Source organism: Kitasatospora sp. NPDC004272, from assembly GCF_053603035.1.
Window position 1 is genome coordinate 1 of record NZ_JBSGET010000054.1, and the last position, 47,974, is coordinate 47,974.

General features: G+C 75.4%; 49 protein-coding genes and 1 pseudogene. 22 read left to right on the forward strand and 28 right to left on the reverse strand.

Going from position 1 to position 47,974, the window contains the following annotated elements:
- Positions 1 to 116: 116 nt before the first annotated feature.
- Positions 117 to 521 carry an SHOCT domain-containing protein gene (locus ACWEO5_RS18215; RefSeq protein WP_344554602.1) on the reverse strand — a complete coding sequence of 135 codons (405 nt, stop codon included), beginning with the start codon at positions 519 to 521 and terminating at the stop codon, positions 117 to 119.
- Positions 522 to 707: 186 nt separating this feature from the next.
- Here ACWEO5_RS18215 and ACWEO5_RS18220 point away from each other — a divergent pair, with 186 nt between their 5' ends.
- Positions 708 to 1,994 carry a threonine/serine exporter family protein gene (locus tag ACWEO5_RS18220; protein WP_452163320.1) on the forward strand — a complete coding sequence of 429 codons (1,287 nt, stop codon included), beginning with the start codon at positions 708 to 710 and terminating at the stop codon, positions 1,992 to 1,994.
- Positions 1,995 to 2,026: 32 nt separating this feature from the next.
- On the opposite strand, the gene ACWEO5_RS18225 is transcribed toward ACWEO5_RS18220, so the two are convergent.
- The 6 genes from ACWEO5_RS18225 to ACWEO5_RS18250 form a co-directional block, all read right to left on the reverse strand.
- Complete coding sequence (locus ACWEO5_RS18225) at positions 2,027 to 2,899, reverse strand: hypothetical protein (RefSeq protein WP_452163321.1); 873 nt, start codon at positions 2,897 to 2,899, stop codon at positions 2,027 to 2,029.
- Between the two features lie 190 nt (positions 2,900 to 3,089).
- The gene (locus tag ACWEO5_RS18230) at positions 3,090 to 3,458 is read right to left on the reverse strand and encodes a hypothetical protein (RefSeq protein WP_452163322.1); all 369 of its coding nucleotides are present in this window, start codon (positions 3,456 to 3,458) and stop codon (positions 3,090 to 3,092) included.
- 115 nt (positions 3,459 to 3,573) lie between these two features.
- Entirely contained in the window at positions 3,574 to 4,215 is a 642-nt protein-coding gene (locus ACWEO5_RS18235; protein ID WP_452163323.1) for a QcrA and Rieske domain-containing protein, read from the reverse strand.
- Positions 4,212 to 4,829, reverse strand: a complete 618-nt coding sequence (locus ACWEO5_RS18240) for a 4Fe-4S dicluster domain-containing protein (protein WP_452163324.1) — start codon at positions 4,827 to 4,829, stop codon at positions 4,212 to 4,214. Before ACWEO5_RS18240 ends, ACWEO5_RS18235 begins: the two co-directional genes overlap by 4 nt.
- Positions 4,830 to 4,834: 5 nt before the next feature.
- On the reverse strand, positions 4,835 to 7,135 hold the full coding sequence (locus ACWEO5_RS18245; RefSeq protein ID WP_452163325.1) for a molybdopterin oxidoreductase family protein: 2,301 nt from the start codon (positions 7,133 to 7,135) through the stop codon (positions 4,835 to 4,837).
- Positions 7,132 to 8,256 carry an MFS transporter gene (locus ACWEO5_RS18250; RefSeq protein ID WP_452163326.1) on the reverse strand — a complete coding sequence of 375 codons (1,125 nt, stop codon included), beginning with the start codon at positions 8,254 to 8,256 and terminating at the stop codon, positions 7,132 to 7,134. The genes ACWEO5_RS18245 and ACWEO5_RS18250 overlap by 4 nt, the downstream gene beginning before the upstream one ends.
- A 212-nt stretch (positions 8,257 to 8,468) precedes the next feature.
- On the opposite strand from ACWEO5_RS18250, the gene ACWEO5_RS18255 reads away from it, so the two are divergent.
- Positions 8,469 to 9,263, forward strand: coding sequence for a class I SAM-dependent methyltransferase (locus ACWEO5_RS18255; RefSeq protein WP_452163327.1), 795 nt, complete (start codon positions 8,469 to 8,471; stop codon positions 9,261 to 9,263).
- A gap of 28 nt (positions 9,264 to 9,291) precedes the next feature.
- On the opposite strand, the gene ACWEO5_RS18260 is transcribed toward ACWEO5_RS18255, so the two are convergent.
- The 3 genes from ACWEO5_RS18260 to mptB all read right to left on the reverse strand — a co-directional run bounded on the left by ACWEO5_RS18260 (position 9,292) and on the right by mptB (position 13,502).
- Positions 9,292 to 10,503, reverse strand: a complete 1,212-nt coding sequence (locus tag ACWEO5_RS18260; protein WP_452163328.1) for a DUF4037 domain-containing protein — start codon at positions 10,501 to 10,503, stop codon at positions 9,292 to 9,294.
- A 64-nt stretch (positions 10,504 to 10,567) separates the two neighbouring features.
- Entirely contained in the window at positions 10,568 to 11,827 is a 1,260-nt protein-coding gene (locus tag ACWEO5_RS18265; protein ID WP_452163329.1) for a glycosyltransferase 87 family protein, read from the reverse strand.
- Positions 11,828 to 11,936: 109 nt separating this feature from the next.
- On the reverse strand, positions 11,937 to 13,502 hold the full coding sequence (gene mptB / locus ACWEO5_RS18270; protein WP_452163330.1) for a polyprenol phosphomannose-dependent alpha 1,6 mannosyltransferase MptB: 1,566 nt from the start codon (positions 13,500 to 13,502) through the stop codon (positions 11,937 to 11,939).
- 333 nt (positions 13,503 to 13,835) lie between these two features.
- On the opposite strand from mptB, the gene ACWEO5_RS18275 reads away from it, so the two are divergent.
- The 3 genes from ACWEO5_RS18275 to ACWEO5_RS18285 all read left to right on the forward strand — a co-directional run bounded on the left by ACWEO5_RS18275 (position 13,836) and on the right by ACWEO5_RS18285 (position 16,062).
- Positions 13,836 to 14,765 (forward strand): GNAT family N-acetyltransferase, encoded by a 930-nt coding sequence (locus ACWEO5_RS18275; protein WP_452163331.1) that lies wholly within the window; start codon positions 13,836 to 13,838, stop codon positions 14,763 to 14,765.
- Entirely contained in the window at positions 14,762 to 15,718 is a 957-nt protein-coding gene (locus tag ACWEO5_RS18280; protein ID WP_452163332.1) for a lysophospholipid acyltransferase family protein, read from the forward strand. Before ACWEO5_RS18275 ends, ACWEO5_RS18280 begins: the two co-directional genes overlap by 4 nt.
- 77 nt (positions 15,719 to 15,795) lie before the next feature.
- Positions 15,796 to 16,062, forward strand: coding sequence for a metal-sensitive transcriptional regulator (locus ACWEO5_RS18285; protein ID WP_344554615.1), 267 nt, complete (start codon positions 15,796 to 15,798; stop codon positions 16,060 to 16,062).
- A gap of 80 nt (positions 16,063 to 16,142) precedes the next feature.
- Here the strand turns inward: ACWEO5_RS18285 and ACWEO5_RS18290 are convergent, their stop codons facing one another.
- Entirely contained in the window at positions 16,143 to 16,409 is a 267-nt protein-coding gene (locus tag ACWEO5_RS18290) for a metal-sensitive transcriptional regulator (protein ID WP_452163333.1), read from the reverse strand.
- Between the two features lie 165 nt (positions 16,410 to 16,574).
- The gene (locus ACWEO5_RS18295) at positions 16,575 to 17,945 is read right to left on the reverse strand and encodes a rhodanese-like domain-containing protein (RefSeq protein WP_452163334.1); all 1,371 of its coding nucleotides are present in this window, start codon (positions 17,943 to 17,945) and stop codon (positions 16,575 to 16,577) included.
- A 337-nt stretch (positions 17,946 to 18,282) separates the two neighbouring features.
- On the opposite strand from ACWEO5_RS18295, the gene ACWEO5_RS18300 reads away from it, so the two are divergent.
- The 3 genes from ACWEO5_RS18300 (at position 18,283) to ACWEO5_RS18310 (ending at position 20,472) form a co-directional block, all read left to right on the forward strand.
- Positions 18,283 to 18,657: a rhodanese-like domain-containing protein gene (locus ACWEO5_RS18300; RefSeq protein WP_452163335.1), complete on the forward strand. Its 375-nt coding sequence runs from the start codon at positions 18,283 to 18,285 to the stop codon at positions 18,655 to 18,657.
- The gene (locus ACWEO5_RS18305) at positions 18,654 to 19,718 is read left to right on the forward strand and encodes a sulfite exporter TauE/SafE family protein (RefSeq protein WP_452163336.1); all 1,065 of its coding nucleotides are present in this window, start codon (positions 18,654 to 18,656) and stop codon (positions 19,716 to 19,718) included. Before ACWEO5_RS18300 ends, ACWEO5_RS18305 begins: the two co-directional genes overlap by 4 nt.
- A gap of 175 nt (positions 19,719 to 19,893) precedes the next feature.
- Positions 19,894 to 20,472 (forward strand): rhodanese-like domain-containing protein, encoded by a 579-nt coding sequence (locus ACWEO5_RS18310; protein ID WP_452163337.1) that lies wholly within the window; start codon positions 19,894 to 19,896, stop codon positions 20,470 to 20,472.
- A gap of 118 nt (positions 20,473 to 20,590) precedes the next feature.
- Here ACWEO5_RS18310 and ACWEO5_RS18315 read toward each other — a convergent pair whose 3' ends face one another.
- The gene (locus ACWEO5_RS18315; RefSeq protein ID WP_452163338.1) at positions 20,591 to 20,836 is read right to left on the reverse strand and encodes a hypothetical protein; all 246 of its coding nucleotides are present in this window, start codon (positions 20,834 to 20,836) and stop codon (positions 20,591 to 20,593) included.
- Positions 20,837 to 21,019: 183 nt separating this feature from the next.
- Entirely contained in the window at positions 21,020 to 21,850 is an 831-nt protein-coding gene (locus tag ACWEO5_RS18320) for a pentapeptide repeat-containing protein (RefSeq protein ID WP_452163339.1), read from the reverse strand.
- A gap of 384 nt (positions 21,851 to 22,234) precedes the next feature.
- Between ACWEO5_RS18320 and ACWEO5_RS18325 the strand changes: the two genes are divergently transcribed.
- On the forward strand, positions 22,235 to 24,019 hold the full coding sequence (locus ACWEO5_RS18325) for a SpoIIE family protein phosphatase (RefSeq protein ID WP_452163340.1): 1,785 nt from the start codon (positions 22,235 to 22,237) through the stop codon (positions 24,017 to 24,019).
- A 201-nt stretch (positions 24,020 to 24,220) separates the two neighbouring features.
- Here ACWEO5_RS18325 and ACWEO5_RS18330 read toward each other — a convergent pair whose 3' ends face one another.
- Positions 24,221 to 25,339, reverse strand: a complete 1,119-nt coding sequence (locus tag ACWEO5_RS18330; protein WP_452163341.1) for a hypothetical protein — start codon at positions 25,337 to 25,339, stop codon at positions 24,221 to 24,223.
- Positions 25,340 to 25,532: 193 nt separating this feature from the next.
- Between ACWEO5_RS18330 and ACWEO5_RS18335 the strand changes: the two are divergent.
- The 3 genes and pseudogenes from ACWEO5_RS18335 to ACWEO5_RS18345 form a co-directional block, all read left to right on the forward strand.
- A pseudogene (locus ACWEO5_RS18335) lies at positions 25,533 to 26,669 on the forward strand (glycosyltransferase family 4 protein); the annotation flags it as partial.
- Between the two features lie 278 nt (positions 26,670 to 26,947).
- Positions 26,948 to 28,201, forward strand: coding sequence for a glycosyltransferase (locus tag ACWEO5_RS18340; protein ID WP_452163342.1), 1,254 nt, complete (start codon positions 26,948 to 26,950; stop codon positions 28,199 to 28,201).
- Between the two features lie 72 nt (positions 28,202 to 28,273).
- Positions 28,274 to 29,221, forward strand: coding sequence for an SGNH/GDSL hydrolase family protein (locus ACWEO5_RS18345; RefSeq protein WP_452163343.1), 948 nt, complete (start codon positions 28,274 to 28,276; stop codon positions 29,219 to 29,221).
- Between the two features lie 12 nt (positions 29,222 to 29,233).
- Here ACWEO5_RS18345 and ACWEO5_RS18350 read toward each other — a convergent pair whose 3' ends face one another.
- Positions 29,234 to 29,749, reverse strand: a complete 516-nt coding sequence (locus ACWEO5_RS18350; protein ID WP_452163344.1) for a GNAT family N-acetyltransferase — start codon at positions 29,747 to 29,749, stop codon at positions 29,234 to 29,236.
- 84 nt (positions 29,750 to 29,833) lie between these two features.
- The gene (locus ACWEO5_RS18355) at positions 29,834 to 30,694 is read right to left on the reverse strand and encodes an SDR family oxidoreductase (RefSeq protein WP_344554628.1); all 861 of its coding nucleotides are present in this window, start codon (positions 30,692 to 30,694) and stop codon (positions 29,834 to 29,836) included.
- 89 nt (positions 30,695 to 30,783) lie between these two features.
- Between ACWEO5_RS18355 and ACWEO5_RS18360 the strand changes: the two genes are divergently transcribed.
- Positions 30,784 to 31,518, forward strand: a complete 735-nt coding sequence (locus ACWEO5_RS18360) for a TetR/AcrR family transcriptional regulator (RefSeq protein ID WP_452163345.1) — start codon at positions 30,784 to 30,786, stop codon at positions 31,516 to 31,518.
- Positions 31,519 to 31,635: 117 nt separating this feature from the next.
- On the opposite strand, the gene ACWEO5_RS18365 is transcribed toward ACWEO5_RS18360, so the two are convergent.
- A complete protein-coding gene (locus ACWEO5_RS18365; protein WP_452163346.1) occupies positions 31,636 to 32,172 on the reverse strand; it encodes a GNAT family N-acetyltransferase in 537 nt (178 codons plus the stop codon).
- A gap of 209 nt (positions 32,173 to 32,381) precedes the next feature.
- Here ACWEO5_RS18365 and ACWEO5_RS18370 point away from each other — a divergent pair, with 209 nt between their 5' ends.
- Positions 32,382 to 33,251, forward strand: a complete 870-nt coding sequence (locus tag ACWEO5_RS18370; protein WP_452163347.1) for an NAD(P)-dependent oxidoreductase — start codon at positions 32,382 to 32,384, stop codon at positions 33,249 to 33,251.
- A gap of 82 nt (positions 33,252 to 33,333) precedes the next feature.
- On the opposite strand, the gene ACWEO5_RS18375 is transcribed toward ACWEO5_RS18370, so the two are convergent.
- On the reverse strand, positions 33,334 to 34,308 hold the full coding sequence (locus ACWEO5_RS18375; protein WP_452163348.1) for a serine hydrolase: 975 nt from the start codon (positions 34,306 to 34,308) through the stop codon (positions 33,334 to 33,336).
- A gap of 32 nt (positions 34,309 to 34,340) precedes the next feature.
- Positions 34,341 to 35,264 (reverse strand): SMP-30/gluconolactonase/LRE family protein, encoded by a 924-nt coding sequence (locus ACWEO5_RS18380; protein ID WP_452163349.1) that lies wholly within the window; start codon positions 35,262 to 35,264, stop codon positions 34,341 to 34,343.
- A 635-nt stretch (positions 35,265 to 35,899) separates the two neighbouring features.
- Here ACWEO5_RS18380 and ACWEO5_RS18385 point away from each other — a divergent pair.
- The 3 genes from ACWEO5_RS18385 to ACWEO5_RS18395 all read left to right on the forward strand — a co-directional run bounded on the left by ACWEO5_RS18385 (position 35,900) and on the right by ACWEO5_RS18395 (position 38,175).
- Entirely contained in the window at positions 35,900 to 36,952 is a 1,053-nt protein-coding gene (locus ACWEO5_RS18385) for an SPFH domain-containing protein (protein WP_344554634.1), read from the forward strand.
- Positions 36,949 to 37,848 (forward strand): NAD(+)/NADH kinase, encoded by a 900-nt coding sequence (locus tag ACWEO5_RS18390; protein ID WP_344554635.1) that lies wholly within the window; start codon positions 36,949 to 36,951, stop codon positions 37,846 to 37,848. The genes ACWEO5_RS18385 and ACWEO5_RS18390 overlap by 4 nt, the downstream gene beginning before the upstream one ends.
- Before the next feature lie 96 nt (positions 37,849 to 37,944).
- Complete coding sequence (locus tag ACWEO5_RS18395) at positions 37,945 to 38,175, forward strand: DUF6296 family protein (protein WP_452163350.1); 231 nt, start codon at positions 37,945 to 37,947, stop codon at positions 38,173 to 38,175.
- 94 nt (positions 38,176 to 38,269) lie between these two features.
- Here ACWEO5_RS18395 and ACWEO5_RS18400 read toward each other — a convergent pair whose 3' ends face one another.
- Positions 38,270 to 39,265, reverse strand: a complete 996-nt coding sequence (locus ACWEO5_RS18400) for an aldo/keto reductase (RefSeq protein ID WP_344554637.1) — start codon at positions 39,263 to 39,265, stop codon at positions 38,270 to 38,272.
- A gap of 193 nt (positions 39,266 to 39,458) precedes the next feature.
- Positions 39,459 to 40,034 carry a TerD family protein gene (locus ACWEO5_RS18405; RefSeq protein WP_123564260.1) on the reverse strand — a complete coding sequence of 192 codons (576 nt, stop codon included), beginning with the start codon at positions 40,032 to 40,034 and terminating at the stop codon, positions 39,459 to 39,461.
- A 280-nt stretch (positions 40,035 to 40,314) separates the two neighbouring features.
- On the opposite strand from ACWEO5_RS18405, the gene ACWEO5_RS18410 reads away from it, so the two are divergent.
- Positions 40,315 to 40,677, forward strand: coding sequence for a UBP-type zinc finger domain-containing protein (locus ACWEO5_RS18410; RefSeq protein ID WP_344554638.1), 363 nt, complete (start codon positions 40,315 to 40,317; stop codon positions 40,675 to 40,677).
- A gap of 13 nt (positions 40,678 to 40,690) precedes the next feature.
- Here ACWEO5_RS18410 and ACWEO5_RS18415 read toward each other — a convergent pair whose 3' ends face one another.
- Positions 40,691 to 40,894: a DUF6126 family protein gene (locus ACWEO5_RS18415; protein ID WP_452163351.1), complete on the reverse strand. Its 204-nt coding sequence runs from the start codon at positions 40,892 to 40,894 to the stop codon at positions 40,691 to 40,693.
- 171 nt (positions 40,895 to 41,065) lie between these two features.
- Between ACWEO5_RS18415 and ACWEO5_RS18420 the strand changes: the two genes are divergently transcribed.
- Positions 41,066 to 41,848, forward strand: a complete 783-nt coding sequence (locus ACWEO5_RS18420; protein ID WP_452163352.1) for an SGNH/GDSL hydrolase family protein — start codon at positions 41,066 to 41,068, stop codon at positions 41,846 to 41,848.
- A gap of 87 nt (positions 41,849 to 41,935) precedes the next feature.
- On the opposite strand, the gene ACWEO5_RS18425 is transcribed toward ACWEO5_RS18420, so the two are convergent.
- On the reverse strand, positions 41,936 to 42,346 hold the full coding sequence (locus tag ACWEO5_RS18425; protein ID WP_344554641.1) for an organic hydroperoxide resistance protein: 411 nt from the start codon (positions 42,344 to 42,346) through the stop codon (positions 41,936 to 41,938).
- A 186-nt stretch (positions 42,347 to 42,532) separates the two neighbouring features.
- Between ACWEO5_RS18425 and ACWEO5_RS18430 the strand changes: the two genes are divergently transcribed.
- Positions 42,533 to 43,015: a MarR family winged helix-turn-helix transcriptional regulator gene (locus ACWEO5_RS18430; RefSeq protein WP_452163353.1), complete on the forward strand. Its 483-nt coding sequence runs from the start codon at positions 42,533 to 42,535 to the stop codon at positions 43,013 to 43,015.
- 73 nt (positions 43,016 to 43,088) lie between these two features.
- On the opposite strand, the gene ACWEO5_RS18435 is transcribed toward ACWEO5_RS18430, so the two are convergent.
- Complete coding sequence (locus tag ACWEO5_RS18435; protein ID WP_344554643.1) at positions 43,089 to 43,358, reverse strand: DUF2630 family protein; 270 nt, start codon at positions 43,356 to 43,358, stop codon at positions 43,089 to 43,091.
- Between the two features lie 181 nt (positions 43,359 to 43,539).
- On the opposite strand from ACWEO5_RS18435, the gene ACWEO5_RS18440 reads away from it, so the two are divergent.
- Entirely contained in the window at positions 43,540 to 43,929 is a 390-nt protein-coding gene (locus ACWEO5_RS18440) for an SCO5389 family protein (protein ID WP_452163354.1), read from the forward strand.
- 167 nt (positions 43,930 to 44,096) lie between these two features.
- Here ACWEO5_RS18440 and ACWEO5_RS18445 read toward each other — a convergent pair whose 3' ends face one another.
- Entirely contained in the window at positions 44,097 to 45,536 is a 1,440-nt protein-coding gene (locus tag ACWEO5_RS18445) for an MFS transporter (RefSeq protein ID WP_452163355.1), read from the reverse strand.
- A gap of 434 nt (positions 45,537 to 45,970) precedes the next feature.
- On the opposite strand from ACWEO5_RS18445, the gene ACWEO5_RS18450 reads away from it, so the two are divergent.
- Complete coding sequence (locus tag ACWEO5_RS18450; protein ID WP_452163356.1) at positions 45,971 to 46,549, forward strand: TetR/AcrR family transcriptional regulator; 579 nt, start codon at positions 45,971 to 45,973, stop codon at positions 46,547 to 46,549.
- A 4-nt stretch (positions 46,550 to 46,553) separates the two neighbouring features.
- Here ACWEO5_RS18450 and ACWEO5_RS18455 read toward each other — a convergent pair whose 3' ends face one another.
- Together ACWEO5_RS18455 and ACWEO5_RS18460 are read right to left on the reverse strand one after the other, a co-directional pair.
- Positions 46,554 to 47,156 carry a TIGR03086 family metal-binding protein gene (locus ACWEO5_RS18455; RefSeq protein WP_452163357.1) on the reverse strand — a complete coding sequence of 201 codons (603 nt, stop codon included), beginning with the start codon at positions 47,154 to 47,156 and terminating at the stop codon, positions 46,554 to 46,556.
- Positions 47,157 to 47,220: 64 nt separating this feature from the next.
- Positions 47,221 to 47,787, reverse strand: coding sequence for a DJ-1/PfpI family protein (locus tag ACWEO5_RS18460; protein WP_344554648.1), 567 nt, complete (start codon positions 47,785 to 47,787; stop codon positions 47,221 to 47,223).
- Positions 47,788 to 47,974: the final 187 nt, after the last annotated feature.

A 47,974-nucleotide genomic window follows, 5' to 3' on the forward strand; every position in this document is an offset into this window, starting at 1 on the left:
CCCGGCGGGTGCGCGCGTCGGACCGGGCCGGCGCGGGTGGGGTTCCCGTTCCGGCCCGGGCCGCGTGCGCGCGCCGTCCGATGTCCGTGGTCCGTCCGTCGGTTCGTCCGCCGGGGTCAGGCGAGCAGTTTCTGCTTGGCCCGGTCGAACTCCTCCTGGGAGATCGCGCCGGCGTTCTTCAGGTCGGCGAGCCGGGCGAGGTCCTCGACGTGCCGGGGTCCGGCGTTCTGGCCCTCCGTTCCGGCGGCCTTCCTGACGTAGTCCTGGAAGTCGCTCTCGGCCTTGGCGGCGAGGGCCCGGTCGCGTTCGCCCATCTCCTTGCCGCGGGCGATCAGGTAGACCAGGACGCCGATGTAGGGCAGCACGATCACGAAGATCGTCCAGCCGGCCTTGCCCCATCCGCCCATGTCGTGGCTGCGGAAGATGTCCGTCAGCACCTTGAACATCAGGAAGAACCACAGGATCCACAGGAACAGCCACAGCATGGTCCAGAACAGGTTGAGCGCCGGGTAGTCGTCCATCGACTGGCTCCCTTCCACAGGTCCTTCGAGTGGTATCACCACATTCCGGACACCGCACGTCGGCGGCCGCCCCCCGTGCGCCGCCCGCGCGCTTCCCGTGCCCCTCCCGCGCGCCCGGAGCGCGAGCGGCCGCCCGCCGGGCGAGGATGCGAACGGGTGTCAGGTTCGGCGGCACGGGAGGCGCGGATGGACGAGGGGCGGGCGGTGCGTCCGGAGGGCGCCCCGGAGGGTGCGGCGCCGGAGGAGGTGTCGCCGGAGCGGGTGACGGCGCTGCTGGCGCGGCTGGCCGGGATGCTGCTGGCGGCGAGCGGCGAGGGCGCCTCGGAGGTCGAGCAGACCGTGGCGCGGGCCGCGGCGGGCTTCGGCGCCCGCACCTCGATGGTGCTGGTCCCGGACGGCGCGACGCTGACCGTCGTCCTGGACGGGCGCACCTCGACGGTCGCGGTCCGGGCCTTCCCGGACGTCGCCCGGCTGGACAAGGTGGCCGCGCTCAAGCCCTGGGCGCACCGGGTCTCGCTGGGCCGCACCCCCCTCGCGGAGGCCGAGCGGCGGCTGGCGGCGATCGACGGCTCGCCCGCCCCCTACCCGTGGTGGCTCAAGGGCCTGGGCATCGTGCTGTTCTCGGTGGGTTTCGCGCCGCTGATGCAGCCGACCTGGTACGAGATCGGCAGCACGGCGGTGCTGGGCCTGGTCACGGCGGTGCTGGCGGTGGCGGCGGAGCGGTGGCCGCGGCTGTCGCGGGTGCTGCCGCTGGTCGCCTCGGCGGCGGTGTCGGTGCTGGTGCTGGTGGTGTTCGCGCGCACCCCGGCGCACGGCGGGGCGGTGCTGCTGATGCTCCCGGCGCTGTTCTACTTCGTCCCCGGCGACCTGCTGTCGGCGGCCGCCGCCGAACTGGCCGCCGGGTTCCTCACCACGGGCGCGGTGCGCCTGGTGTACGCGGTGTTCCTGCTGCTGCAGCTGTACCTGGGCGTGATGCTCGGCGTGTACGCCACCGGCGGCGACACCTCGGCGATGTTCGACGTCGCGGCGCACGCCGACCTGCCGCGCTGGGCGACGTTCCTGTCCTGGGTGGTGTTCACCGTCGGCACGGTGCTGTCGTTCGCGGTGCCGTGGCGGCTGCTGCCGGTCCTGCTGGGGACGGTGTACCTGACGGTGGCGGTGCAGTCGGGGGCGACCGGGCTGGTGGGCGAGGTCGGCGGGACGTTCCTGGCCGCCGCGGCGCTCGGCGCGCTGGCCACGGTGGTGGCCCGCGGGCCGGGCCGGCCGCCGCGGATGCTGCTGGCGCTGCCCGGGTTCTTCACCCTGACGGTCGGCTCGCTGGGGATGCGCGGCCTGACCAGCCTGGCCGGCGGCCACCCCGTGCAGGGCTTCCACGACCTGCTGTCGATGGTCACCACGGTGGTGGCGATCGCCGTCGGCCTGCTGCTCGGCTCGGTCCTGGCCCATCGCCCGCAGCCCCTGCCGCGCTCCTGAGCGCGGCGGCGCCCCGCTCCGGGCGCTCCCGGCTACCAGCCGTCGCCCGGGTAGTGCGGCAGGTCGAGGGCGGCCGGGTCCATCGCCGCCAGCCACTGCCCGCCCCGGCGCAGCACCGGCGTCAGCACGATCTCCGGTTCCCCGTCGTACCCGGCCCGCACCAGGGCGTCGTAGCGGACCGGTCGGTGGGCGGCCGTGGCGGGCGTGGGCCGCTCGTCGCGGCGGCCGCGGGCCTGCGCCTCCAGGGCCAGGTAGGTGCGCCGCAGGTGCTCCTCCCAGCCGGGCAGGTCGTGCGGGTCGGCGGGGACGAGGTAGCGGGCACCGCGGTCGATCAGCAGGGTGACCAGCCGGCCGAGCGCCCCGGTGCGGTCGAGGCCGTCGGGCAGCAGGTCGAGGGCCTCGGCGAGCGGGCGGGTGACCCGCAGCAGGGCTTCGTTGAAGTCCAGTCCGTGTTCGCCCTCGGCCTGGATCTGCAGGGCGCGCTGCTCGCCGGTGAAGTTGAGCCGGCAGTGGTAGGCGCCGCCCTCGACGAGCAGTCCGGGCTCCCCCTGCCAGACCACGGGGGTGTCGCCGAGCTGTCCCCACTCGGGCCAACTCACCTCTCCCCCGGGCTGCTTGACGGCGTGGCCGAGCGGGTGGTCACCGACCGTGAGGATCTCGATCCGGGCGCCGACCACCTGCGCGGGTGCGGGGTGGACGGTCAGCCGGCGGGTGGCCTCGTTCCAGACGAGGCCGCCGGTGTGCGCGTCGACGGCCTCGGTGGCGGCGAGGACGAGCGGCTGGTGCGGGTGGGTGTCGTGCATGTGGGCCACCGTGACCGGGACGAGGACGGCCGCGCGGAGCACGGCCTGCCGGTCGGGGAACGGTCTGGGCTGGACCGTCTCGGTGGTGAGCTGCTGCGTCATGCGTCGTGCCCTTCCCGCGCCCGTGCGGCGCGCACCCCCGCGGGCACCGGCGCGGGCGGCCGGCCGCCCCGCGGTCTGTCCCGTCGGCCGTTCGCGCGGCCAGGGGGACAGCGTACGGGGCGCCGACCGGTTCGGGAACGTGCTGCGGGCGGTCGGCGACGAATCGTGACCGGCCGCAACCTCCGTGTGCTCAGCGGTCGTTGGGTGAGATCCACCAGGCGAGCAGGACGACCAGGAAGGAGGCGGCGCTGAACGCGGTGCACCACCAGGCGGTGGCCACCTGGCCGCTCATCCAGGCGTTGGTGGCGGTGTTCAGGGCCCACAGCTGGCCGATCACGATGGTGACGGCCAGGCCGACCCGGGCGGACAGGATCGCCGACCGCTCGGGCTGCTGGTCGGTGCCCGCGCCGGGCCCGGGGCCGGTCGCCGAGATCCGCGGGTCGGCGTAGCCGGAGGTGGCCCGGATCTGCGGGTACCGCTCGTGGACGGGCCGGTTGAGCCGGGGCTCGTCGCTGCCGGGGTGGTAGCCCTCCGGGTAGTGGCCTTCGGGAACGCTCATCACGCACCTCCACGGGTGGGTCGACGAATCGTCGGTTCGCTCCGGGCGGCGGTCGGCCGCCGTTCTCCGGTGGTCGGCCGGCGTTCTCCGGCGGTCGGCCGCCGCTCCCCGGCGGTCATCTGCCGCTCTTGCGGGTCGCGCAGCCGGCCGCTTCGGCGAGCGCCGGGTTGCGTTCGCGCAGGCCCCGGCAGAGGCCGGCCTGCTCGCTCTCGCCGGAGCGGGCGGTGCCGACCGCCCACACCGCGCCCTGGGCGTCCTCGACCACCACCACCTTGGGCAGCGGGCGGGGCGGCGGACCGCCGGTGACCTCGCCGGTGCGGGAGTCGAACTGTCCTTCGTGGCAAGGGCAGTAGAGGTCGCCGTCGCTGCCGTGGTCGCGCCGCCAGAGCACGCCGCAGGCGAGGTGGGTGCAGACCGTGGAGTAGCCGACCAGGGTGCCGTCGGGGAGCCGGATCGCCATCGCCCGGTCGTCCTCCCCGGGGTAGTCGAAGCTGACCGCCTCGCCGCGCTCCAGCCGGTCGGCGACCTTCAGCGGGGCGGCGGCGCCGTCGCCGTGGCGGTGCAGCACGCCGGCCGAGACCACCGTGGAGCCGACCACCAGGCCGCCGGAGACGGTGGCGACGATCCGCAGGTAGTCGCGCCGGGTGGTCAGCGAGTCGGCGCTGATCCGCTCCTTGAGCGCGGTCTGCTCGGCCCGGTGGTCGTCCGGGCCGCCCTCCCGGCCGTACGGCCGGGGGGAGTTGTCGGGGCTGGTCACGCCCTCGCTCCGTTCCCGGGCGCGGGGCGCCCGTTGACCTCGATCAGGTTGAGCGTCCCGCCGGGGACGGGCGCCCGGCGCTCGGCGGGCACCACCATGGCGACGCCGGTGGAGACCACGGTGTCGCCGAACGCGAACATCGTGGAGACGTCCACGCCGGGCCGTTCGGCCTGGAGTTCCTCGACGGTGCCGTAGAACAGGGCGCCGGTGGGGCAGACCGTGGCGCACATCGGCGCCAGGCCGTAGGAGGTGCGGTCGTAGCAGAGGTTGCACTTCATCTGGAGCTTGGCCTCCAGGTCGATCTTGGGCACGCCGAACGGGCAGGCGTTGACGCAGTTCGCGCAGCCGATGCAGCGGGTCGGGTCGGCCTCCTGCACCACGCCGTCGGCGGTGATCAGGATCGCCTCGGCCGGGCAGACCTCGGCGCACGGCGCGACCGGGTCCTCGCAGTGCATGCAGACGGTCGGCAGCGAGGCGACGGTGCGGCCCTCGTCCGGGTAGTCCAGGTGGATCATCGACTTGCCGCGGTGCGAGTCGCACTCGCGGCAGGCCGACACGCACGCCTGGCAGCCGATGCAGCGGCCGGGGTCGATGAAGATGGTGCGTCCCAGCATGGCGGTCAGCCCCTCTCTGCGGTGCCGCGGCCCTGCGGGGAGGTCGGCGGCAGCGGGTCGGTGCGGGAGACCTGGGCCTCCGGGTAGGCCTCCCGGCCCGGCGGTACCGGCGGCGCGGGCACCGGGTCGATCGCCTCGGCCCGTTCGATCCGCACCGCGCACACCTTGTACTCGGGGATCTTCGAGCGCGGGTCCAGGGCGTCGATGGTGAGCACGTTCGCCGCCGTCGGGAACGGCCAGTGGTAGGGCACGAACACGTGGTCCGGGCGGATCGCCTCGGTCACCAGCGCGGGCAGCACCTCGCTGCCGCGCCGGGTCACCACCCGCACCGGCTCCCCGTTGCGGAAGCCGTGCGAGGGGTGGATCTCCACCCACGGCCGGGGGGTCTGCTCGACCAGCCCGCCCAGCCGCCGGGTCTGGTTGCCGGACAGGAAGTGCGCCACGGTACGCCCGGTGGTCAGCCGCATCGGGAACTCGTCGCTGTACGGGTCGGCCGGCGGGTGCCACTCCACCACCTGCATGTGCACCTTGCCGTCCGGGTGGTAGGTCCGCCCGTCCTCGAACAGCCGCGGCGTGCCCGGGTGTTCGAGGCTCGGGCAGGGCCAGGCGATGCCGCCGGTGGCCTCCAGCCGCTCGTAGGTGATGCCGTAGTAGTCGATCACGGTGCCGGCCGAGGCGCGGCGCAGCTCGTCGAAGACGTCCTCGGAGCCCTCGAAGGCGAACTTGCTCCCCTCGCCGAGGCGGCGGGCGATCTCGCACATCACCCAGGTGTCGGTGCGCACGCCGGCGGGCGGCTCCTGGGCCTTGTTGTGCTTGATCACCCGGGCTTCGGCGTTGGCCATCACGCCCTCGTCCTCGGCCCAGGTGGTGACCGGGAAGACCACGTGCGCGTTGGCGGCGGTCTCGGAGAGGAAGAAGTCGAACTGGGCGTGGAACTCCAGCTTGTCGTAACCGTCCTTGACCACCGCGTAGTTGGGCAGTGAGACGAACGGGTTGTTGCAGACGCCGATCAGGCCGCGGATCTCGTGGCGCTGCATCTGCCAGACCATCTCCATCATCGAGGTGCCGGCCTGCGGGAGTTCGGACTCCTCGATGCCCCAGATCGCGGAGATCTGGCGGCGGTGCACCGGGTCGTTGATGGAGCGGCCGCCGGGCAGCAGGTCGGACTTCTGGCCGTGCTCGCGGCCGCCCTGGCCGTTGCCCTGGCCGGTGAGGGTGCCGTAACCGGCGCCCGGGCGGCCGAGGTTGCCGGTGGCGGCGCACAGGTTGATGACGGTCAGGCAGTTCTCCACGCCCTGGGTGTGGTGCTCGATGCCGCGCGCGTGGCAGGCCATCGCCCGCTCGGCGCGTCCGAACACCCGGGCCACCTGGACGATCTGCTCCGCGGGCACGCCGCAGATCTCGGCGGCCCGGGCGGGCGGGTACTCCTTGACGGTGGCCTTGACCTCCTCCCAGCCGGTGGTGTGCGCGGCCAGGAACGCCTCGTCGGTCAGTCCCTCCTCGACGATGACGTGCAGCACCGCGTTGAAGAACGCCGAGTCCGTACCGGACTTGAGCGCGACGTGGATGTCGGCGGTGCGGGCGACCGCGGTCTCGCGCGGGTCCACCACGATCAGGGTGGCGCCGCGGTCGCGGGCCCCCCACACGTACTGGGTCAGCACCGGGAAGCACTCGCCGACGTTCGCCCCGGCGATCAGCAGGCAGTCGGTCCGCAGGATGTCGGAGAACGGGTTGCCCGCCCGGTCGATGCCGAAGGCGAGCTTGTTGGCGCCCGCCGCGCTCACCATGCACAGCCGGCCGTTGTAGTCCACGTGCCGGGTCTTCAGCGCGACCCGGGCGAACTTGCCCACCAGGTAGGTCTTCTCGGAGAACAGGCTGGCCCCGCCGAGCATCCCGAACGCGTCCCGGCCGTGCTCGGCCTGGATCCGGTTGATCTCGGCGACGGTGAAGTCCAGCGCCTCCTCCCAACTCGCCTCCCGGAACGGCTCGTCGCGGCTGCGGCGCACCAGCGGCGCGGTCAGCCGGTCCGGGTGGTTGACCTGCTGGTAGGCGTTGATCCCCTTGGGGCACAGCCGCATCCGGTTGATGTCGTGGTTGCGCGGCTCGACCCCGAACACCTTGCCGCGGGCGTCCACCCGCAGGTACATGCCGCACTGGACGCCGCAGAAGCAGCAGTGCGTGGGGACGAGGGTCTGCTCGGTCTGGTCGGCCCGCCAGGCGGCGGCGGGCAGGCCGCCCGCGTCGCGGAAGTTGCGGGTGCCGAGCGGGGCGACGCTCGGGTCCAACGGGACGTGCTCGGTGCTCACTTGAACCCCCGCTTGACGTTCGACAGGTAGGCGGTGCCGCGCAGCACCCGCTTGCAACGGGGGCAGTACTCGGCCCACTCGTCGAAGCCCAGCTTCAGGTCGCGCATGGTGGCGCGCAGGTTGTCCACCGCCGCGACGGTGTCGATCGGCTGGCCGCAGCGCTTGCAGGGCTGCAGCTCCTGGGCGTCCGAACCCTGGCGCCGGGCCGTGTACTTGAACAGCTGCATGCCGACCGCGGCCGGGCGCTGCACGATGTGGAAGAACTTGCCGAACGGCAGGTAGACCAGGGTCAGCACGACCGAGGCCATGTGCAGGATGGCCAGGAACTCGTAGCCGCCGCCGTGCAGGAACATCTCGGAGAAGGTCAGCAGCAGGCCGGTGACCGAGATGGTGACCAGGGCCAGCAGCGGCAGGAAGTCGTAGCCGAAGCGCTGGCCGGTGGTCGCGGCGCGGTCGCGCATCCGCCGCCACAGGAAGTAGCCGGCGCCGCCGATCACCATCACGGCGGCCAGGTCCAGGCCGTGGTAGAGCGCCCAGCCGAGGAAGCTGCCGGAGTCGAAGCCGAACAGCCTGAAGCCCCACAGGCGCATCTCGTAGCCGGGGCCGGCCGCGCTGGCGGAGGTGAAGGTGAACCAGCCCCAGGTCAGCGGGAAGGTGATCGCCGCGGCCAGCAGGCAGCCCCAGAAGATCAGCTGGTGGGCGGCCCAGCGGGCGTGCGAGCGGGCGCCGAGGAACTTCTGGAAGCCCAGGTAGGTGGCGATCATCTTCGGCAGCGCGGCGGGCGAGCGCTTCAGGTTGTCCCAGGACAGCGCGGCCTTCCAGCCCTGCACGAACAGCCGGCGGGCGGCGGGCGCGGAGACCCACACCACGTAGCGGTAGACCACGCCGAAGGTGAGGAACACCGAGGCCACCGCGTACGGGACCAGCGCCGAGTCGAAGTCCCGCAGGAGCCGGCTGCCCAGCACGATCGCCACCACCAGCAGCACGCTCGCCGCCGCGGCGATCAGCGAGGCCCGGGCCGCCGTCGACCGGGTCGCCGAGGCCACCACCCCCGCCGCGCCGTCCTCGGTCCGACTGCTCCCGGTCGGTCTGCCCTGCGGGGGCGGCGCTGTCCCGGCCACGCGCACTCTCCTAGCGCTCGACGAGCCACTCGATCTGACGTTCTCTCAGCCGGACGCTAGCGACGCGCCGGGAGGGGCGCCCGCCCGCTGCGCCGCACGCGGCGCGTCGCTGGGCCGTCCGGGTGAACGGGCGGGGCGCCCGACCCGCGGACGGCCCGGGGGCGGCTCAAATGCCTTGCCGTCGGTCGGTGCGTACCGGAATGATCCTCCGCATGTCCGCGCACCCGAACGGCCTCCCGCCCGCTCCGCCCGCCGACTGGGCCGAGATCAACCGCAGCAACTGGGACGACCGGGTGCCGCTGCACGTCGGCGGCCGGTTCTACGACGTCCCCGGTTTCACGGCCGGGGCGGACACCCTCGTCGACTTCGAGCTCGCCGAGGTCGGCGACGTCACCGGGAAGCGGCTGCTGCACCTGCAGTGCCACATCGGGCTGGACACCCTGTCCTGGGCCCGGCGCGGGGCCGAGGTGACGGGGCTGGACTTCTCGGCGCCCGCGGTCGCCGAGGCCGCGAGGCTCGCGGCGGCGATCGGTGCCGGCACGGCGCGGTTCGTCGTGTCGGACGTGTACGAGGCCGCCGAGGCGCTGGACGGGCGGACCTTCGACGTGGTGTACACGGGGCGGGGCGCGCTCAACTGGCTGCCCGACCTGGCGCGCTGGGCGCGCACGGTGGCGCGGCTGGTGGAGCCCGGCGGGTTCGTCTACCTGGCGGAGTTCCACCCGGTGTCGGAGCTGGTCGAGGACGACCCGGGCGTGCTGGTGGAGGACTACTTCCTGCGCGGCGCCCAGGTCGTCGACGCGCCCGGCAGCTACGCGGACCCGGCGGCCGAGCTGGCCTCGCCCCGGACGGTGCAGTGGCGCCACGGCGTGGGCGACGTGGTCAGCGCGCTGGCGGCGGCCGGGCTGCGGCTGGAGTTCCTGCACGAGCACGCGCACGGGCACTTCCGGCTGCCGGCCGGCCCGCGCATCCCACTGGTGTACTCGCTGCGGGCCGCCCGGCCGCTCTGACCGTCACGCGCCGACCGCCGGCCGGCCGTCAGCCGAGCGCCGTGACGGCCGCCCGGAGGACCTGCGGGCGGGCCAGCAGGTCGGTGCTGTCGGCCCACTGGTCGACCGAGCCGGTCAGCGGGCGGTCGCGCAACTCCGGTGCGGTGACCGTCCGTTGCAGCGCCCGGGCGAAGCGGTCGGCGTGCAGGACCAGGTACGGGCGGCCGTGGTAGCGGCGCCGGGCCGGGTCGATCGGCCCGGTCAGCCCGAGCGCGTTGTGCGCGCGGGCCGCGGCCTCGTACGCCTCGCACAGGTGCCGTTCGCGGGCCGCCGGGTCGGGTGCGGCCAGCGCGGCGCGCAGGGCGGGCGCCAGGTCGCGGGCGGTGTCGAGGCGGGCGAAGGCGCTGCCGAACCACTTGCCGTACGGGGCGTAGCGGCGGTCCATCAGGAAGGCCAGCCGCATCACCTCGCGCACCAGGCGGGCGGTGACCAGGGCCGCGCCGAGGTCGTCGCCGCTCTCGGCGCAGCGGCCGGGGAACGCCTCCTCCTGGGCGATCCGCTGCCACTGGCAGGCCAGCAGGTGGCGCCAGACCTGGTCGGGGTACCAGCGCAGGCGCTCGCGGGCGGCGGTGAGGGTGCCGGGGCCGTCGTGGAAGACCCGTCCGCCGGTGAACTCGGCGAGCCGCTGCTGCGGGAGGGCCAGCCAGTCGAGCGGACCGGGACCGTCGCCGGGGGTGCCGTCGGCCCAGGCGGCGGCGGGCGGGCCGAGGCGCTCGGCGAGCCAGCCGGGCAGGTCGCGGACGGTGACCCGGTGCTCGATCGGACCGCCGGCGGGGGCCGGTTCCAGGTGGCTGACCGGGTCGTCCGGGTTGCCGGTGGCGCGGTAGTGGGTGGACCAGCCGCGGATCTCGCCGGGCAGCCGGGCGGCGAGCAGTTCGCGGACCGCCCGGCCGTGCCGCCGCGCGTCGGCGGGGGCGAGGAAGAGCTCCAGCCGCGGCCCCCAGTCGTGGTCGGCGGAGCGGGCGGTGTCGAAGCCGAGCACCTCCGACCCGGCGCCGATCCGGGCCGCCGCGTACCGCAGCCCCGGCTGGGCCTCGGCCAGCAGCGGACGGACCCCCTCCTCGTACAGCGCCCGGGCCAGGTCGAGCCCGGGGACGAACGGCGGGCCGGCGGGTTCGGGGGCTGGTGCCGGTCCGGGTGCGGGTGCCGGTCCGGGTGCGGGTGCCGGTCCGGGTGCGGATGCGGATGCGGATGCGGTCATGCGGCCCACTGTGGCAAGCGGGGCCGGGCCGGGCCAGCGTTTATCGTCCGGGCGCGGTGGCGGGTCAGCCGACCGGGGCCGGGCGGCTGCCGGTGCGGTGGGCGGGCGCCGGCTCGGGCACCGCGGCCCGTGCGGAGACGGCGGGCTTGGCGGGCCCGTCCCGCCCCCGCCGGATCGGCACGGCGAGCAGCAGCGCGAGGGTGAGCAGGGCGTACGCGCTGCCGCCGAAGAAGCTGCCCGGGCCTCGGCCGTCGGGGTGCCAGAGCCACACCATGCCGCTGGAGATGACGAGTTGGAGCAGCCAGCACAGGGTGAGCAGCAGGCGACGGCCACGGGTGCGGTCGAGGGCGGCGTCGGCCAGGACGACCAGGGCGGGCAGCATCCAGACCAGGTGGTGCACCCAGGTGATCGGGCTGACCAGGCAGCAGGCGATCCCGGTGAGGCTGTACGCGGCGAGGCTGTCGCCGGCGGCGTCGGCGCGGCGCAGGCGGTACGCCCAGAGCCCGAGGACCACCAGCGCGGCGGCCACCCACAGTGCCCGGCCGGGGAGTTGGGGGCCGAGCCGGGCGATCAGCCCCTGCAGGGACTGGTTGGACATGTTGGCGAAGCCGCCGACCCGGTCGGTGTCCCACAGCGTGACGGTCCAGAACTGGCGGGAGACCCCGGGAGCGAACAGGAAGCCCGCGCCGGTGGCGCCCAGCGCGGTGCCGGTGGCGGTCGCCGCGGCCCGCCAGCGGCGGGTGAGCAGCAGGTGGACGATGAACAGGGCCGGGGTCAGCTTGATCGCCGCGGCCAGTCCGGTGCCGACTCCGGCCAGCAACCGCCAGCGGCTGTCGGCGAATCGGCGACCGGTCAGCTGGTGGTCGGCGAACACCAGGGCGACCAGCAGCAGATTGACCTGCCCGAAGCTGAACGTGTCCCGGACGGGGTTGCTGAGCGCGCACAGGCAGGCCGCGAGACCGAAGGCGTACCAGCGGCACCAGCCCCGGCGGCGGGCGATCGGATCGACCAGCCAGTACAGCAGCAGAGCGGTGGCGACGGCGGACAGCGCGACCCCGACCGCGATCGCCGGATGCCAGCCGAGCAGCCGCATCGGCAGCATGCAGACGGCGGCGAACGGCGGATAGGTGAACCCGTAAACGGTGCCGGGCCGGACGTAGTCGTACAGCTGCCCGGTGCCGGCCCAGTGGCGGACCGTGCCGTAGTACACGCCGATGTCGAACCACCCGCGATGACCCGGGATGACGGCCAGCACCAGGGCGGTGACGAGAACGGACACGACGAGGACGGCGGTCCTGGCGGTGGTGGTGCCGCGGGTCAGCACACCGGCTGCCTTTCCTGGAGGGTGGTTCGGATGATGGCCGGTGGCACGGCAATATCCGACCGGGCAGCCGGGCCGGGCTCCGCGCGAACGGCGGTCGCCGCACCGCCGGTCACGCCGGCTGCCTCGCCGGGAAGGCGACCTGCTGTTCCGCCAGGAAGACGGCGGCCGCCCCGACGGCGAGGCCGCCCGCGGCGAGCACCAGTTCGGCGGCGTCCGGCTCGAAGCCGTCCGGCATGACGGTGAACGCGATTGCCGCGCAGGCGAGTTCGACGGCCCGGCGGGTGGTCGCGGCGCGCACCGCGAAGGCCGCCGGGACGACGCACCACAGCGCGTACCAGGGGCGGAAGGCCGGACCGAGGACGACCAGGGCGCCGAATCCGAGCGCCAGGGCCGTCAGCGGTTCGCTCGCCCGACGGGCGACCCGAACCGCCAGCAGGCCGAGCACCCCCACCGCGAGCGCCAGCCCCAGCAGCCTGGCCCCGGCCACCGGACCCTCCGGGGCGACGCCGACCAGCCTGGCGACCAGTCGGCCGAGACTGCTGCTCGGCGACCAACTGTGGTCAGTGGCAGGGGCGGTGAGCGCGGCGACCCAGCCGTAGCCGGTACCCGCCGTGGCGGTGACGGCGGCCGTGGTCACGGCGGCAACCGCCGCCATCGCCACGCCGGACCGGATCCCGCGCCACCACCCGCCCGGCCCGCCCGCCACCCCGCCCCGGACGGCGGCCGGCCGACCCCGCCGAGCGAACCGGCGGCGTTCTCCTGCGAGTTGCTCCGCTCGCGGCGGCACGGCCCCGGTGGCCGGCCTGTTCCGGCTGCGGGTGGGTTCGGTGCCGCCGTGGGCGGTGAGCCACCAGGCGGCGGGGAGGGCGAGTGCGGCGGGGGCCTTGACCAGGGCGGCGAGGGTGATCAGGGTGGCGGCGAGGAGCGGTCGGGAGCGGGTGGCGGCGAGCAGGCCGGTGACCATCAGGGCGAGCGGGACGGCGTCGTTGTGGGCGCCCGCGATCAGGTGCAGCAGGACCAGCGGGTTGAGCGCGCCCAGGCGCAGCGCGGCGGCGGGGTCGGTGCCCAGGCGGCGGGCGAGGGCGGGCAGCAGGGCGGTGAGGGCGGCGACGGCCAGGACGGCGCCGAGGCGCAGCAGCAGGGTGCCCGCGTACGGGTGGTCGGCGAGCGGGGCGGCGGCCCGGGCCAGCAGCAGGAAGCCGGGGCCGTAGGGGGCGGGGCTGTGCTGCCAGACGGGGGGCACCTGTTGGGCGGTCTGGCCGCCGAGCGCGGCCGGGCCGTCGGCGTAGACGTCCAACCCGGCCGCCCGCATGGCGCCTTGGGCGAGGTAGCTGTAGACGTCGCGGCTGAACAGCGGGGGCAGGAGCAGCAGCGGGGCCGCCCACCAGGCCAGGGTCGCGGTCAACCAGCGGGTGGTGGGCGGCGGTTGGCCTTCGGCGGCGCGGCTCGTGCTGCGGCGGCCGGGGGTGCCGAGCAGCAGCCAGGCGGCGGTGAGGACGGTCAGGCCCGCGAAGACCAGGACGGTGCCCGCTCCGCCGGAGGCGCGCAGCGCGGGGCCGGTGCTGGCGGCGGGCAGGGCGCCGGAGGTGAGTCCGCCGGCGGCGAGGGCGAGCGAGCCCAGGAGTCCGAGCCACCGGTACCGGCTCGGGTAGGCGTTCGCGCCCGTGTTCGGCATGCCGGGAACGCTGGCAGAGCGGCGTGGCCCCCGGGGGAAGGGTCGGCGTCCGCCGGGTGGCCGGGGGGCGTCCGGATCCCGCTGTGCGCAGGCCGCGACGGTGGTCCGGCGAAGGCGGCTCCGAGCGGCCGAACCCGGCATTCAGCAGGTGCACATCTGGTCTCCCTCGGCCGGTCACCTCAGGGCCAGGCGGGTCGGGGAGACATACGGGTGCCGCCCGTGGCCGGTGCCGCCCGAACGGCGGCCCGGGTGCGAGCGCCCGTGTCGTTGCGTGTCGTCCCGCGCCTTCCGTCGCCACCCTACCGCGCCCCGAGATCCCCGGAGAGTCCCGCCATGACCACTGCCCCCGCCCGTGCCGGACAGATCCCCGCCCAGCCTTCCCGGCGGTCGGCGAATCGGCCCGCCGAGCCCCAACAGCCCTCGTACCAACTGGCGTTCGCCCGGACCGCGGAGGACGTACGGGCCGCCCAGCGGTTGCGCCACCGGGTGTTCGCGGACGAGATGGGCGCGGTGCTGGACTCGCCGCTGCCCGGTCTGGACGCCGACCCGTTCGACGAGTTCTGCGACCACCTGCTGGTGCGCGAGCAGCCCTCCGGCGAGGTGATCGGCACGTACCGGCTCCTGCGTCCCGAGCAGGCGCGCCGCGCGGGCCGGACGTACTCCGACACCGAGTTCGACCTGGCCCGGCTCGGCGGGCTGCGGGACGGGATGGTGGAGGTCGGGCGGTCCTGCATCGCCGAGGCGCACCGCGGCAACGGCGCGGTGATCAACCTGATGTGGGGCGGCATCGCCCGCTACATGACCGCCACCGGCAACGCCTGGCTGGCGGGCTGCTGCTCGGTGCCGCTGGCCGACGGCGGGGCGACCGCCGCCGGGGTGTGGGACACCGTCTCGGCCAAGTACCTGGCGCCGCCGCAGTACCGGGTCGCCCCGCTGCGCCCGTGGTCGGCCGAGGGGGTGGCCCGGACCGGCCGCACGCCCGTCCCGGCGCTGCTGCGCGGCTACCTGCGGCTGGGGGCCTGGGTGTGCGGCGAGCCTGCGTACGACCCGGACTTCAACGTGGCGGACCTGTACGTGCTGCTGTCGCTGGAGCGCACCGACCCGCGCTACCTGCGGCACTTCCTGGCGGCCGCGGCGGACCTGCCGGTCTCGGCGATCATCGGCGGGACGGCGGGGGCCGCCCCGGGCGCCGGTGCCGGTGCCGGTGCCGGCGCACCGGGGACGGCGGGCGGGGCCGGGCGCGGAACGGCCACGGCGGCATGAGCGCCTGGCTGCCGACCGCGCCGTGCACGCCCGGCGCGTGCGTGAGCGTCGCCGGGCCCCGGACGGCCCTGCCGCACCGGGTGCTGCGGCTGGCGTGCTGCCTGGCGGTGCTGGCCGCCGGGCTGCTGGCCACGCCGCTGGTGCGCGCGCTGGCGTGGCTGCCCGCGGGGCGGCTGGCGCGCTGGTGGGCGCGGCTGCTGCTGGCCTCGCTGGGCGTGCGGGTGCGGTCGACGGGTGCGCCGGGGCGGCGGGAGGGCGGTTCGCTGCTGGTGGCCAACCACATCTCCTGGCTGGACGTCCTGCTGGTCGCGTCGGTCCGTCCGGGCCGGATGCTGGCCAAGACCGAGGTGGGCCGCTGGCCGGTGCTCGGCCCGCTGACTTCCTGGGGCGGCACCATCTTCATCGACCGGGACCGGCTGCGGGCGCTGCCGGGCACGGTGGAGGAGATCGCGGCGGCGCTGCGCCGGGGCCAGCGGGTGGTGGTCTTCCCGGAGGGGAGCACCTGGTGCGGGCGCGGCGGCGGGCGGTTCCGTCCGGCGCTGTTCGAGGCGGCGGTGCGGGCCGACGTCCCCGTGCAGCCGCTGGCGCTGCGCTACCTCGACGGGGACGGGCGGGCCAGCACCGCACCGGCCTTCGTCGGGGAGGACGGGCTGCTGGCCTCGCTGTGGCGGGTGGTGTCGGCGCGGGGCCTGACCGCGGAGGTCGAGTTCCTGCCGCAACTGCCGCCCGCGCTGTTCCCGGGGCGGCGGCTGTTGGCGGCGGCGGCGCAGCGGGTGGTGGACCGGCGGCGGCGCCCGCAGGACGCCGCGGATCCGGGCCCGGCGGGCCGCGCGGCCTGCTCCGTGCGCCCCGGCGGACCCGCGGCCGGAGCCCCGGTCGACCGGCTGGTCGACCGGCTGGTCGACCGGCCGGGCGGCGTCCGGCTGCCGCTCCCGGCGGAGGTGGGGCGGTAGCGGGGCGGCGGCCGGGCGGGCCGGTGGAGCGCCTCCCGTATGATCGGGCGGGTTCAGGAAGGGCGAGGAGGTGCTCGATGCAGGTGGACGACGAGGCCGTCGGCGCGGTGTTGAACCGGCTGCGCCGGGCACAGGGCCAGCTGGCCGGCGTGATCGCGATGATCGAGGCCGGGCGCGACTGCAAGGACGTGGTGACCCAGCTCGCCGCCGTGTCGCGCGCGTTGGACCGGGCCGGCTTCAAGATCCTCGCCAGCGGCATGCGCCAGTGCCTCGCGGAGGCCGAGGAGGGGGCCGCCCCGATGACCGAGGCGGAACTGGAGAAGATGTTCCTCACCCTGGCGTGAAGGCCCGGGCGTCCGAGCACCCGGGCGCCCGGTCGTCGGAGCCACCCGGGCCGTCGGCCCGGCCCGGCCCGTACCGCGGGTCAGGCGAGGGCCAGGAAGAGCTTCTCCAACTCGGCCTCGCTCATCGGGGCGGTGCCTTCGTCCGCCTCGGCCATGCACTGGCGCATGCCGCTGGCCACGATCTTGAAGCCGGCCCGGTCCAGTGCCCTGGAGACGGCGGCGAGCTGGGTCACCACGTCCTTGCAGTCGCGCCCGGCCTCGATCATCGCGATCACGCCGGCCAGCTGGCCCTGTGCCCGGCGCAGCCGGTTCAGCACCGCGCCGACGGCCTCGTCGCCCACCTGCATCGGTCTCCTCCTCGTCCTCGGCGGGCTCCGGTCGTCGCCCGCCCCCGTGTTCCGTGCCACGCACCGTGACGTTCTACTGATACCCCCGCCCGTATCAACCCGCCCGGCGGACGGCGCATTCCCCCGCCCGCCGGACTCCCCCGCCCTCCCGGCGCCGCGCCGCGGTCAGGCCGCGGCCTCCCAGGCGCCGTAGCCGCCGAGCAGGTCGGAGGTCAGCGGGTGGCCGTGGTGGCGCAGCAGGCTGGCCGCGATGGAGGAGCGGTGGCCGCCGGCGCAGTGCACGACGACGGGGCGGTCCTGCGGTATCTCGGCGAGCCGGTGCGGGAGTTCGGCCAGCGGGAGGTGGACGGAGCCGGGGATGTGCCCGTCGGCGCGCTCGCCCTCGCCGCGGACGTCGACGACCAGCGGGGGTTCGGCCCCGGCGAGTTCGGCGCGCAGGTCGGCGACGGTGCGGCGGGGGGCCTGGCGCATCTGCCCGGGGACGCCGCGGAAGGCGGTCTCGGGGTCGGCGAGGTAGCCGGCGACGCGGTCGAAGCCGATCCGGGCGAGCCGGGTGACGGTCTCCTGCTCGCGGCCCTCGGGGGCGATCACCAGCAGCGGCCAGGCCGGGTCGAGGACGGTGCCGGCCTGCTCGGCGAAACGCCCGTCGGCGGGGACGTTGACGGATCCGGCGAGGTGCCCGGCGGCGAACTCCAGCGGGTCGCGGGCGTCGACCACGACGGTGCCGGTCTCGGCGCGGCGGGCGAGGAACGTCTCGGCGTCCAGCGGGACGGCGAGGGCGGCGGCGTCGAACAGCTCGCGGTCGCGGCGGTTGAGGTCGGCGTCGTAGCCGAAGTAGCCGGGGGCGGCGGGCTGTCCGGCGGTGACGATGCTCACGAACTCGTCCTCGGTCATCGGCGCGCAGGCGTAGTTGGTGGCGCGCTGCTGCCCGATGGTGGACTGCCGCTCGGTGGACAGGTTCTTGCCGCAGGCGGATCCGGCGCCGTGCGCGGGGAAGACCCGGACCTCGTCGGGCAGCGCCATCAGCTTGCGCTGGACGCTGTCGTAGAGCATCCGGCCGAGCTCGTCGGCGGTGACGCCCGCGGAGGCCAGCAGGTCGGGGCGGCCGACGTCGCCGATGAACAGCGCGTCACCGGTGAGCACCCCGTACGGGACGGCGTCGGCCTGCTCGCGGACCAGGACGCTGACCGATTCGGGGGTGTGGCCGGGCGTCTCGACGATCTCCAGGACGACCTCGCCGAGGCTGATCCGCTCACCGTCGGCGAGCTTGCGGATCGGGTACTCGGTCTCGGCGCGGCGGCCGTAGCCGATCCAGGCGCCGGTGCGGTCGGCGAGTTCGAGGTGGCCGGAGAGGAAGTCGGCGTGGAAGTGGGTGTTGATGACGCCCTCGACGGTGAAGCCGCGGGCCTCGGCCTCGGCGAGGTACTCGTCCACGTCCCGGCGCGGGTCGACCACCACGGCGCGGCCGGTGGTCTCGTCCGCGATCAGGTACGAGGCCTGGGAGAGGCAGTCGAGGTAGTACTGGGCGAAGAACACGGGAGTCCTCTTCTCTGCGTGGGGCGCGCGGCGGGGGCGCGTTCGAGGGTGGTGGCGGGTGCGGGCGCCGTACCGGCGGGCGCGGGCGCCGTACTGGCGGGCGCGGTCGCCGGCCGGGGCGGCCCGGGGTGGACGCCGCGCACGGACCTGCGGGTTTCGATACCCCCGTAGGTATTATTACAGGCAGTTCTCCGCCAGGAGGTCCGGCTGGCTCATACCGGTGGGGGTATATGCTCGATACCAACGATATACCCCCGCCGGTATCTTCCCGAGGACGGCCAGCCGCCCGGGACCCGCCGGAACCCCCGTACCGCCCGCCCGTTCCCAGGAGGACACCGTGGCCTGGACCCCCCAGCCGCCCGCGCCCGCGCAGATCCACCCCGCCGAGGCGCAGCGCCTGGCCGCCGCCGGCGAGGCGCTGCTGCTCGACGTGCGCGAGCCCGAGGAGCACGCCGAACTGCACGCGCCCGGCGCGCTGCTGCTCCCGCTCGGCGACCTCGGCACCCCCCGGAGCCCGGACGCTGTGCGGGCCGCGGCCGGCGGACGGCTGGTGCTGGCGGTGTGCCGCTCCGGCCACCGGTCGCAGACGGCCACCGAACTGCTGAACGCGCACGGGGTGCCGACCGTGAACGTGGTGGGCGGCATGCGCGCCTGGCTCCGGGACGGGCTGCCCGTGCACCGGGACGGGTGTCGCTGCGGCGGCGCGATATGAGCACCGTCCTGCTCGCCCTGGTGGCCGGCGCGGTGGTCGGCCTGGCGCTGGGCGGACTCGGCGGCGGCGGCAGCATGCTGGCCGTCCCCGCGCTGATCTACCTGATCGGGCTGACGCCCGGCACCGCGACCACCGCCAGCCTGCTGATCGTCGCCGTGACCTCGCTCACCGGCCTGCTCGCCCACGCCCGGGCCGGACGCGTCCGCTGGCGCGAGGGCCTGCTGTTCGGCGCGGCCGGACTGCCGTTCGCCGCCCTCGGCGGGGCCCTCTCCCGCCACCTGCCCGGCCCCGCCCTGACCGCCGCGTTCGCGCTGCTGGCCGGACTGGCCGCCTGGCGGATGCTGGCGGGCGGACGGCGCGGCGGACCGACCTCGGACGGGCGTGCCTCGAACGGACGAACGGACGGGCGGACGGGCGGTGACGCCGGCGGCACCGGTGACGCCGGCAGTACCGGTGGCGCCGGTCGCGCGCCCGGCGTCGGGCTCGCGGCGGAACTGCCCTCCGCCCTCGGGTCGGCGGCGGTCGCCCGACTGCTGCCCGGGGCCGCCGCCGGCGCGGTGCCCGGCGGCGCGGGCACGGCCGTGATCGTCGCCGCCGAGACCGTCCCCGCACGGACGAACCTCGACGTGTGCCCGCTCCCGGCGACCGCCGGGCCCGCCGCAGACTCCGACACCGGGTCGGCGCTGCGGGCGCCCGTCCCGGCGCGGCGGGCCGCGCTGGCGGGTGCCGGGCTGGGGGCGGCGACCGGGGTGCTGGGCGTCGGTGGCGGGTTCCTCGCGGTGCCCGCGCTGGTCTCCTTCCTGCGCTTCCCGATGGCCGAGGCGATCGCGACCAGCCTGCTGGTGATCACCCTGAACTCGCTGGCCGCGCTGCTGCCCCGGCTGGGCGCGTCCGCCGAGATCCCGTGGTCGACGGTGGGCCCGTTCGCCGCCGCCGCGGTGCTCGGCGCCTGGGACGGCAAGCGGCTCGCCGCGAAGCTGTCCGGCCGCACGCTGCAACGGCTGTTCGCCGGGGCGCTGCTGGCGGTCGCCGCCCTGATGCTGGTGGACGCCGTGCTCTGACGCCCCCGGCCGTACCGCCCCGACGCCGCTCACCTGCGGTGACGCGGCTCGCCCGGCCTTTCCGGTTCCCCGCGCCGCTCAGGCATCCTTGGGGACTCCCCCGCCTTCCCGCTCTCCCCGCCCGGCCCGTCCGTACGCGCCGGGGCCGTCCTCCCCCGAAGGGTTCACCGCTCCGATGACCACGCCCCTGTCCGTCGACCAGCTCCAGCCCCGCCTGCACCAGCTGACCGTCATAGACGTCCGCTCGCCCGGCGAGTTCGCCGGCGGCCACATTCCCGGCGCCCACAACGTGCCGCTCGACCAGCTGGCCCAGGCCCTGCCCGCGCTGCGGGCCGCCGCCGAGCGCGGTGACGAGCTGGCCGTCGTCTGCGCCTCCGGCTCCCGCGCCCTGAACGCCTGCGAGCAGCTCGCCTCGGCCGGCGTGCAGGCGCTGCTCATCGACGGCGGCACCTCCGCCTGGACGGCCAACGGCGGCCCGCTGAACCGGGTGCCCGGCCAGAAGCCCCGCTGGGCGATGGACCGGCAGGTCCGGCTGGTGGCCGGTTCGCTGGTGCTGGCCGGCATCGTCGTGGACGTGGCCGTCCCCGGCGTGCGCTGGGTCTCCGCCGCGGTGGGCGGCGGCCTGCTGTTCTCGGCCGTCAGCAACACCTGCACGATGGGCTCGCTGCTGGGCAAGCTCCCGTACAACCGCCCGCGCGACTCCGGCGCCGCGCTCGACGCGACGCTCACCGCGCTGCGCGACGGCGGCAAGTGACGGAACCGACCTGACGGATCGTCAACTCGCCTTCCGCTGCTGACGACCCGGCCCCCGATCCCCTCCCCGTGCGGAGCGGGACCGGGGGCCGGCGCGCGCACCGGCCGTACGGGCGGGGTCAGCGATCGGCGGCCGCGCCCTGCGGGGCCGGGGCGGACGTGTCCGTGCCGGCCGTCGGGGTGCAGGAAGCGGCGGGGGCCGGGGTGTTGTAGTGGCTGGCCAGCCAGAAGCCGGCCAGCAGGCCCGCCACGCCGAGCGCCTTGTGGCGGTTGCGCTTCCACCACGAGGGCGTGCCGGCGGCCATGAACCGCAGTTGGGTGAAGTCCGGGTGCTCACTGGGTGGTGCGTCCTTGAACATTCCCATCGCGGATGATCCTCCTCTCGCGTCGGGGAGTTCATGACCATACGCCCGGTTCCGCCCTGACCGCAGGCAATTAATCCCGATTCAGGGGCCCACGCGCGCCCCCGCGCGCCCCCCTTGCGCGCCGGGCGGCATGGCCCGGACGGCGTGGCCCGGACGGAACTCCGGGCCGGGCCCCGGCCGGGCTCACCAGTGCGCGGGGCGGGTCAGGGCGGCGCCGAGGCGGGTGGTCGAATCGCCCTTGGCGGCGTTGAGTTGGGCCCGGGCGAGGAACAGCGCGCCGGTCAGGTCGGCGCCCCGCAGGTCCGCGTCCCGCAGGTCGGCCCCGATCAGGTCGGCGTCCCGCAGGTCCGCGCCCGACAGGTCGGCCGCGATCAGGTAGGCGCCGCGCAGGTTCGCCCCGCGCAGGTCCGCGCCGCGCAGGCGGGCCCCGATCAGGTCGGCGCCCCGGTGGTTGCGCTTCTTGCCGGGCAGCGCGTTGCGGGTCAATTCGCTGGCTCGGAGCAGGAGTTCGTTCGCCCCGGCCCGGATGCCGGGCAGGTCGGCGGCGGCCAGCGCGGCCGCGTCCCGGCGGGTCAGCTCCTCGATCCCGTCGAACGTCCGGCGCAGTTCGGCGTGCACCGGCCGGGCCTTCGGCAGCTCCAGTGCCTCGGCCAAGTACCAGAGCAGCTCGTGGAGTTGGCGCATCACCGGGAACGTCTCGAACATCTGCCGGGCGGTGTCCCGGTCCTCGCGCCAGCTGCGTCCGCCGAAGGTGTGCCGGGAGACCTTCTGCCCGGCCCCGAAGCAGTCGAAGACCGTGCAGCCCTGGTAGCCGCGTTCGCGCAGCTCCGGGTGGATCCCGCAGCGGTGGTCGGCCTGCAGGTTGCGGCAGGGCGTGCCCGCGTCCTTGTTCGCCGCGAAGTCGGCGGACTTGGCGAAGGGCAGGGCGACGCAGCACAGTCCGAAGCAGGCGGAGCAGTCGGCGAGCAGGTCGAGTCGACGGCCGGTAGGGGCGGGGTGCTGCTGGTCGGTCACGGTGCGGGTTCTCCTGTGGCGGGGGTGGCGGTCTCGCTCCATTCTCCCCGCCCGTCCGGCCCGGCCCGTCCCGGCGGCCCTGCTTCCCCCGCTCCGGCGGTCCTGTCCAGGCCATCTGCTCCCTCCCGCCCCTCCCGCCTCTCCCATCCCTCCCGGACGGGCCGCCGGGGCCGATTCGGTGGGCAAAAGGGCAAGGGCCGGCAAAAAACCTCGCTCCCACCGGAATTCGTACCGCGTCGGGTTCGGGTGCGGGCGGTTCGGCCGAGTATGGTGCGGTCCCCGGGTGCGGATCATCCGGGCGACGGCACACCGAGCCGTGCGGCACGGCGATGCGTCGTGCCCGCCGACGGCTCCACGGGGGACGCGGCGAGGGAGGGATCACGGGTGCGGCCCGATTCGGCGGGCGGCGACTCGACGGATTCGCTGCTTACGGCTGCCTCCGCGGCACTGCGGGTGGACCGCGAGGCGCTGGTCGGCGCCCTGCTCGACCAGCTGCCCGTCGCGCTGGCGGTGCTCGACGGCGAGCTGCGCTGGCGCTACCTGAACCCGCCGTTCCAGCAGGTCACCGGGGTGTCGCCGACGGCCGTGCTCGGGCACGCCGTCACCGATCCGGACCGGGCGCTCCCGCGCGTCCTGGCCGACGGGCGGCCCCGCTCGGGGACGTTCGCCGGGCGCGCCGCCGACTTCCGCCGGCTGGAGGTGGCGGGCGCGCCGACCGGGGCGCTGGTCGTGCTGCCCGGCGGCGCCGACACCCACCGGGCGGAACTCGAACGCGTCCGGGCCAGGTTCGCCAAGCTGGAGGCCGGGTCGGAGCGGATCGGCACCACCCTCGAACCGGACACCACCTGCGCGGAGCTCGCCGCGTTCGCCGTCCCCGACTCCGCCGACCTCGCCCTGGTCGACGTGCTGCCGCTCGACACGCCCGACGCCGCCTCCGGCACGGCCGGCACCACCTCCGCGACACGCCCGGCCGCCGGCACCGGGCCCGCCGCCGGCACCGTTCTCGGTGCGGACCGGCCGCGCCCCCGACTGCGCCGGGCCGCTGCGGTCGGCCCGGCCACCGCGGCCACCCGCGTCGGTTCGACCCGCGGGGAGCGGGCGCCGCACCCGCCGGACGCCCGGCCACCCGTACCGACCGGCGGGACGGTGCGGCACCGCCCCGGTTCGGTGACCGCCCGGGCGCTCGCCGAGGGCCGTCCGGTGGTGGCCAACCTGCTGTCCGGCGCGGAACTCGCGACGCTCGCACCGGACGACGACGCGCTGTCCGCCTGCCGGGCCGCCGGGGTCGACTGCCTGCTCGCGGTGCCGCTGACCGCCCGCGGGCGGCCGATCGGAGTGCTCACCCTGGCCCGGGCGCACGGCGGTTCGCTCGGCTTCACCGACGAGGACACCGAACTGCTCGCCGCCGTCGCCGGGCGCGCCGCGCTCACCCTCGACCACGCCCGGCGCTACGCCCGTTCGCAGAACACCGCCCTGGACCTCCAACGGGCCCTGCTCGCCGAGCCCGGCAGCCCGCACCCCAACCTCGAACTCGCCTCCCGCTACCTGCCGTCCGGGATCACCTCGGTGGTCGGCGGCGACTGGTACGAGACCGTGCGGCTGCCGTTCGGACGGACCCTGCTCGCGATGGGCGACGTGATGGGCCACGGCGTCGAGGCCGCCGTCGACATGAGCAACTACCGCTCCACGCTGCGCTACGTCGCCGCGATGGACCTGCCGCCGCACCGGATCCTGCGCCAACTCGACGCGCTGATCGCCGAACAGGAGAACGCCCGCCCGGCGACCTGCGTCCTGGCCCTCGCCGACCCGGCCCGCGCCCGCTGGACCCTCGCCGGCGCGGGCCACCTGCCGCCCGCGCTGCTCACCTCGCACGCCACCGAGCTGATCGGGGTACCGACCGGCCCGCCCCTGGGCACCGGCGTCGGCGGCTACGAGCAGACCACCATGGAACTGCGCGCGGACCACGCCCTCCTGCTGTACACCGACGGCCTGGTGGAGCGGCGCGGCGAGGACATCGACGTCTCGCTCGCCCGCCTGTCCGCCCTGCGGCTGCCCTCCGACGGCCCGCTCGACGCCCTGCTGGACGCCACCCTGGCCGCGCTGGCGCCGCAGGACGCCGAGGACGACATCGCCCTGCTGGCGGCCCGGGTCCGCCACCGGCCGTCCTGAGCCCGGCCCCCTCCGCTCCGCCCCCGGCGCCTGGTGCGCCACCGGCTGCCGCCCGGCGACCGCGGCCCCGGTCCGGGCCGGTCGGACGTCCGCCGCGCGCGCCGCAGGCCCAGTGGACCCGGTCGGCAAGCAGCGGACCGCCCCGCGAACCGATCGGCCGAACAGCCCGCGAGTCAATTCGGGAGTCGACCTGACAAACCGTCAGCCGCGCGTTCCGCCGCCCCCGACGGGCCCGGGCGAGCCACCCCGGCCGCGCGGCTCGCCCGGGCCGCGTGAGCCGCGGGCCCGGCGGGCCCGGTCGGCGGCGTAGGCCGCGCCTGCGGCGAGGGCGATCAGGAGGGCGGTGGTGAGGCGTCCGCCGGCCAGGTCGAGGCCGAGGAAGAGGACGAACAGGAAGGCGGCGACCGGAAGCAGCAGGGCGAGCAGGGTCTGGCCGAGGACGGCGATGGTGGCGGTGCGGGCGTACTTCTCCTCGGGCTGCGGCGTGGCGGCGCCGGGGGCCTCTGCCGGCCAGTAGAAGGCGGTGGCGCGCCGGGCGAGGGCGGTGGTGGCGCGGACGTTGGCGCGCCCCATGACGGGGATCCACACCACGGGGCAGGCGAGTCCGACGACCACCAGCAGGGCGGTGCCGACCCAGCCCGCGATCCGGCGGACCGGGCCGCGGGGGTCCTCGCCGATGGCGACCAGCCCGAGCAGGTAGACCATCCGCCGGATCATGTCCAGCCGGGACGGGCGGGGCGGCGGTCCGGCTCTGGGCGCGGCGTCCTCCGCCGCGGTGGCGGCGAGCGCGGCGCGGGCCTCCGCGACGGTGGGGTACACGCCCTGGAGGACGAGGAGTTCGGCGCTGCGCTCGGTGCGGTCGCCGTCGACGCCGGCGAGGGTGGCGAGTTCGAGGACCATCCGGGCCTGGGCGAGCATCCCGGCGCAGAACGCCACCGGGACGAGCAGGACGAGCGGTCCGCCGACCACGCAGCCCTCGACCATGGTCAGCCGGATGCCGTGGGTGATGACGGCCGTGCGCCGTTCGGCGAGCGTCGCCGTCCCGGACAGCCCGGCCACCGCTTTCGCGGCCGGCGCCGACTCCTGGCGCACCGCCAGCTCGGCCAGGTGCTCGGGCAGCCGCACGGCGTCGTGCCGGACGGCCCGCCACAGCTCACCGGCCGCCCCGCCGCCGTCCACGCCCCCGTCCCCGTCCCGGGCCACGCCCTCGACGACAGCGCCGTCCGCGCCGCTCGCCGGGCCGTCGCCCGGCCCACCGACGGGCCCGGGCGTCGGCGGCTCGTCGGCGGGCTGCGTCGCTTCCCCTCCCGCGTGCTCCATCCCGCCAGCCTACTCGGACGAATCACCACAAAACACTCATGCAACAGCGTTCCGCCCGGGAAGCGCCGCCCGCCCCTTCCTCGCCCCGCCCGAGTCCGACATTCACACACCAGTGCGGAAATGGCGGCAGACGTTCGTCTCCGCGAAAGATCCCTTTGGCTGACCGCACGCCCGGGTTGGCCACAACGTTGGCATGCGAGTCGCCATCGTCACCGAGTCCTTCCCGCCCGAGGTCAACGGCGTGGCCCACAGCGTGCTGAGGGCTGCCGAGCACCTCGTCCGGCGGGGCCACCAGCCCCTGGTGATCACCCCCGCCCCGGCCCGGGGTGCGCACTGCCCGCCGCAGTCCTTCGGCCCGGACCGGGAACCGCTGCCGGTGGTGCGCGTCCCCTCCGTCCCGCTGCCGCGCTACCCGCAGGTGCGCATCGCGCTGCCCAGCCGGAAGCTGGCCGCCGCGCTGGCCGCCCACCGGCCGGACGTGGTGCACCTAGCCAGTCCGTTCGTCCTCGGTGCGCGGGCCGCCCGGCTCACCGAGCGCCTGGACCTGCCGACCGTGGCGGTCTACCAGACCGACCTGGCGGGGTACGCGCAGGCGTACCGGATGGGCCGGGGGATCGGCTCGGCGATCGCCTGGGCCCGGATCCGCTCGGTGCACCGGGCCGCCGGGCGGACGCTCGCCCCGTCGACCCCGGCCGCGCAGGACCTCACCGCGCACGGGGTGCGCCAGGTGCGGATCTGGGCGCGCGGCGTGGACTCGGCGCGCTTCCACCCCGAGCACCGCGACGAGGCGCTGCACCGCGCGCTGGCTCCCGGCGGCGAGGTGCTGGTGGGGTACGTCGGGCGGCTCGCCCCGGAGAAGCGGGTGGACCTGCTGGCGGAGGCGTCCCGACTGCCGGGCGTGCGGGTGGTGGTGATCGGGGACGGTCCGAGCGCGCCCGCGCTGAAGGCCGCGATGCCCGGCGCGGTGTTCCTCGGCCGTCGCACCGGCGCCGAACTCGCCCGCTGCTTCGCCTCGTTGGACCTGTTCGTGCACACCGGCCCGCTGGAGACGTTCTGCCAGACCATCCAGGAGGCGATGGCCAGCGGCGTCCCGGTGGTCGCCCCGGCGGTCGGCGGCCCGCTCGACCTGGTCGGCCACCGGCGCACCGGGCTGCTGGTCGCCCCGCGCGATCCGGGCGCCGTCGCCCGGGCCGTCGCCGAACTCGCCGCCGCCCCCGAACTGCGCGCCCGGTACGGCGCGGCGGGCCGGGCCGACGTCACCGACCGGACCTGGGAGGCGGTCGGCGACCAACTGATCCGGCACTACCAGGAGGTGATCACCGAACACCGGCGCCGCACGCCGGCCTCCCCCCGGGTCGCCGCCCCGGCACTCGCCGAACCGGCCCCCATCGCCACCGCCACCAGCGCCGTCGACCCGTCCCCGATCCCCGCTCCGGCCGCACCCGTACCCGCACCCGCACCCGCGTCCGCACCCACCGGGCAGCCGCTCCTCGGCGGCGTCCCGGCCCCCCGCCAGGCCGAGTCCACCGAGTCCGCCGCCCCGCCCACCGGCCCCACCGTCGCCCCCACGCCCTCCCCCGCCCCGCTCTCGGCCGAGGAGCAGCCCGCGTGAAGCGTGACGGAACGGCCGGTGTGGACGGCGGGTTGTGCATCGTCCGGGTGGCGAACTTCGTCACCCCGGTCTCGGGCGGTCTGCGGACGGCGCTGCGGCACCTCGGCGCGGGGTACCTAGCGGCGGGCCACCGGCCGGTGCTGGTGGTGCCGGGCCCGGCCCGCAGCGACGAGTGGACCGAGCAGGGCCGGGTGATCACGCTGCCCGGCCCGCGCGTCCCGGGCACCGGCGGCTACCGGGTGCTCCGTGGCAGGCGCCGACTCGCCGCGCTGCTGGAGGAGTTGGCGCCGGACCGGCTGGAGGTATCGGACCGCACCACGCTGCGCTGGACGGGCGGGTGGGCGCGGGCGCACGGGGTGCGGTCGATGATGGTCTCGCACGAGAGCGCCACCGGCGTGCTCGGCGCCTGGGGCGTGCCGCCCTTCACCGCGCGACGGCTCGCGGACCGGCTCAACTCCCTTACCGCACGGGGCTATGACACGGTGCTGTGCACGACGGCGTGGGCGGCCGGGGAGTTCGAGCGGATCGGTGCCCGCAACGTCGAGCGGGCACCGCTGGGGGTGGACCTGGAGACGATGCGTCCGGAGTGCCACGACCCTTCGCTGCGGGCCGAGTTGGCCGATCCGCAGCAGGTGCTGCTGGTGATGTGCTCCCGGCTCTCCGGGGAGAAGCGGCCCGAGCGGGCCCTGGAGGCGCTGGCCGAGCTGCGTCGCCGGCACCGCGTTCCCGCCGTGCTGGCCGTCGCGGGGACGGGTCCGCTGCGCGGCCGATTGGAACGGCAGGCCCGTCAACTACGGCTCCCGGTAAGGTTCCTGGGACATCTCGCGGAACGTTCCGCAGTGGCGTCCCTGCTGGCCACGGCGGACGCGGTGATCGCTCCGGGCCCGGTGGAGACCTTCGGTCTGGCCGCGCTGGAGACCCTGGCCTGCGGCACTCCCGTCGCGGTCAGCCGATCTTCCGCACTGCCCCAGGTGGTCGGCCGGGCCGGCCTCGCGGCGACCGACACGGGGGCCGGATTCGCCCTCGCGGTGAGGGAGTTGCTGGAACGGCCGGAAGCGGAGCGGCGGGCCGCCGCCCGGGCCAGGGCGGAGGAATTCAGCTGGGGTGCCGCCAGCGCCGCTTTCCTCACCGCCCACCGGGCCCAGCCCACCGCGCCCGCCTCCATGCCCCTCCCCGCCCCGGCCCCCGGCCCCGCTCCCGGTACCACCTCTCCCCCCGGCGCTCCCCGACCGGCCGGCACGGCCGACTGAGACCCCGAATCCCCCCGCTCGCACCGGAGTTCCCCAGTTCCACCACCTTCCCAGCCCCACCGGAGGGACGTGATGACGGTTCGATTCGCTGCGCTCGGCGACTCCCTCACCGAGGGTGTCGGTGATCCGGTGCCAGGGGGGTGGCGGGGTTGGGCGGCACTGCTCGCCCCCGCCCTCTCGCCGGATCCCGTCGAGTTCCGCAACCTCGCCGACAGCGGCGCGCTCAGCCGCGACCTACTGGTCTCCCAACTGCCCACCGCGCTCGCGCTGCGCCCGCAGTACGCGGCGGTGCTGGTCGGCGGGAACGACACCCTGCGGGCCTCCTTCGCCCTGGAGGCCACGGCCCGCCAATTCGCCTCCGCCCTCTCCTCGTTGACGTCCGCCGGGGCGGTCCCGCTGACCGCCTGCCTGCCCGATCCGGGGCGGCTGCTGGGGCTGCCCGCCCCACTGGCCCGACCGCTGGCCCGGCGGATGCGAGGCGTCAACGCGGTGGTGCACGCGCTGTCGGCGCACTACGGGGCGGTGCACCTGCACCTGGCGGAGCTGCCCTGGACGGAGCGGCGGGAACTGCTGAGCGCGGACCGGCTGCATCCGAGCACCGCCGGACACCAGCTGATCGCCCGGGAGTTCCACGCCCTGCTCGCCGGGGGCGGGCACCCGGTCGGGGCGGCGCCCGCCCGGCTCGCGGTCCGGAGGCCCGGTCGCGGGGCCGACCTGTGGTGGATGGCCACCCAGGGCACCCGCTGGGTGGCGGCCCGCTCCACCGACCTGCTGCCCGGGCTGATCGCCCTGGCCGTGCTGGAGGCCCGCCACCTGCTACGCGGCTCGACCGGCCGCCTCGACCGGGCGGAGGCCGACGCCACCGCCGCGATCGTCGCCCGCCTGACCACCGCCACCCACGACCCGGCGCCGAACCGCTCCCCCGCACCCGCACCCGCACCTACACCCACGCCCACGCCCACGCCCACGCCCACGCCCACGCCCACGCCCACGCCCACGCCCACGCCCACCAATGGTTGACCGGCCGGTTCCCTACTCCCCTCCCGGCCCCGCCGCCCCGCCCAGCTCGCGCCGGTACCAGGTGCCGGGCTTGCCGCCGAGGTCCTCCGGGGCGGCGGGACCGACCGGGGCGAAACCCGTCTTGGCCAGCACCCTGCGGGAGGCGGCGTTCCCGGTCGCGGCGGCCGCCAGCAGGGCGGTCAGCCCGTGCCGCGTCCGGGCCAGCCGGCACAGCTCCTCGACGCTCGCGGTGGCCAGGCCCCGTCCGGTGGCGTGCTCGGCGACGCGGTAGCCGAGCTTGGCACTGCGGCCCGCGATGTCGATCAGGTTGAACCTGCCGAGCACCGAGCCGTCCGCGGCGACGAGCAGGTAGCAGGCGCAGTCACCGGCCTCCTGCTCGGCCAGCAGGGCGCGGTACCGGTCCTCGTACTGCGCGAAGAACTCGTCGCCGCGGTCGAAGACGGTGGCCGCGAAGTACCCGCGGTTCTCCGTCTCGAAGGCAAGGACCGCCGGGGCGTGGTCGGGGCGCAACTGCTCCAGTTCGGGCACCGTCCGATGCTAACGGGGCCGCGCGCCACGGTCATTCGGCTTTCCGCCGCGCGCGGCCGGCCACCACCCGGGTCTAGTGCCGCGTCAGGCAGCCCACTCCTGCTCCAGCAGGGCGCGGAAGCCGACGGGCTCCCGGCCGATCAGTTCGGCCAGCGTCGGGTCGACGGCGGCGAACTCGCCGTTCCGGGCCGCGGCGAAGATGCTCAGCATCAGGTCGGCGATCGGGGCGGGGGCGCCGTGCGCCAGGGCCTGCTCGTGGAAGGCTTCGTCGGGGACGACGGTGCGGCCGAAGGGCCGTCCGGTGACCTCGGTCGCCACCCGGGCGACGGAGTCGAAGTCGAGGGCGGCGGGGGCGGTGAGCGGCGGGGTCGGGCCCTCGAAGCGTCCTTCCTCGGTCAGGATCACCGCGGTGGCCTCGGCGAGGTCGTCGTGGCCGGTCCAGGCGACGGGGCCGTCGGCGGGCAGTTCGATGTCGCCGCTGTGGCGGGCGGTCTCCAGGAACCGCAGGGCGCTGGCGGTGTAGAAGCCGTTGCGCAGCGCCGTCCAGGGCCGGCCGGTGGCGCGCAGCAGGTCCTCGGTCCGGGCGTGGTCGCGGCACGCCTCGAAGCGGGAGTCGTGGGCGGCGCCCATCTGGCTGGTGTACAGGATGCGGGCGGCTCCGGCCCGCACGGCCGCGTCGATCGCGGCGCGGTGGCCGCTCACGCACGCCTCGCCCGTGCGGTCGAGGGAGACCAGCAGCACCTGCTCGGCGCCCTCGAAGGCGTGGGCGAGCGAGTCGGGGTCGTCGAAGTCGCCGGGCCGGACGCGGACGCCGCGGTCGGCGAGGTCCTCGGCCTTGCGGGGGTCTCGGACGCTGACGCCGACGCGGTCGGCGGGCAGCCGCTCCAGCAGGCGCTCGACGATGCGGTGGCCGAGTGCGCCGGTGGCTCCGGTCACGATGATCACGGGGTTCTCCCAACCGTGTTTCCAGTGGAATCATCTACACAGTAACACTGGAACTAACGGCGGAACCACAAAATCGATATCATCGATACATGCCTACTCGTGACACGTCCGACAGCCCGCGGCAGCGCATCCTCGAAGCCGCCGTCGAACTGCTGGAGAGCGGCGGCCCCGACGCGATGAGCACCCGCGCGGTCGCCGCCGCGGCCGGGATGCAGCCGCCCGCCATCTACCGGCTCTTCGGCGACAAGGACGGGCTGCTGGAGGCGGTCGCCGAGCACGGCTACGCACAGTTCCTGGAGAGCAAGCGCGCCCAGCTCGACCCCAGCCCGGAGGACCCGGTGGAGGAGCTGCGCCACGGCTGGGACATGGTGGTGGAGTTCGGGGTCTCCCGCCCGGAGCTGTTCGCCGTGATGAGCCGGGCCACCTCCTCGGAGGCGGGCGCGGCGCACCGCGCGGGCCTGGAGATCCTGCACGGCCGGGTGCGCCGGCTGGCGGCCGCGGGATGGCTGCGGGTCGACGAGGAGCTGGCCGCCCAGATCATCCGGGCCACCGGCATGGGCGTGGTGGCCACCTGGCACGCCACCCCCGCGGAGCGCCGCGATCCGGCGCTGCTGACCGTCATGCGCGAGTCCATGATCGCGGCCGTCACCCGCGCCGAACCGGCCGTCCCCGCCGCGGAGTCCGGTCCCGCCCCCGCCGCCCGGGCCCTGCGAGCCGCCCTCCCGGACGGCAGCGGCGCGCTGAGTGACGCCGAACAGCACCTACTGGCCGAGTGGCTCACCCGCCTGGCCGGCGGTGGCACGTCCCAGGCCCGCCCCGCCTGAACTCCCCACCCGAGGTGCCCGCTTGAGACCGGCCCGCAGCCGGCCCGCAGCCCCGACCCGATGCCCTCGACCCGATGTCCTCGACTTGACGCCGCGCCGCCCGGCCCGGGCGTCAGGTCACCAGAGGTCGCCCTCGCGCCAGTCGCACACCAGGTCGGCGGCGGGGTCCAACTCCCTCTCGCCGCCCAGCAGGTAGATCCAGCCGTCCTCCTCGGCGGTGCGCTGCCGCCCGTTCGGGCCGAGCGCCCAGGTGGGTCCGGGCCAGCGGCGCCAGCCCCGGGCGAGGTAGAACGGGACACCGGCCTCGCTGGCCCCGAGCGCGCCGATCTCGTGGGCGACCCGGACGACGCGCTCCGCCTCGTCCATCAACTGCCCGCCGATTCCGCGCCGTTGGTGGTCCCGCCGAACCACCACGCCTTCCAGGTAGCCGGTGCGCAAGATCCGGTCACCGTTCATCAGCCGGCGCTGCACCACGGCGGCGTGCCCGACCAACCGGCCGCCCTCCAGGGCGAGTACGTGCATTCCGCCGAGGCAGTGCGACCAGTCCTCCTCGGTCATGTCGTCCGCGCCGAACACCTCGAACAGCAGCTCCCGGGCCGCCCGCCGGTCCGCCGGATCGAGGTCCGCCGTGTGCACCGTCCGCACCGTCACCATGTCCGGCATCCTCGCAGAGCGGCCGGGTGCGCGGGGCGGCAGCGCGCCGTCCGGGCGGTCCCGGCCGTTCGGACCCCCGCGCCGTAGCATCGTCCCCGGAGCACCGGAACACCGGAGCGCCGGAACGCCGGGCCCCTGAGCACCGGAACGCCGGGCCCGGAGCACCACGGCACCGGACGGGCTCCACCGGGAACTGGGAGGCAGCGCACATGGACGTCGGTTTCATCGGCCTGGGAGGAATGGGCCGGGCGATGGCCCGCCGCCTGCTGGCGGCGGGACACTCGGTGCGGGTGTGGAACCGCTCGCCGGCGCCGGTGGCCGAGCTGGTCGCCGACGGGGCCACCGCCGCCGGAACGCTCGCCGGGGCGTTCGGGGCCCAGGTGGTGGTGTCGATGCTCGCGGACGACCGGGTGGTCGAGAGCCTGCTGCTGGACGAGGGATTGCTGTCGGAGGCGCAGGCCGTCACGCACGTCAACATGGCCACCGTCTCGCCCGCGCTGGCCCGCCGGGCCGCCGAACTGCACGCCCGGCACGGCATCGGGTACGTCGCGGCGCCGGTGCTGGGCCGCACCGATGTCGCGGCGGCCGGGAACCTGAACGTCCTGGCCGCCGGACCGGCCGCCGAACTCGACCGGGTGGCACCGCTGTTCGAGGCGATGGGCCGTCGCACCTGGCCGCTCGGGGAGGATCCGGCGGCCGCCAACGTCGCGAAGATCAGCGCCAACTTCCTGCTGGTGTCGGCGATCGAGGCGTTCTCCGAGGCGGCCGCGCTCGCCGAGGCCAGCGGGCTCGACCCGGCGGCACTGCTCGCCGTGCTCACCGATTCCCTCTTCCCCGGCCCGGTGTACGCCGGCTACGGGGGGATGATCACCCGGCAGTCCTTCGAACCGGCCGGGTTCCGGCTGGCGCTGGGCCTGAAGGACGTCAATCTCGCCCTGGCGGCCGGGAGCGACGCCGAAGTCCCGCTCCCGCTGGCCTCGTTGCTGCGCGACTCGCTGCTCCAGGCGATCGCCCACGGCCACGGCGAGCAGGACCTGGCCGCGATCTCCACCACTTCCCGCACCCGCGCCGGAATCTGACGGTCAGTCAATTCGCTCGGCGCCGGAAGACACCGCGACACGCGCCCCGGCCTGCCCCGGGGCGCGCTCCGCTCCGACGCCCTCACCGCTCCCCCGCCCCGGGGACCGAACCGTCGCCGGTCTCCGGCGCGGTGAGGTCGGGCGTGCCCCGGGGGGTCCTGGTGCGGTCGGCGCCCGCGGGCCCGGCGAGGTCCTGGTGGACCTGCTGGGCGACGCGCTGGATGGTGCCGATGCCGTAGGACTCGGTGGGGTCGTCGTCGGTGAGGACGGCGATCCGGTAGACCCGGTCGGGGGCGGTGAAGATGCCGAGGCTGTGCACCCGCCAGCCGTGCGTGGCCCGTTGCAGCCAGCCGTTCTTGACGTGCGTGGTGACGCCGGGCGGGGCCCCGAACGGCGTGCCCCAGCGCTGGTCCTCCTCGACCTCGGCCATCAACTGCATCCCGTAGTCCCGGTGTTCGGGGGTGAGGACGTCGGAGTCGGCGGTGTAGACGTCCAGTTGCTTCAGTTCGTCACCGGCGGTGACCCGGGTGAGCCCGAAGCCGTCGGTCGACAGGACGGTGTCGCGCATGTCCGCGAGGTCGAGGAAGTGCTGCATCCGGGCCGGGCCGACGTACTTCCACAGCCGGACGGCGGCGTCGTTGTCGGAGCGGGTGATCATCGGCCGCAGGTTCTCCTCCTCGAACGGGGTCAGCGGGCGGCCCTCGTCCTGCGCGATCCTCAGCACCGCGCCCATGATGGTGGCCTTGACGATGCTCGCCGAGTCGAAGTGCCGTGCGGGGTCGAGGAAACAGGACACCCCGGTGCCGGAGTCGCGCACGGCGAGGGCGAGCGTGGACTGCCGCCCCCGGACGGCAGCGGCGATGTCGCGGGCCAGGCGCTCGGCCAGCTCGGGGTGGGTCGCGGAGGAGCAGTGCACGGGCCGCTCGACCGACGGGACGGGGGCCGCCGGGGCGGCGGTCGGGACGAGGGCGAGGGCGGCGGCTGCCGCGAGCACCCCGGCGAGCCTCGTGGCGGCGGGGCGCGGATCGGTGCGGTGACGGGTTGCCGTGGTGGCCATGGTGAACGGGCTCCTGACTCTGCCGGGACGTACTACGACGGGTGCCGGAAGGCGGCGACCCGGGCGGCCTGCGGAACGCCCGGCCCAAGAGCGGACGGACCCGGGACGGCCGGACCCGGGCCCGCCGGACGCGAAACCGCCGGGCCCGCGGGGAAGGGCCGCACGGACACCCGACCCCCGGAAACTGACGGCACCGCAGCCGGCGGCACGGCCACCGCGTAGGGGTGCCGGAGGTGGTCGCCGACCGTGGTCTGCGGCCCGCCGTCGGCCGGCACCCGGACCACGCGGCTGTTGTTGAAGTCGGCGATGTACACGTTGCCCCGCGCGTCCGCGGCCACGCCGGTCGGGAAGTCCAGCCCGGCTCCGACCGTGGTCTGCGGCCCGCCGCCGTGCGGCAGTTCCACCACCCGGTTGTTGTAGGGGTCCGCGACGAACATGTCGCCGGCGCCGTCGAAGGCCAGGCCGGTGGGGTCCGCTACCTGGACCGGCACCTCGCTCTGCGGCCCGCCGTCGGCCGGGACCTCGACCACCCGGTTGTTGTACGGATCGGCGATGTACACGTTGCCCGACGCGTCCAGCGCGACCCCCGTCGGGTTGCCCAGGCCGCTGCCGACGGTCGTCGGCGAACCGCCGTCGGCGGGGATCCTCAGCACCCGCCCGTGGTCGGTGTCGGCGACGTAGAGGGTCCCGGCGCCGTCGACCGCGACGCCGTAGGGGGACTTCAGCTCCACGTCCGGGCGCACGACGGTGTGCCGTCCGGTGCCGGCGGAGACCTTCAGGACGCGGTCGTGGCGGCTGTCGGCGACGTACACGTCTCCCGTGGCGCCGACCGCCACGCCGTTCGGCAGGTCCAGGCCGCGGGCCAGCACCTCCTGCCCGTGGCCCCCGGCCCCCTCCGCCCTGACGACCCGGTCGTTGTAGGTGTCCGCGACGTACACCCCGCCGGACCCCGGCACCCCGGGCCACCCGACGGCGGCCGGAGCAACCGGAACAGCCGGAGCGGCCGGAGCCGTCACGGCCAGGACTGGAGAAGCAGCCAGGACTGGAGAAGCAGCCAGGACGGAAGCACCCAGGACGGAAGCACCCAGGACCGAAGCGGCGAGGACCGAGGCCGCCAGAACGGGCGCCACCCGGAACCCCTCGGCCGAAGCGACCGGCAGCCGGGCCCGGGCGCACCCGTCCGGGGCGGTGGCCAGGGGGCGCGGGGAAGTGCGGGACGGTTTCACGAGCGGCCCTTTCAGGAGGCGGTCGGGCAGCGAAGGCGGTCGGCCCTCGAAGGGCGGCCGGCCCCGAGACGCAGCCGGACCACGGAACCCGCAGCCGCAGCCGCCGAACCCGCCGACCGACCGAAGCAGCGGCGCCCGACCGGACGGCGGCACCCGGCCCGCCCGATCAGCACCCTAGGCCGCCGCCCGCACCCAGTCGGTGCCCCGAACCGCCGTGCCCCGCAAGGCCGCTCGAACGGGCGAAGCGCGCACGGGACCCCGAGCGCGGCCCCGGCCGCCCCCGCACACCCCCTTTTCGTCGCATTGACGACAACTGCCCCCTCCAGTTATCGTCAGTGCGACGAAAAGAAAGGGCACCGACTCCCATGGCCGACATCACCCGCCGCTTCGGCTTCCGCCACCTGCGCTCCGCCCCCACCAGCCACATCCGCCACCTGCGGGGCGGCCAGCTCGCCCACGAGGGCACCGGCCTGGCCTTCTGGTTCCGGCCGCTCACCGCCGCGATCTCCGAAGTGCCGGCAGACGACCGCGAGTTGGCAATGATGTTCCACGCCCGCACCGCGGACTTCCAGGACCTCGCGGTGCAGGCCACCGTGACCTACCGGATCAGCGACCCGACCACCGCCGCCACCCGCCTCGACTTCGGCATCGACCCGGACACCGGCAGCTGGCGCGCCGAACCGCTCGCCCAGCTCGGCACCCTGCTGACCGAGACCGCCCAGCAGCACGCGCTCCAGCTGATCGCCCGCACCCCGCTCGCCGACACCCTGGTCGACGGCGTGACGGCCGTCCGGGCCCGGATCGCCGAGGGCCTGGCCGCCGAACCCCGGCTGGCCGAGATCGGGTTGTCGGTGCTCGCGGTGCGCGTCACCGCCGTCCGGCCGGAGGCCGAGATGGAGCGGGCCCTGCGCACCCCGGCCCGCGAGCAGGTCCAGCAGGAGGCCGACCGGGCCACCTACGAGCGCCGTGCCGTCGCGGTCGAGCGGGAGCGCACGATCGCCGAGAACGAACTCGCCAGCCAGATCGAACTGGCCCGCCGCGAGGAGGAGTTGGTCGAGCAGCAGGGCGCCAATGCCCGGCGCGAGGCCGAGCAGAAGGCCGCCGCGGACGCGGTCCGCACCGACGCGGAGGCGGCCCGCCGCACCCGGATGGCGGTCGCCGAAGCCGAGGCCGCGGGCACGCTGGCCGCCCAACAGGCGGATTCGACACGGGCGTTGGGTGAGGCGAAGGCCGCCGCGGAGGCCGCCTGGCTGGCCGCGCACCAGCAGGCGGGCCCCGAGGTGCTGCGGGCGCTGGCGATGATCCGGCTGGCCGAGCACCTGCCCCGGATCGACAGCATCACCCTCACCCCGGACGTCCTGACCGGCCTGCTGAGCCGCCTCGGCACGCCCAACGCCCCCGAGGGGAACGGGCGGTGAGCCTCGCCCCGCGGGTGGTACTGGTCCACCGGCGCACCGAGTACGAGGAGCTGATCGCCCGGCACGGCACCCGCGGCCAGGCCGAGTTCTTCCTCTCCCGGCGCGGCCGTTCGCTGGCCGAGGCCGAGCGGCGCCACCACCTGACCCGCGGCGCGCTGGCCGAGGTGTCGGCCGCGGTGCCGCTGGACTGGCGCCAGGCCCGGGTGGAGCGCTCCGACCTGGACCGCTTCCTGTTCGGCCCGGAGGACGTGGTCGTGGTGGTCGGCCAGGACGGCCTGGTGGCCAACGCCGCGAAGTACCTGGCGGGGCAGCCGGTGGTCGGCATCGACGCCGAGCCGGGCCGCAACGCGGGCGTGCTGGTCCGGCACCGGGCCGAGCAGGCGAAGGCGCTGCTGCGGGCGGCCGTCCTGCCGGGCGCGGAGCGGCGCCTGGAGCTGCGCACGATGGTGGAGGCGGTCGCGGACGACACCCAGCGGCTGCTCGCGCTGAACGAGGTCTACCTCGGCCAGCCGGGCCACCAGACCGCCCGCTACCGGTTGGCCGCGCCGGGCGGCGCCGCCGAGTCGCAGGCGTCCTCGGGGGTGCTGGTCGGCACCGGCACCGGCGCCACCGGCTGGTGCCGCTCGGCCTGGCTGGAGCGCTCCAGCCGGCTGGACCTGCCCGCGCCGACCGCCCCGCGGCTGTCCTGGTTCGTCCGCGAGGCGTGGCCGTCCCCGGTGACCGGCACCTCCCGCGTGGAGGGCCTGCTGGACGCCGAGCAGCACCTCGCGCTGACCGTCGAGTCCGAACTGCTGGTTGCCTTCGGTGACGGCATCGAGTCGGACGCCCTGCAGCTCACCTGGGGCCAGACCGTCCGGATCGGCCCGGCCGCGCAGCGCCTGCACCTGCTGGTCTGACCGCCCCGCCGCCGCGAGATCACGCGCCCCCGCCCCCGGCCCGCCTACGATGGAACGACGCCCACCCAACGACGCCGACGGGAAGAAGGCCCGGCCATGACCCGACGTTTCGCACTCACGTTCCCCGGGGAGACCGGCGGTCACGCCGAACAGGACGTGGTGGTGGTCGAGGCCACCGGCGCCCGCGGCCCGGGCGGTCACCCGGTGTACGCGGACCCGTCCGGCATCGTGCAGGCCGAGATCAGCGACCTGGGCGAGGTCCGGATGCTGGCCAGCGGCGGCCACCAGACCCCGAACACCCCGCTGCAGGCCGAACCCCTGCCCTGACCACCACCGCCGGCCCCGCCCCCTGGCCCGGAACACGGAGAGCGCCCACCGGCCACCGCCGGTGAGCGCTCCGTGCCGCGACCCGTCGCGGTTCCTACCAGCGCGAGTGCACCTGGGCCCGCAGCCGCCGGTCGTACAGGTCCCGGACGGCCCGCAGGGTCGACTCCGGCAGCGGCGGCAGCGCCATCGTCTCCGCGTTCTTGCGGGCCTGCTCGGGCGTGCGGGCGCCGGGGATGACGGAGCTGACCCCGGGCTGCTGGACGATCCAGCGCAGCGCGGTCTGCGCGGAGGTGGCGCCGGGCGGGGCGAACCGGGCGAACTCGTCGGCGGCCTCGACGCCGGTCTCGAAGTCGATGCCGGAGAAGGTCTCGCCCTGGTCGAACGCGGAGCCGTCCCGGTTGTAGGTGCGGTGGTCGTCCGCGCCGAACAGGGTGTCCTTGGTGTACTTGCCGGACAGCAGGCCGGAGGCCAGCGGCACCCGGGCGATGATGCCGACGCCCGCCTTCTCGGCGGCGGGCAGCACCTCGTCGAGCGGCTTGAGCCGGAACGGGTTGAGGATGATCTGCACGCTGGCGACGCCGGGCCGGGCGATCGCGGTCAGCGCCTCCGCACAGGTCTCCACGCTGACGCCGTACGCGGCGATGACGTCCTCGGCGACCAGGGTGTCGAGCGCGTCGAACACCTCGTCGTCGGAGTAGACGGCGGTGGGCGGACAGTGCAGCTGCACCAGGTCGAGCCGCTCGACGCCCAGGTTGCGGCGCGAACGGTCGGTCCACGCGCGGAAGTTGGCGAGGTTGTAGTTCTCCGGCAGCTGCGGCAGCCGCCGACCGAGCTTGGTGGCGACCGTCAACTCACCGGCGTCGCCGCCCCTTCCGCGCCCCTTCAGGAAACGGCCGATCAACTGCTCGCTGCGGCCGTCGCCGTAGACGTCCGCGGTGTCGAAGAAGGTCACCCCGGCGTCCGCCGCGGCCTCCAGCACCGCGAGCGCGTCGTCCTCCAGCACCACGCCCCAGTCCGCGCCGAGCTGCCACGTTCCGAGACCGATCACCGAGACCGGGCGCCCGGTCCTGCCAAGTACACGCTGTTCCATGCGCCGAGCCTGCCACAGTCCGGCGCGCCGTTCGAACGCCGACACTCCCCGGGCGCCGACACTCCCCGGGCCCGGACGAACGGCAGCCGGGCGGCGGCGCCGACGACGGGAACGGCACCGGCGGCGGGGACGGCGCGGGCCGCCCCGCTGCCCGGAGGCGTCGGGGCGGCCCGGGCCGCGACCTGAGCGGACGTCAGACGTTGACGCCGTAGTCGAGCGCGATGCCGCGCAGGCCGGAGGCGTAGCCCTGGCCGATCGCGCGGAACTTCCACTCGCTGCCGTAGCGGTACAGCTCGCCGAAGACCATCGCGGTCTCGGTCGAGGCGTCCTCGGAGAGGTCGTAGCGGGCGACCTCGCTGCCGTCGGCCTCGTTGAGGACCCGGATGAACGCGTTGCGGACCTGGCCGAAACTCTGGTGCCGGTTCTCCGCGTCGTAGATGGAGACCGGAAAGACCACCTTGGCGACCTGCGGCGGAACGGCCGTCAGGTCGACCTTGATCTGCTCGTCGTCACCGTCGCCGCCACCGGTCAGGTTGTCGCCGCTGTGCTCGACCGAGCCCTCGGGGCTGCGCAGGTTGTTGTAGAAGACGAAGTGCTGGTCGCTGAGCACCCGGCCGGCCTCGCTGCAGAGCAGCGCGCTGGCGTCCAGGTCGAAGTCGGCGCCCGTGGTGGCCCGGACGTCCCAGCCCAGGCCGACGATGACGTTGGTGAGCCCCGGGGCCTCCTTCGTCAGCGAGACGTTTCCGCCCTTGGCGAGCGAGACTCCCATGTGTGCCCTCCTGTGGTTTCCCCGTACCGGGCCCGGCAGTTCGGCCGGTTCGGCGCGGCGGCCGTCGCCCGGCCCCTCGATCGGGCCCGGGCCCGAGCTGAATCTACAGCACTGTAGATCAGGACGGAATCCGCCTCCGCACCCCCGGCCCCACCGGTCATCCTTCCCCCGGGAGCGGCCCGTCACCCCGCCCGGGAGCGCCCCGTCACCCCGTCGCGCCGGACCGGCTTCCGCCGCGCGGCCGCCGCACCGGGCATACCCTGGCCGAGGAGGTGCCACGATGAGCGACGACACGACGATCCCCGGTATCGACCCCGCCGTCCCGCCGAGCGGGGACGGCTGTGTGGAGTGCCTGGCGGGCGAGGGCCAGGGCTGGTGGTTCCACCTGCGCCGGTGCACCGCCTGCGGGCACATCGGATGCTGTGACTCCTCCCCGTCCCAGCACGCCACCGCGCACGCCCGATCGGCCGGGCACCCGTTCCTCACCAGCTTCGAACCCGGCGAGGACTGGTTCTGGAACATCGAGACCGAGCAGTTCTACGAGGGCCCGCCGCTGACCGGCCCGACCGCCCACCCCGTCACCCAGCCCGCCCCGGGCCCGGCCGGGCACGTCCCGGTCGACTGGCAGCAGCGCCTGCGCTGAGCGCCCCCGCAGGTCAGTGGCGGCCGCCGACCGCGAACAGCAGGATCACGAACCCGGCGAACAGGTGCGTCCCGGCGATGTAGATCAGCGCCCGGACCAGCATCTGCTTGCGGCGCGAACTCTCCTCGCGCACCCCGTCGCCGACCACCGGCGCCTGCCCGACCGCCGGCGCCGGCCCGACCACCGCCGCTTCCCCGCCCACCGCTTCGCCGGTCACGGCCGTCCTCCTGTCCGCTGCTGCCCTGCTGCCGCTCTGCTGCGCCGCCGGGTCGTGCAACCGCCCGGAACACTTGCAGGGTACCGATCGCGCGCCCGTGGCGGAGATCACGCTGCGCCACGGGGCACCTACGGTGGCGTAAGTCACTTCACAAGGTAAAGCATCTCCTGCATGGCCGACTATCAGGAGACCCCCGACCTCAGTTCCTACGCGGCCCTCGGTGACAGCTTCACCGAGGGCCTCAACGACCCCGGGCCCGACGGCCAGTTCGCCGGCTGGGCCGACCGCCTGGCCGGGATGCTGGCCGCGCGCCGGGCGGAGCACGACTTCCGGTACGCCAACCTGGCCGTCCGCGGCCGACTGCTGGACCAGGTCGTCGCCGAGCAGGTCCCCCGGGTGCGCGCACTACGGCCCGACCTGGTGACCCTGTGCGCGGGCGGCAACGACATCCTGCGCCCGGGCAGCGACCCGGACCTGATCGCCGAGCACTTCGAGGCGGCCGTCCTGGAGCTGCGCGAGAGCGCCGGAACGGTGCTGATCTGCACCGGCTTCGACACCCGCAACGTCCCGGTGCTGCGCCACCTGCGCGGCAAGATCGCCACGTACAACGCGCACCTGCGGGCGATCGCCGACCGCAACGGGCTGGCGGTCGCCGACCTGTGGTCGCTGCGCGCGGTGCACGACCGGCGGGCCTGGTCCGAGGACCGGCTGCACCTGTCGCCGGAGGGCCACCAGCGGGTGGCGCTGCTGGCGGCGCGCGCGCTCGGCCTGCCGGTGGACGCGGACCCGGAGGCCGCCTGGCCGCCCGTGCCCGCCCTCACGGCGGCCGACCAGCGCCGGGAGAACCTGCAGTGGGCGCGCACCTTCCTGCTGCCCTGGGTGGGGCGCCGGCTGCGCGGCGAGTCCTCCGGCGACCACGTGGAGGCCAAGCGCCCGGAGCTGCTCCCGCTCTGAGCCCCGCCCCCGGGAGCACAGCACTGCGGGCCGCTCCACCCCCATGTGGACCGGCCCGCAGACCCCAACCGAGACCCCTGCCTCGCCCTATTCGACGACCAGCTCCACCGGAACGTTCCCGGCGGTGGCCCTGGAGTAGGGGCAGACCTGGTGGGCCTGCTTGACCAGCAGCTCACCGGCCTCGCCGGCCAGCGACTCCGGCAGCTCGACCCGCAGGACGACGGAGAGGCCGAAGCCGCCCTCGTCCTTGCCGATGGTGACCTCGGCGGTCACCGAGACGTCCGAGACGTCCACCTTCTGCTGCCGGGAGACCACGCCCAGCGCGCTGGCGAAGCAGGCCGCGTACCCGGCCGCGAACAGCTGCTCGGGGTTGGTGCCCTCGCCGTCGCCGCCCAGCGCGGGCGGCGGGGAGAGCTTGAGGTCGAGCCGGCCGTCCGAGCTGACGGCCCGGCCCTCCCGGCCGTTGGCGGTGGCGACTGCGGTGTAGAGCGGGTTCATCGCGGTGTTCTCCTCACGTCTGCTGCCTGATCCGTTTCCGGCCGTCCGTCGGCGCCGGGGCCCGGTCTCCCGTCGGCGGTGCGCCTCCGTACGGTTCCGGGCCCCGGGGCCGCCTCGGCCCGCCCACAACTACAGCACACAATTCAATTGCGCACAACTGAATGGGCCGCTTGCTACCCTGGGGCCATGACCTGGCACGGTGAGACCCCCCGCACCCCCGGCGGCGAGGACGCGGACCTGCTCCTGCTCGACCAGCAGATCTGCTTCTCGCTGAACGCCGCCTCCCGCGCGTTCGGCGGCGTCTACCGCACCGCGCTCAAGGACCTCGGCCTCACCTACCCGCAGTACCTGGTGATGCTGGTGCTCTGGGAGGACGGGGCACTGCCGGTCAAGCAGCTCGGCGAGCGCCTGCGGCTGGACTCCGGCACCCTCTCCCCGCTGCTCAAGCGGCTGGAGGCAGCCGGCCTGGTGGTGCGCGAGCGCAGCCCGGAGGACGAGCGCTCGGTGATCGTCAGCACCACCCCGGCCGGGCGCGAACTGCGCGAGGGCGCGCTGAGCGTCCCGCGCCGGATCCTGGCCGCCGCCGGACTGCCGCTGGACGACCTGCGCGCCCTGCGCGAGCTGCTCGGCCGCGTCACGGCCAACCTGGACGCCGCCACCGGGGCCTGACACTCCCCGGCCGTGCCCCCGCGGCCCGCACGGTCGCGCCGCGCCGCCGCACCCTCCGCGCCGCGCCGCCGCGCTACGACTCGTAGCGCTCGACCTCGTCCACGCTGCGCACGCTCGCCCCGTCGGGGTCGTCGCCCGCGCGGACCCGGGCGCGGCGCTGGCGCAGCAGGTCCCAGCACTGGTCGAGCTGCTCCTCGATGTCCTTGAGCTCGCGGTGCTCGGTGGACTCGTCGATGCGGCCCTCGGCGAGGGCGGCGCGCAGGCCGCGCTCGGCCTCGACCATCTCGCTGATCCGCTCCAGGATGCGGCGGTCGGTACCGCCGGTGCCGCTCTGCTCACTCATCGGGGTCTCCTCGCGGTCGTCTGCCACCCACTCTAGGAAGGCCCGGTGGCGGCCGCGAGCCGGGCGGCACGGGGGTGCCGCGCCGAACGGGGGAGCGTAATTGACAGTGCGTCAGGAGAAGGACAGGATCACTTGTTGAAAACGACTTCCACTACCACTAGACCGGAAGGTCCGATCCGCCATGTCGCTGGACGTCTCCCCCACCCTGCTGGCCCTGGCCGAGCGCGACGAGGTCGCCGACGCCGACTTCCTCGCCACCGTCCGCACCTCACTGCCCTACGCCTACCGGCTGGTCAACGACCTGACGGCCGAACTCGCGGTCACCGAAGCCGAGTTCGCCGACAACACGGTGGCGCCGAGCGAGGCCGAGCGGGCGCAGCTGCTCCGGGCGCTGGCCAGCGACTCGATCCGCGGCGCCCTGGAGCGGCACTTCTCGGTGAAGCTGGCCTTCCAGAACTGCCACCGGCTGGCGGCCTTCCACCCGCACGCCGAACACACCGACGCCTACCGGAAGTTCACCTCGCCCCGGGCCCAACTGCTGAACCAGTCGCCGGAACTGCGCGACTGCTGAGGCCGGCCGGACCCCGCCGGCCGGACCCCGCCGGTCGGGCCCTACCGGTCGGGCCCTACCGGCCGGGCCCGGCCGCACGGCCCCGGAAGCCGCCGGGCCGGGCGACGCGCACGCGCGTGCCACCCGGCCCGGTACCCGTCGGTCCCCACCCGCGGACCCGCGGGGGCTCACCCGCCGACCGCCTCCCGGGGGAGCCCGGAGCGCTCGACCGCCGAACCCTCCACCGGTGCGGGGGCGGCGGGGCGCCGGGTCGGGACGAGCAGCGCGGCCAGCGCGGCGGCCAGGCAGAACGCGGCCAGCAGGGCGAAGCCGTGGGTGTAGCCGGACTCGGCGGGGTGCCCGTCGGCCTGCAGGTGGCCGGTGACCAGGCCGGTCATCAGCGCGGCGCCCATCGAGCCGCCGATGGTGCGGATGTTGGCGTTCATGCCGGTGGCGGCGCCGGTCTGGGCGGCGGGGACGGCCTGCACGATGAGGTTGCTCATCGAGGCGAAGGCCAGTCCGATGCCGAGGCCGAACACGCCCGCGGCGATCGCGACGTCCGCGGGGGTGCCGTGCCGGGCGGCGAGCAGCGCGCAGGCGACGGAGCCGAGCAGGGCGCCGGCGACCAGCTGGGCCTTGGCGGGGAAGCGCCCGGCCAGGCGGCCGCCGAGCACGCCGGCCACGAACATGGCGGCGACCATCGGCAGCATCAGCAGTCCGGCGCCGGTGACGCTGGAGCCGAAGCCGTACCCGGCACTGGAGGGCATCTGCACGAAGCCGGGCAGGAAGGCCCAGACCGCGTACATGCCGCCGCCGAACAGCAGGGCCGCGGTGTTGGTGGTCCACACGGCGGGCAGCCGCATCACCCGCAGGTCGATCAGCGGGTTGCGGGAGCGGGACTCGTTGAACGCCCAGGCGGCGAACAGCACGACGGCGACGGCGAGCAGGCCGAGCACCTTGGTCGAGGCCCAGCCCCACTGGGAGGCCTGGCTGACCGGCAGCAGCAGCGCGACCAGCCAGCCGGAGAGCAGCACGGAGGAGAACCAGTCGACGCTGCCCTCGCTGCGGCTGGGCGACTCGGGGACGTAGCGGTGGGCGAGCAGGACGGTGCCGGCGACCACGATGACGGGCAGCCAGAACAGCCAGCGGTAGTTGAAGGCGCCGACGATCGGGCCGGCCAGGACCATGCCCAGGCCGCTGCCGACGGCGATCACCGCGGACATGTTGCTGATGCCGCCGGAGACCCGCGCGGGCGGGAACTCGTCGCGGATGATGCCGAAGGAGAGCGGGAACAGCGCGCCGGCGATGCCCTGGATCACCCGGGCGACGATCAGCACCGTGATGTTCGGCGCGAGCGCGGCGACCAGGCAGCCGACCAGCAGCGCGACCAGGGCGGCGACCAGGGTGCGCTTCTTGCCGACCAGGTCGCCGACCCGGCCGAGGATCGGGGTGAAGACCGAGGCGGAGAGCAGGTACGCGGTCATCACCCAGGTGACGGTGGACTGCGTGGTGTGCATCTCCTCCTGGACGATCGGGAGGGCGGGCGTGATCAGCGACTGCAGCAGCGCGTACACGCCGGCGCCGACGGCGAGCACGCCGAAGGTCAGGCGGGGGGATTGGCGGTTCATCGAACCCTCTCGGGACTCGGGGCGGGCGCGCGGGGAACGGGGCGCGCGCCACGGCAGGAGAACGGGCGCCGGTCGAACCCGGCCCGAACGGCGCGTCGGCGCCGCCGGGCCGTGACGGCCGGGCGCGGATCTGGTGGTGCGGTGCGCGAGTGCGGTGCGCGTGGTGGCCGTACGGTCACCCGGCGTCGTCGGGCGGGCGGAGGGTACGGCGGAACGGCCGGCCCGCCGGTACGCGACGGGCCGAAGTCGGGGCCCCGGTGCTAAAGTCGAGGCGTGCCTCCAGATTAGCGGAGGCGCACCTCCGGTTCAATCCGGTTTCCGGATTCCCCGGGCCGCCGTCGAACGGCGCCCGGACCAGCACCGCCGAACAGCACCCCGGCCGTCCGCGCACCACCCCCGCCCGCCCGTCCGGAAACGTCGAGAACGAGGTCCCCGTGCCGGATCAGATCGTGGTGAGCGAGTTCCTCGCCGCCCAGCGCCCGCGCCGCGCGGACGCCGCCCGCAACTTCGACGCGCTGCTCGTCGCCGCCCGCGAGGCCTTCGCCGAGCACGGCTCCGAAGCCTCCCTGGAGGACATCGCCCGGCGGGCCGGCGTCGGCATCGGCACCCTCTACCGGAACTTCCCCACCCGCCGGCACCTGTTCGAGGCGGTCTACGCCTCCGAGGTCGAGGACCTCGACCGGATCGCCCAGCAGGTCGCCGACCTGCCGCCGTGGGAGGCGCTGACCACCTGGCTGCGCCGGTTCGTCGAGTACGCGGTGACCAAGCGGGCGATCCGGGAGGCGCTGGCCGGCGAGGAGTCGGAGGTCTTCCACGCCTGCCGGCAGTCCATGTACGCCGGGGGCACCCCGCTGGTCCTGCGCGCCCAGGCGGCCGGCGAGGTGCGTCCCGACATGGACATCGACGACCTGCTGCGGATGGTCTCCGGCATCACCTCGGTGGCGTTCCCCGAGGAGGGGCAGCGCGATCACGTCCTGGCCATCGCCCTGGACGGGGTGCGCGCCCGCCGCTGAGGGTCTAGCGGCCCAGCGGGTGCGCGGGGTCGCGGCCGACCAGGCCCAGCAGCCGGGTCGCGGCGTCCGCGTCGGCCGGGACGGGCACCGCCTCGGCGAACAGCCCGGAGGCGGCCAACCCGTCGGCCTGCGGGGCGAGTTCGGCGAGCGCGAACTCGGCGGCGGCCGGGTCGATCGTGGCGTCGGCGCCGATCCCCTGGGCCAGGTCCCAGCCGTGCACGACCGCGTCCACGGTCATCTCGCGGGCGTACCCGGCGGCCCGCCGCGCGCCGTACGACAGGTGCACGGTGCGCTCCAGCGCGCCCGGCGCGGCGAACGCGGCCCGGGCGGCGTCGGCGGCGGCCGTCCAGGCGGCGACCGGGTCGTCGCCCAGCACGTCGCCGTCGAAGCGGTCGCCGACCTCGGCGACGGTGGCCCCGGAGAGCAGCGCGGGCACCCAGAGCTGCTCGGAGGTCAGGTGGCCGACCAGCTGGCGCACCGTCCAGTCCGTGCACGGAGTGGGCGCCCGCCAGCCGTCGTCGGGCACGGACCGGACCAGCGCGCCGAAGCGCTCCAGCGCCCGGGCGTGCAGCGCGAGCAGGGCCGGTCCGTCGAGGTGTGCTGCCATGGGGTACACGCTTGCCCGCCCGGGGCCGGGCGGGCAAGCCGACACCCCGTGCCGCGTCCGGCGGTTACTCGACCGGGGCCTTCTCGCGCAGCAGCTTGACGAACGCCCGCATCCAGGACGGGTGGTCCGGCCAGGCCCGGGCCGAGACCACGACGCCGTCCACCACCGCGTCCCCGTCCACGAAGTCCGCGCCGCCCGCCGCCACGTCCGGCTCCAGCGCCGGGTACGCGGCGGTGCGCCGCCCGGCCAGCGAGCCGGTCCGCAGGGTGATCAGCGGGCCGTGGCAGATCTGCGCGAGCGGCTTGTCCTCCTCGACGAACGCGGCGACGATCCGCTGCACCTGCGGGTCGTTGCGCAGGTACTCGGGCGCCCGGCCGCCGGGCAGCACCAGCGCGACGTACTGCGCCGGGTCGACGTCCTCGAACGCCAGGTCGGCGGGCCAGGTGTACCCGGCCTTCTCGGTGTATGTGTCGTACCCCGGGACGAAGTCGTGCACCACGAACTGCAGGGTCTTCTTGGTCGGCGCGGCGATGTCGACCTCGTAGCCCTCCTCCAGCAGCCGCTGGTACGGGTAGAACACCTCCAGCGACTCCGCCGCGTCACCGGTGATGATCAGGATCTTCGCTGCCATCCGGGGATTCCGTCCCTTCTTCGTGCCTGGCACCGCCCGGCCCCCGCGGGGTCGGGCGCAGCCCACCCTGCCCGCTGACGCCGCGTCAATCAAGGGGCGCGCACGGCGCGCCGCGGCCCGGGGGCGCGGGGCCCCCCCCCCCCCCCCCCCCCGCCCCCCGCCCGCGCCGCCCGCCGCCGCCGCCGGC

Coding starts and splice junctions, on each gene's coding strand:
- ACWEO5_RS18215 (WP_344554602.1), bottom strand. CDS start 521: ATGGACGACTACCCGGCGCTCAACCTGTTCTGGACCATGCTGTGGCTG.
- ACWEO5_RS18220 (WP_452163320.1), top strand. CDS start 708: ATGGACGAGGGGCGGGCGGTGCGTCCGGAGGGCGCCCCGGAGGGTGCG.
- ACWEO5_RS18225 (WP_452163321.1), bottom strand. CDS start 2,899: ATGACGCAGCAGCTCACCACCGAGACGGTCCAGCCCAGACCGTTCCCC.
- ACWEO5_RS18230 (WP_452163322.1), bottom strand. CDS start 3,458: ATGAGCGTTCCCGAAGGCCACTACCCGGAGGGCTACCACCCCGGCAGC.
- ACWEO5_RS18240 (WP_452163324.1), bottom strand. CDS start 4,829: ATGCTGGGACGCACCATCTTCATCGACCCCGGCCGCTGCATCGGCTGC.
- ACWEO5_RS18255 (WP_452163327.1), top strand. CDS start 8,469: ATGTCCGCGCACCCGAACGGCCTCCCGCCCGCTCCGCCCGCCGACTGG.
- ACWEO5_RS18260 (WP_452163328.1), bottom strand. CDS start 10,503: ATGACCGCATCCGCATCCGCATCCGCACCCGGACCGGCACCCGCACCC.
- mptB (WP_452163330.1), bottom strand. CDS start 13,502: ATGCCGAACACGGGCGCGAACGCCTACCCGAGCCGGTACCGGTGGCTC.
- ACWEO5_RS18275 (WP_452163331.1), top strand. CDS start 13,836: ATGACCACTGCCCCCGCCCGTGCCGGACAGATCCCCGCCCAGCCTTCC.
- ACWEO5_RS18280 (WP_452163332.1), top strand. CDS start 14,762: ATGAGCGCCTGGCTGCCGACCGCGCCGTGCACGCCCGGCGCGTGCGTG.
- ACWEO5_RS18285 (WP_344554615.1), top strand. CDS start 15,796: ATGCAGGTGGACGACGAGGCCGTCGGCGCGGTGTTGAACCGGCTGCGC.
- ACWEO5_RS18290 (WP_452163333.1), bottom strand. CDS start 16,409: ATGCAGGTGGGCGACGAGGCCGTCGGCGCGGTGCTGAACCGGCTGCGC.
- ACWEO5_RS18305 (WP_452163336.1), top strand. CDS start 18,654: ATGAGCACCGTCCTGCTCGCCCTGGTGGCCGGCGCGGTGGTCGGCCTG.
- ACWEO5_RS18310 (WP_452163337.1), top strand. CDS start 19,894: ATGACCACGCCCCTGTCCGTCGACCAGCTCCAGCCCCGCCTGCACCAG.
- ACWEO5_RS18315 (WP_452163338.1), bottom strand. CDS start 20,836: ATGGGAATGTTCAAGGACGCACCACCCAGTGAGCACCCGGACTTCACC.
- ACWEO5_RS18330 (WP_452163341.1), bottom strand. CDS start 25,339: ATGGAGCACGCGGGAGGGGAAGCGACGCAGCCCGCCGACGAGCCGCCG.
- ACWEO5_RS18345 (WP_452163343.1), top strand. CDS start 28,274: ATGACGGTTCGATTCGCTGCGCTCGGCGACTCCCTCACCGAGGGTGTC.
- ACWEO5_RS18360 (WP_452163345.1), top strand. CDS start 30,784: ATGCCTACTCGTGACACGTCCGACAGCCCGCGGCAGCGCATCCTCGAA.
- ACWEO5_RS18365 (WP_452163346.1), bottom strand. CDS start 32,172: ATGGTGACGGTGCGGACGGTGCACACGGCGGACCTCGATCCGGCGGAC.
- ACWEO5_RS18370 (WP_452163347.1), top strand. CDS start 32,382: ATGGACGTCGGTTTCATCGGCCTGGGAGGAATGGGCCGGGCGATGGCC.
- ACWEO5_RS18375 (WP_452163348.1), bottom strand. CDS start 34,308: ATGGCCACCACGGCAACCCGTCACCGCACCGATCCGCGCCCCGCCGCC.
- ACWEO5_RS18385 (WP_344554634.1), top strand. CDS start 35,900: ATGGCCGACATCACCCGCCGCTTCGGCTTCCGCCACCTGCGCTCCGCC.
- ACWEO5_RS18395 (WP_452163350.1), top strand. CDS start 37,945: ATGACCCGACGTTTCGCACTCACGTTCCCCGGGGAGACCGGCGGTCAC.
- ACWEO5_RS18400 (WP_344554637.1), bottom strand. CDS start 39,265: ATGGAACAGCGTGTACTTGGCAGGACCGGGCGCCCGGTCTCGGTGATC.
- ACWEO5_RS18405 (WP_123564260.1), bottom strand. CDS start 40,034: ATGGGAGTCTCGCTCGCCAAGGGCGGAAACGTCTCGCTGACGAAGGAG.
- ACWEO5_RS18410 (WP_344554638.1), top strand. CDS start 40,315: ATGAGCGACGACACGACGATCCCCGGTATCGACCCCGCCGTCCCGCCG.
- ACWEO5_RS18420 (WP_452163352.1), top strand. CDS start 41,066: ATGGCCGACTATCAGGAGACCCCCGACCTCAGTTCCTACGCGGCCCTC.
- ACWEO5_RS18425 (WP_344554641.1), bottom strand. CDS start 42,346: ATGAACCCGCTCTACACCGCAGTCGCCACCGCCAACGGCCGGGAGGGC.
- ACWEO5_RS18430 (WP_452163353.1), top strand. CDS start 42,533: ATGACCTGGCACGGTGAGACCCCCCGCACCCCCGGCGGCGAGGACGCG.
- ACWEO5_RS18435 (WP_344554643.1), bottom strand. CDS start 43,358: ATGAGTGAGCAGAGCGGCACCGGCGGTACCGACCGCCGCATCCTGGAG.
- ACWEO5_RS18440 (WP_452163354.1), top strand. CDS start 43,540: ATGTCGCTGGACGTCTCCCCCACCCTGCTGGCCCTGGCCGAGCGCGAC.
- ACWEO5_RS18445 (WP_452163355.1), bottom strand. CDS start 45,536: ATGAACCGCCAATCCCCCCGCCTGACCTTCGGCGTGCTCGCCGTCGGC.
- ACWEO5_RS18455 (WP_452163357.1), bottom strand. CDS start 47,156: ATGGCAGCACACCTCGACGGACCGGCCCTGCTCGCGCTGCACGCCCGG.
- ACWEO5_RS18460 (WP_344554648.1), bottom strand. CDS start 47,787: ATGGCAGCGAAGATCCTGATCATCACCGGTGACGCGGCGGAGTCGCTG.